This is a genomic window from Acinetobacter sp. 1000160 (genome assembly GCF_000588715.1).
Classification (GTDB): Bacteria; Pseudomonadota; Gammaproteobacteria; order Pseudomonadales; family Moraxellaceae; genus Acinetobacter; species Acinetobacter courvalinii.
In genome coordinates this window covers 1-57,671 of sequence record NZ_JFWP02000004.1, presented here as the reverse complement: position 1 = coordinate 57,671, position 57,671 = coordinate 1, and the positions used below count along the sequence as shown (strand labels likewise).

Genomic DNA, 57,671 nt, shown 5'->3' with positions numbered 1-57,671 from the left:
CTTCCGGTCAGTTTATGAATGTCTTTCACTGCCGGTTCATTCAGAAGAAATTCCACAAAACGATCGTGGGTCGCATCATGATAATTCTGTAATTTCACTTCAATAATGCCCATGATCGGCGCAGGATCAGCGCTCAATGCAATTTGCGCATAATAGCCGGTAATGATTTTTTTCTGTTCCAGCTGCACACGACGGCGTGAACATTGTGAGGTCGACAAACCTACCAGTTCAGCCAGTTCCTGATTGGCCAAACGACCATTCATTTGTAAATGATGAATAATTTTCTGATCAAAATCATCGAGTTCGACTGTCATAAAGTGCTCAATTCTGCCTTAAGTTATGATTTAGCGGATGCTGATCCATCATTTTCCAGCAGTTTAACGCCTTTCGCTCAGGCAGCTCAAGCTGATGCCAAAATCGCACCCGACTGAATACGCTGCACACCCTGCGCCAACATGCTCTGCCATGCACTCTGCAATGAACCGTTTAAATCTATGGCTTTACAGGCATCCTCAATCACATAGGTTGTAAAACCCATCTGTACGGCATCCAGTGCTGTCCATGCCACACAAAAATCAGTGGCAATTCCCACAATATAAACCGTATCAATTTGATGTTCTTTTAAATAGCCGTTGAGACCGGTCGGTGTTTTACGATCTGCCTCCATAAAAGCAGAATAACTGTCAATCTCGGGGTGAAAACCTTTACGGATAATCAACTGCGCCGTTGGAATATCCAGCGCCGGATGAAATTCGGCATCCACTGTGCCCTGCACACAATGCTTGGGCCACAATACTTGGGTGCCATAAGGCAATTCAATCGTTTCAAAAGGTGCTTTATTTTCATGATGATCGGCAAAGGAAATATGCTGATCCGGATGCCAGTCTTGGGTCAGCACCACCATTTCAAACTGTCGCGCCAGCTGATTAATGAGTGGAATAATCTGATCGGCATCCGTGACTGCCAAGTTTCCACCCGGGGTAAAGCCGTTTTGTACATCAACGACAATGAGTGCGCTGTGTTTCACATGTGTATGCATATTGTGATTCATTCTGGATTGCTGGCTCCTTTCTAACATACGCTGCTCTTTATCGTCTGGCTACTTTCAACTGAACTTTTCTTAACATGAAAATTATTCAGGTAAAAGTTGAATTAAAGTTTTCGGCTGTTTGACTAAAGCATATTGTTCTTATGCCGCCGATCAGTCATAATTTGCATAATTGTCATTCAATCGAATTCATTATTGGACGACGAATCAAAATACTGCAACCATCCACTATTTCGTTTCAACTAATTCAATCTCGGATGGGAAAATAGGATAGTTTTTTAAAATGACTCAGCTAGCACAGAATATTCAAGGCTCAATTGTCGCACTCGTCACCCCTATGTTTGAAGATGGTCGCGTAGATTGGAAGAGCCTGGAGAAGCTCGTTGAGTGGCACATCCAACAAGGTACACATAGTATTGTTGCTGTTGGCACAACGGGCGAAGCCTCAACATTAAGCATGGAAGAACATACACAAGTCATCAAAGAAGTGATCCGTGTAGCCAATAAACGCATCCCGATTATTGCGGGTACCGGTGCAAACTCCACACGCGAAGCAATTGAGCTGACCAAAGCAGCAAAAGAACTCGGTGCAGATGCAGCCTTACTCGTTACGCCATATTATAATAAACCTACCCAAGAAGGCTTATATCAACACTATAAAGCAATTGCTGAAGCAGTTGATATCCCACAGATTCTTTATAATGTTCCAGGTCGTACTGGCGTAGATATGCAAAACGAGACTGTTATTCGTCTTGCTGATATTCAAAACATTGTTGGGATTAAAGATGCAACTGGCGATGTACCCCGCGGTCAAGCCCTCATCGAAGGTTTAAAAGGTAAAATCGCAGTCTACTCAGGTGATGATGAAACGGCCTGGGAACTGATCTTGCGTGGTGCGAAAGGTAATATTTCGGTGACGGCCAATGTCGCACCAAAACAAATGAGCGAAGTTTGTGAAGCTGCATTAGCGGGCGATCAAGCCAAAGCACAAAGTCTGAATCAGCAAATTGCAAATCTACACAATATTTTGTTTTGCGAATCAAACCCAATTCCTGTGAAATGGGCGTTGCATGAGATGGGATATATCAGTACAGGTTTACGCCTGCCATTAACCGCTCTAGCAGAACAATATCGTGAACCTCTCCGCACAGATTTGAAAACTGCGGGAATTATTTAATACGAGCAATTTATGATGCAATTACGTCTTGGTGTTGTCCTAGTCATTTCAGCTTTAAGTTTGGCTGGTTGTGGTCGTTTTGCCCTCAATAATCATTCTTTAGATTATAAAAAAGCGCAAGCGCTTGAACCACTCAAGTTCCCTGAGAATGCAACGGTAAGACCATTTACGCCATTGTATCCGGCACCAACGGTTGACCCGCTTGCGATTGAACATGCGCCGACATTTGAAAACAAGACTGGCAACCGTTATGCACTCCCTCGCCCAGAGTCAGTGCAAACTGCACCTAGCAACACAACTGAAGCGACAGCAACCAGCCTAGGTCGCCCACAACTGGTGATGGACGGAAATAAAAATCCATTGCTGAAAGTGGATGGTCCGACTGCAACGGCTTGGCAATATACCTTTGCAACTGTGAGCAGCCTCAACTACAAGGTCATCTCTCAGGCAGATCATGGCTATGAAGCCACCATTCAAGTCGGTGAGCAAAGCTATCTACTCAAGCTTACGGCTGTTGGCTCAAGCAATACCATTGCATTGTTCAAACTTGATACAACCTTTGCAGACCCTGCGGTTGCAACGGAAGTATTAGCCCAGATTTACCAAAACTGGCCAGCCTAGTCGTTTACTAGGCATTTTTTTCAAAAGGTTCCCTCATGTTAAAACAAACCTTGCTCTATACTGGTAAAGCTAAATCTGTATATGAAACAGATAACGCTGATCACCTGATTTTAGTCTTCCGTGATGATGCCTCGGCATTCAATGGCGAAAAAATCGAGCAACTCGATCGTAAGGGCAAGGTCAACAACCGTTTTAACGCCTTCATCATGGATAAACTGGCTGAAGCAGGTATTGAAACGCATTTTGAAAAATTGCTTTCTCCAACTGAAGTATTGGTTAAAAAACTTCAGATGATTCCGGTGGAATGCGTTATTCGTAACTATGCTGCTGGTTCACTTTGCCGTCGTTTAGGCGTTGAAGAAGGTAAGGAACTCACCCCGCCAACATTTGAGTTATTCTTCAAGGATGACGCGCTTGGCGATCCAATGGTGAACGAATCTCAAGCGATTGCTTTAGGTTGGGCGACTGCTGAACAGCTGGAAAAAATGAAAGAACTCACTTACCAGGTCAATGATGTGCTTAAGGCATTATTCGATGCGGGTAATATGATTCTGGTCGATTTCAAACTTGAATTCGGCGTGTTCCACGACCGTATCGTATTGGGTGATGAATTCTCTCCAGACGGTTGCCGTTTATGGGATAAAGATACCAAGAAAAAACTGGATAAAGACCGTTTCCGCCAAGGTTTAGGTGGTGTGGTAGAAGCATATGAAGAAGTTGCTGCACGTTTAGGCATTAAGCTAGATGATATCTAAGCCTGGCTAAGCAATTCCTTCTCAATAAAAAACCAGTCCATTCGGGCTGGTTTTTTATTGCCTATTCAAAAATGAGCAACTTCATTTTGAAAATCAATACCATATAAATCATTAACTTAAAATTCATAGCGATTGCTTTGCGAGTTTTTTTCTAACCTTATGTTTTTATATTGTTTTTGAATTTTTTTTGATCCTCCTACCATGTTCACAAATGTTTACATAACTTGGGGCAGAACACAAAAATGAATTCTCCTATTTTAAGAAATTTTCCTTTAAGTCTGAGTGCGAGCCTGATTTTGCTTGCACTATATAGCACGGTGCACGCAGCCGAGAACCCTCCGAATGATCCAGAACAGGTCAAAACCCTCGCCACCGTTGTCGTCACAGGAACCCGCGCCAATAATCGCTCGCAAACGCAGTCCTTACAGCCAATTGATGTAATTAGTGCTAAAGAGTTGACTGAACGTACTGGCTCCAATGAACTGGGCACGGCACTGTCTCGCATTATTCCCTCGATTAATTTTCCACGTCCAACCGTGGTAGATGGCACTGAACTGGTCCGTCCTGCCCAATTGAAAGGGCTGGCACCTGATCAGGTGCTGGTTCTGGTGAATGGGAAACGGCGCCATACAGGTGCTTTTATAAACCTTGGCGGTACCATTGGTCGTGGTTCTGCCCCAACCGATTTAAATGCGATTCCGATCTCCGCGATTAGCCGTGTCGAAGTCCTGCGTGAAGGTGCATCAGCTCGCTATGGTTCCGATGCGATTGCTGGGGTGATTAATATTATTTTGAAATCCAATCCCAAACATGGCGAAGCAGGGATTAAATACGGCATTTATAACAAAGGCGATGGTGAACAAAAGCAATCCTTTGTTTCAGGTGGCACCAAACTGAATAATTATGGTTATGCAATCTTTTCAGGGGAATGGCAAGACAGTCAAGCCACCAATCGTGCTGGCCCTGACCTGCGTGATCCCAAATCAACCACCTATGGACAGCGTACGTTCCGTTTTGGTGATCCTGATTCTGACGAGGTCAAGGCAGCCGTCAATCTGGGTTATGATCTTAGCGATCATACTGAACTGTATTCCTTTGCAACCTATAGCCACCGTAATGCAGAGACCGCTGGATTCTATCGCTTAAGCAATGCCTCCAATAATATTCCTGCCCTTTATCCAAACGGCTATCTACCCATTATTCAGGGCCAACTTGATGACTTTGCTGCGGTTGCAGGGATCAAAGGCGATTGGTCTGCATGGCATTATGATGCCTCGGTGAATTATGGTTCGAATCGTTATGATGTCGATACCAAAACCATCAATATCGATCTTTATAAAGACACGGCTGCCACGCCTTTTGGCTTCCAAAATGGCACGTTGAAAAATGCTCAGACGGTCGTAAATGTTGATCTTTCCCGTGAGTTTAATCTGGCCGCACTCGCCAGCCCGTTGAATGTTGCCTTTGGTACGCAATATCTAAATCAAAAATATCAGATCCAAGCCGGTGATCCAGCTTCCTATTATAAAAGTGGTTCTTCTGGACTAGCAGGCTTCCGTGCTGCCGATGCAGGTGAATGGTCTCGCGACAGTTATGCAGCTTATCTGGACTTGGAGGCCAACTTAACTGAGAAACTGTCTGCCTCTACAGCCTATCGCCATGAATATTACAATGATTTTGGTCATACCGATAATGCGTCATTGTCTTTGCGTTATGCCATTCATCCTGCGCTTGCGCTACGCGGTAGCGCCTCTACAGGTTTCCGCGCGCCAAGTCTGGCTCAACAATATTTTGCTCAGACCTCCTCACAACTGGTCAATGGTCAACTGGTCGAAGCAGGGACCTTCCCTACGACTGCAAATGTTGCTCAATTGCTTGGCGCGGAACAACTTAAACCTGAGAAGTCGAAAAACTATAGCGTAGGATTGGTATTCACACCTACCGATCATTTGTATGTGACCCTGGATGCCTATCAGATCGATATTGATAACCGGATCAGCCTGTCTTCCAATATCAATGCCAGCAGTGCGACCGTGCACCAATACCTGAACTCAAAAGGCATCACCGATACCAACTTCAGTACCATTCGTTATTTCAACAATGCCAGCGATACCCGCACGCGCGGTGTTGACTTAGTTACCACCTATAAATGGACAGATTTACCTTATGGCGAACTGAATAGCTCACTGGCCTACAACTACAATAAGAATAAAGTGACCCATGTGGATGGTAATCCCGCTATTTTAGATACCCTAGGTATTAACCTCACGCGTCTGGATCGTCGAGAGCAATATGGTCTATTGGCCGCTAGTACCCCTGAACATAAATTCAGTTTGGCCAATGACTATACGCTTGGCAACTTCACGGTGAATACCAATCTCACCCGCTATGGCAGCTTTAAAACCTTTAGTAATTCTGGCGAAGCCAAAGACCAAAAATTCTCAGCCAAATGGTTACTGGATTTAGCATTGTCTTATCGATATCAGAACTGGAACTTCACTGTCGGTGGCGACCATATTACCGATGTTTATCCTGATCGAGATGTCTACGATATCAATCAACCTACAGGCGGCAGCTTGCCTTATAGCCAGTTCTCGCCTTTTGGCTTTAATGGCGCGTTCTATTACGGCAAGATCAATTATCGTTGGTAGTAATTAAAACCGAGCCATCTGGCTCGGTTTTCACTTTAATTCTGTGCCTTCTGATAAATCAGTTTGCCTTCTTTATAGGTTGCCAGCACCTTAATGTTTTTAATCTCTCGATTCGGGACAGTCAACGGGTTCTGATTTAGAATCACCAGATCTGCCAGTTTACCCTGAGCTAATGTTCCTTTCTGCTGCTCTTCAAAATATTGGTAGGCCGCCCAGTCTGTCATGGACTTTAATGCCAGATAAGGGCTAATGCGCTCATCTGCACCCAAGACATAATTACTCCGTGTGACTCGGTTTACCGTGGCATCGAGCATCATCATACTGCTCGGGGGTACCACAGGTGCATCATGATGTTCGGTAAAGATCAGATGTTTTTTTAAAGCCGTTGCGGTTGGCGAAATATGGGCAGCTCGAGTTTCGCCTAAGGTTTGCTGACGATGCCAGTCTCCCCAGTAAAAAGTATGTAGCGAGAAGAAGGAAGGAATAATATCTAAGGCCTTAAGCTGATCCAGCTGATCATCACGAATAGTTTGCGAATGGATCAGTACACTGCGTCGATCTGCTGGTCCTTGTTTCGCAGTCGCATCCTTTACCGCTGCAATAAACTGGTCAATGGCCGCATCACCATTGGCATGCGCAAGGACTTGCCAGCCTTGTTTAAAGGCTAAATTGATATAGTCCTTCACCTGTTGATCATTGCTGATTGCCGCATAGCCTTTATAGCTTTTATCCTTGCCTTCGGGTGGCACGACATAGGGTTGTGTCAGCCAAGCGGTTTTGCCCTGAGGTGAACCATCCAGACTGATTTTCACGCCACCAATATGGAAATGCTGATCATAGTGATGGCTGCTGCCCTGTTTGAGCATATAGTCCTTACTGGTAGTAATATCCGGATAAGACACCACATCAATCGGCAGTCGATTCTGCTTGGCTAGAGCGTGCCACATTTCCGTGCTGCCCTGATCTGCCCGCCCTTCCTGCACGGTGGTAAAACCATTTTTCACATAGGCATCTATGCCTTTTTCTGCAATCTGGAACATTACCGCAGGAGGCACATCTTTAAAAATTGAGCCAATGGCGCTAAATAAAGCGGATTCTTCTAACACGCCATTTGGAACATTTGAATGGGCTTCACGGCGAATCACCCCACCCGCTGGATTCGGCGTATTCTGATCAATCTTCAGCAATTCAAGGGCTTTATGATTTACAGAGGCCAGATGTCCGGATTGATGCAGAATCATCACCGGCTGCTCGGTTGAGACGCGATCGAGATCGGCTGCGGTCGGATGACGCTGCTCGGCCAGTTGTGCGTCATCGTAGCCATTCCCCAAAATCCAGCCGCCCATGGTTTTAATCACAGCTGGATTCTGGGCTTTCCATTGATTCAACACATTGACCAGTGAATTGATATCCGAGACCTGTCCATCAGGTTGCGGATATAGATTGGCGACCATCTGGTGGAAACCGACCATATTCACATGGCTATGCGCATCAATAAAGCTGGGCAATAAAGTTTTATTTTTGAGATCAATGGTTTGAACAGTTTTATCTGCCAAGCGTTCAGCCTGCTGCTTTGCACCCACAAAACGGATCTTTCCATCTTTCACTAACAGCGCTTCTGCATATTCAGGCCTATTGCCCGACATGGTCAGAATCGGCCCCCCATAAAACAGTTTTTCGCTGGAACTGACGGGGATAGATGACGTTGCGCAACCTGATAGAACAATTGAAAAAGAAGTGACCCATGCACATTGACGTAGATGGTTACGGTTCATATTTTTAAACCCATATTTTTATTATGCCTTTTCTGATTAAAACTGATTCTGTGCCGAATAGAAAGCATTCACTGATTATTTTTGTAATGTTTGTTCAACTTTTTAAGCGCTACAGCACAGAATCTGATCTCATCCCAAAGACTAAAATAATTTCGCCAGTTTGTTCGATAGCTTAATCGCGGCATCATCAATATAACGGCTATATAACTGCGCCAAAACGATACTGACCAACATCGTAAATAGACTCGCTAGCAATCCTGCATTGAAATAAGAGAACGCCAGCTGCACATGTAAAATATTAAAGAATGGAATCCCCAGGGCATACAGGATCGCCAAGTGAAGCAGATAAATTGAAAAAGACACTTTTCCCAGAAACACCAAGGCACGTCGATCAAAACACTGGGCCAGCCATTTGCCTTTTAAGACGGCATACACAACCAGAAAGCCACCAAGAAAATTCAGATAATCGTAGGTCTGTTCGCCCAGAAATGATCTAAACAACTGATAGCTCAAGCTACTATTATGTGCCCCGCAAAAATACAGTCCTAACAAGAACAACAGTATAGATATAGCGGTGCTTAACTCTGCCGCGTACAGAAATAGCCCCATTCCCAAAATAAAGCTGAGTATGCCAAGCAATACGGTTTGCGAAATCATGGAAGCGGCTGCAACACTGAGGAGCAAAAAGAGGCCAGATAAAATCGGCTGTTTGCCATATAGGAAACTGGCCAGATAAATCACCAATGAGCCAAGCAATTCAATTTGCATGGTCCACAGCACCCAGTTGTAGCTTGAATCGCCAAACAGAAATGCACCGATACTGCCCTCATAAAGTGCCGTGGTCAGCTGAGGATGAGGATTGGCTAAAGCAGCCCCCCATTCTGAAACATGCGAGACATCAACCGGCACAAAACAGACCAGATAGGCCACAATACAAGAGACAAAGGCTGGAATCGCCAAACGCGGATAACGCTTGATCAGTGACTTTTTCAGCTGAATGGCGGTATTCTGTTTTTTAAAACTGGACAAGGCCAAGACAAAGCCGCTTAAGACAAAGAAGACAAAGACCGCGCCGGTGCCTGAATAGAAGAAGGCCAAAGGAGAATGATGTAATTGTGCAAAAACAGGATATCCGGGAACCTTGCTCCAGCCAAAATTATGCATTTGGGGAAAGAAGGTTAAAGACAAATGTGACAACACAACGGCGAGACATGCCAAGCCCCGGATACTTTCCGCTGCATTAATTTTGTTTGTGGTCATGCTGAAGCTTGATCATCCTTGATAAGCGGGGATGATGCGACCTTTTATCCAGAGTGTCTAGTGGCCACTTACAAAAATATCATGCTCGATACCAAGTCATGACATGCCCCAGACTTGCTGGTAAACCCTGCCATCTTTTTCTATTAGCGATTTAAATAATCTCTTAAATAATGCGCCGTATAGGATTCGGTATGTTCTAATAACTGGCTCACAGGACCGGCAAACATCAGTTCTCCACCCTGTTCACCTGCCAGTGGCCCAATATCAATAATCCAGTCTGCCTGAGTCATGATTTCCAGATTATGCTCAATCACGATAACTGTGTTGCCCTGATCAACGATGCGATTTAGCAGCTGGATCAGTTTAACCGTATCAGACGGATGCAAACCTGTACTCGGCTCGTCCAGTACAAAAATATTATCGGTCTGATTAAGCTCACGGCTGAGTTTCAGGCGTTGTCGCTCGCCACCGGAAAAGCTATTCAGGCGTTGCCCGATGGCAATATAGTCCAGTCCTAAATCCATCAAGGTCCTGAATTGTTGCTTTAATTTGGCTTCTTCAAAAAATTCATACGCCTCTGCCACCGTCATTTTTAAAGCATCGGCAATGTTCTTGTCTTTATAAAGATAGTTGAGGACCTGCGCTGCATAGCCTGAGCCATGACAGACCTCACAGACCATTTCGACATCATCCAGAAAGGCCAGCTCAATTTTCTCGATCCCTGAACCTTTACACTGTGGACAGGCCCCTTCACTGTTAAAACTAAACAGTTTCGCGCTAACCTTATTCTGTTGCGCATATAACTGGCGAATGCTGTCCAGCAGGTCCAGATAAGTCAGTAAATTTGACCGGATCGTTGCAGTTATAGCGGATTGATCAATGATTTTGGCTTCCGGATATTGTTGCGGTAATACTTTGCTCATCAGTGTACTTTTACCTGAGCCCGCAACGCCCGTTACCACGGTCAGACAATGCTTGGGAATATCAACACTAATATTCTTCAGGTTAAAGAGCCGCGCATTTTTTATGGTCATTTTTTCCGGACTGTTGCGTGGGACCTGTTTATAGTGATTGGATCGCTGGAAAAACTGTCCGGTTAAACCCGAGGAGCTTTTCAGATCGGCAAAACTGCCCTGATAAAGCACTTCACCCCCGTTTTTTCCGGAAAAAGGTCCCATATCAATCACATGATCCGCAATCCGGATCAGGTCTGGGTCATGTTCCACCAACAGCACACTATTGCCCTTGTCCCTGATTTTTTGAATGATCTGGATAATATTTTCCAGGTCTTTAGGATGCAGGCCAATGCTGGGTTCATCGAAAATATAGAGCAGATCGACCAGACTATTGCCTAGATGCTTGACCATTTTGATCCGTTGCGACTCGCCACCCGATAAAGTATTACTGACCCGATCTAGCGTTAGATAACTCAGCCCAACCAGATTTAGATAATGCAGTTTATTGCGAATTTCATGTAATACCGTCTCCAGCTTTTCATTCTCGATCGAATCGATAAAATTCAGTAACTTAACCACCGAAAAGGCAGTGCAGTCGGAAATATTTTTACCCTGTATTTTACAGCTCAGCGAAGTCTGATTCAGACGTTGTCCCTGACAGAGACTGCATTTTTTGACAATAATGACCTTGTCCAGAATATGGCGATAACGGTTACGCTCTTGTGCTTCACCTTTTAGAAAATTGCGCTCAAACCGTGGGATCAGGCCTTCATATAAAGCGGTTTTTCTCCAGTCTTGACGAGGATGGCGCGGTTTATGCTGCGCTGAATGTAAGAAAAGCTCCCACTCTTCGGCATCATAATCCTTAAGCTTTTTATCCAGATCAAAATAGCCCGAGTCGGCATAACGGGTCCAGCGCCAGGCATGTGGCTGATAGGTCGGAAAGTCGATTGGGCCTTCATTCAAAGATTTTTCCAGATCCAGAATTTTATAGATATCAATGGACTGCTCCAGACCAATCCCCTCACATTGTGGGCACATGCCATTGGGATGATTGAACGAAAAAACATGCGAATAGCCCACAAAAGGCTCGCCCATGCGTGAAAACAATAATCTTAAATTGGCATATATATCGGTAATGGTGGCGATGGTCGAGCGGATATTTCCGGTCAACGGCTTCTGGTTGATGATCACGGGAACATTCAGGTTTTCAATTTTATCGACATCCGCCACCCCAAAATGCTGCAAGCGATTGCGTACAAAACTATCCTGTGTTTCATTGATTTGACGTTGCGCTTCGGCGCCAATGGTTTCAAAAACCAGTGAAGATTTTCCTGAACCTGAAACACCCGTGAACACAACGATTTTGTTTTTGGGTATTTTCAATGAAATATTTTTAAGATTATTTTGCCGCGCGCCGTAAATATTGATTGTTCTACTACTCATCTGCCGTCTCGCTATGCTCTTTAAAACCACGATAAGCCAAAAAGAATGTGAGAGATGTAGCTGTTTTTATGAATAAATGAAATTGATGTAATGGGCCACTGGATCGCCAAAGCTGTGACCATCCAGCGCTATAAAACTAGAGATAATTTATTATTGCTGATCTTGCTGCTGCCAACGGCGCTGTTGTAAACGCTCGCCTTCAACTTCACGCTTATTTAGGGCACGCTCATACAGCTTGGTACCGCGTAGCTCAGGTGGCAAATATTCCTGTAATACAAAATGTTCAGGATAATTATGTGGGTAGAGATAATCGACGCCATAGCCCTGCTGTTTCATCAATTTGGTCGGTGCATTGCGCAGATGTAAAGGCACAGGCAGGTTCGCCGTTTTTTCGGCCAGCTCCAGGGCACGGTTAATCGCCAGATAGGTACTATTACTTTTCGGACTGGTCGCCAGATAAACAGCGCATTGGCCCAAAATAATCCGTGCTTCCGGCATGCCTACTGCCTGTACTGAACGGAAACATTCACCCGCCAGCAACAAGGCATTGGGATTAGAATTACCAATATCTTCCGATGCAGCAATCAACATCCGACGTGCGATAAACACCGGATCTTCACCGCCTTTCAGCATACGGGCCATCCAGTACAATGTTGCATCCGGATCACTCCCGCGAATAGATTTGATAAATGCCGACACCAGATCGTAATGCTGCTCACCGGATTTGTCATAGCGGGCAATAGTTTGCTGCGCCACTTTGACCACAATCGCATTGGTGACCATATTTTCCACGTCAGGCTCAAAAGTACTGGCGATCAGGTCAATCAGATTCAGTGCCTTGCGCGCATCACCCGCTGCGAATTGAATCAATGCATCATATTCTTCGATATGAATAAAACGTTCTTTTAAAAACTTATCCGTTTGAATCGCTTTATTCAGCAAGGTTTGAATGGCATCTGCATCCAGACTGTTCAGGGTATAGACCTGACAGCGCGACAGCAACGCACTGTTTACTTCGAAGGAAGGATTCTCTGTGGTCGCGCCAATCAAGGTGATTTTGCCCTTCTCAACCGCATTGAGTAAGGCATCTTGCTGCGACTTGTTGAAGCGATGTATTTCGTCAATAAACACCACAGGCGTCAACAGATCACCGCTTTCGGCAATCACTTCCCGAAGCTCTTTCACGCCCGTATTCAGCGCAGACAGACTCACAAAAGGACGGTCCACCGCTTGCGCCAGTAATAATGCGATCGTGGTTTTTCCTACCCCAGGCGGTCCCCAGAAGATAATCGAAGGCAAATGCCCCTGATCAATCATTTGACGTAAAGGGGCGTTGTCGCCCAGTAAATGATCCTGCCCGATAATTTCTGACAAATCACGAGGACGTAAACGTTCAGGTAAAGGAATATGCGTATCTGACATCATCAATGGCTTTATGCTGTTTTATCCTAGTCTATTGTGTCTGACACAAATCTACAATTTGAATCTGCACTCACTGCGTCATTCTATTGCGCACTGTTGTGCTGAAGCAGTTGCTGGATCACGTGGTAGCTGGCTTTAATCCGTTCTTCATTGGGGAAATTGGTATTGGCCAACATCACGATGCCGATCTTTTGTTGTGGAATAAAGGCGGCATAAGCACCAAAACCGTTGGTCGCACCGGTTTTATTGAAGAAGGTCGCTGCTGGGGCCATTTTTGGCTGCGCGATGGGAGTCACCGCATGGCTTTCTAAGGCCATTTTGCTGGAGTTACCCTGTAACAGGGTTTCCAATTTCGCCGGATAGGCATATTGCTCCCAGCCCAGACCCTGCGTCATCGCGTCGACTTTAAAATAACCAACATGGGTATTTTCAATGGCTTTCCGCAGTGGCTGCTGCAACTGTTGCGGACTGATTTGTGCATCCAGAAATTTCAGCATGTCCGCGCTGCTACTTTTCACACCATAGGCTTCAGCATCAAACATTCCAGGCGAGACACGCATGGCCTGATCCGCCTTATACCCCCATGCATAGTTCGACATTTGCTGCTCAGGCACCTGAACGAAACTTTGTTTCAGACCTAACTGAGGGAAAAGTGTTTTTTCCAGCAATTCGGTATAGGGCTTTTTCATTGCCAAGGCCGTGACATAGCCCATCAAGCCGATACTTGGGTTGGAATATTGACGCGCAGCGCCAACGGTGGTCTTCGGCTGCCATGCCTGAAAATACTTGATCATCTCCTGTTGCTGAACTACCTCATCCGGGAACTGCAACGGAAAACCGCCCGCAGTATAGGTGCCCAGATTCAATAAGGTGGCACGATTCACTGCACTATTTTTCAATTCAGGGAAATATTTGGCAGGATGATCAGACCATGACAGTTTGCCTTGTGCCTGTGCATAGCCTGCCAGGGTTGCATTAAAAGTCTTACTCACCGAGCCAAGTTCAAATAAGGTACTATTGCGGATGGGTTGCTGGCTGTGTTTGGAAGCCACCCCATAATTGACAAAATAATGTTGTCCATTCAGGGTGATCCCAACAGCCATTCCCGGGATTTTGTATTGCTGTAAAAGCGGTTTGAATTGCTGATCAACGATCGCCTGAACCTGCTGCTCGGATAACTGTTGTGCCCAAAGTGGCGTACTGCCAGATAGTAGTCCTGCAAGTACAAGCAATTGTTTTACAGGTCCAGAGAGACGTTTTGAATTTAGCATGGATCATTTCACTTTAAGTTAATCGTTAAGAAGCGCTGAGTTTAAGTAACTTGGCCTGTGGACCATCTTCAATGACCCAGATCGAACCATCTTGAGTCTGATGCAAACCACGAATCCGCTGTTTCATCTCCAGTCGCTGTATCTCTTGCACCGGTTGAGCTTTCAGGTCCACCACCACAATCGCTTTGGAAGATAAGCCACCGATAAGTGCCTTATGTTGCCATAGGGGGAACTGCTGACCTGAATAAATGATCAGGCTGGATGGTGAAATCACGGGTGTCCAGTCAATTGCCGGTGCTTTAAACTCGGGACGGGTACTGTGGTCAGGAATTGGCAAACCAGAATAATGATCGCCATTGGAGACTTTCGGATATCCATAGTTGGCCCCTTTCAGGATCAGATTCAGCTCATCACCACCTTTAGGTCCCATTTCGACCACCCAGAGTTGTCCGTTTTCATCAAAGGCCATGCCGAGTGGATTCCGGTGACCCAGTGACCAGATTTCTGCCGTGACGCCACCTTGCTGCTGAAATGGATTACCAGCCACAGGGGTGCCATCATCGTTCAGGCGCAATACTTTACCAAGATTAGTTTTTAGATCCTGAGCTGGATCAAACTTCTGGCGCTCCCCTGAACTGACCCACAACTTTCCATCTGAACCAAACAGCATGCGATGGCCATAGTGCCCTTGTCCCGAAACCTTCGGTACTTGCTGCCAGATGGTTTTTACCTCGGTCAGTTTAGGCTGCTGCGGGTTGGATAAATCCAGTTTGGCACGTGCAATCTCCGCGCCGTATCCACCTTGTCCCTTGCTGGCATAACTCAAATAGAGCCAGTGATTTTTCTGAAAATCGGGATGCAATATCACACCGCCAAGCCCCCCCTGCCCGCCATAACTCACCGCCGGAACACCTGAAACATTCAGGCTGGTCTTGGTTTTCGGATCAAATAATTTTAGTTGTCCTTTGCGCTCGGTAATCAGCAAACGCTGATCAGGCAAACTGGCGATTGCCCAAGGCTCATTAAATGAAGCCACCGTCTCGGTGCGGTATCTCTGCTGTGCGGTAGTGGACGAGGTCTGCTGCTCAGCATTTTGATCAGGGATTTTGGAATTGGTATTGTTGGGGCCACATGCCAACAAAAATAAAAAGCCGCTACATATCAAAGGTGTTATCAATACTTTATTCATTGCTTATCTCCCTCGTTATAAGACTCATCTTACGGAGATATGCCCATCAAAATACTGTAAAAATGTTGTTTTATGCAAAGCAGATTTTGAACATCGGGTTCAATATGCCGTTAGCGCACCCAACGCACGACATAGTCTTCGATCTGCTCTTCATCGATCTCGCTTTCGGAGATACAACGTCCCGCGGCAGATTTCTTGGCCCGTATCACGCTTTGACGCGAACCGGTATTTAAATAATGCCATGAGGGCAAATTCTTGCCTTCACTCAGGCGACGGTAGGCACAGCTCGGCGGTAACCATGAAATCGTGGTGAGCCGCTCTGGGGTAAGCTGGATACAATCCGGTACTTGCTGCTGACGGTTAGGATAATCCGAGCAACGCGCGGTTTTACAGTCCAGTAGCTTACATGACACTTTGGTATAGGCAACTTCGGCAGTCTCTTCATCTTCCAGTTTAACCAGACAGCATAAACCACAGCCATCACACAATGCTTCCCATTCCGCCTGATTAAGCTGATCAAGCGAATATTGTTTCCAGAAGTTAGGGCGCAGTTCGACGGACATACCAGTTGTTTCTATTTCAAGCGAGTTTATGATTATAGCATTGCTACCCCATCTCTTTCTTTCAATCTGTTTTTTTCACTTAACATTTCTTTAAGTATTAAACATTTGAACCACAGAAACACCACATTTTGTTCAAAAAAGCCACGCTATATTAGATTCATAACGAAAAATTAGGAGAACACGACATGTTCCGTTGGGCCATTATTTTTGCTGTAATCGCACTCATTGCCAGCTTATTAGGTTTTGGTGGTGTTGCTGGTTTATCGAAAGATTTCGCTGTAATCTTGCTGGTTGTAGCGGTGATTCTAGCCATTGTCGGCTTTATATCACGAGGTAAAGTCTAAGGATTTAACCCCTAAAATAAAAAAAGAAGAATCTCCGTATTCTTCTTTTTTTATGCCTGAGCAAAATCCAAACCGCGGCATCTGTTGTTTGACCATATCTCCAATTGAGCTTTTTTATGTTTTAATCAATGCATTCTCACAATACAGATCAGGATTATCGTATGAGCTTTTCGATCAATACCCGTGAAATTGAATATACCGCTCCAGACGGCCAACGCTTGGTTGGTTATTTCGCAACACCTGTCACTGATCAACCAGTTGCTGGGGTGATTGTTGCGCCTGAATGGTGGGGCCGTAATGAATATACCGAACAGCGCGCACGTGAGCTGGCAGCGCATGGTTTTGCCGCGCTCGCGATTGATATGTATGGCGATAAGAAAGTCACGACAGCTGTACCGGAAGCATCGGCGTGGATGAACCAGACCTTTGAACAGCCAGAGACCATTGTAGAGCGTGCACAGGCAGGTCTACAGACTTTAGCCACTCAACCGGAAGTCAATGCTGAAAAACTGGCGGCCATTGGTTTCTGTTATGGGGGCAAGGTGGTGCTGGATCTGGCTCGTTCAGGCGCAGAAATCGAAGCGGTTGCGACCTTTCACGCAGTATTAAGCCCGAAAGCACCGGCTGAAAAAGGCAAGGTCAAGGCCGAGATTTTAGTCCTGCATGGTGAACTGGACAGTATGGTTACTTTGGACGATGTGGCCAGCTTCCGTCAGGAAATGCATGATGCTGAAGTCGACCATGAAGTGATTATTTTTGAAGATGCCAAGCACGGCTTCAGTAACCCGCTTGCGGATGAACGCGCCAAAGCCAACAATGTTGACTTGGGTTATAACGCAGAAGCAGAGCGCCAAGGGCTTGAAGCAATGTATGAGCTGTTGGATAAACATTTGAAGTAATCGGTAAATGATTTTTCAAAACGCCAATCCCAGTCAATATCCTCCTGATATTTAAACTCGTGCCAAGACGGCATGGATGCCGACTGTTGGACTGCATTACAGAGTCATAGCGAGTTCTGATCGAATTTCAGGATATGTCTTCGACGACTTACTTTTCATAGGTGAGGAGTATACCCCGCAAGGTAGGCAAAAATTCTCTATTGAGCTGATGCTACCTCCCTGATACTACAGCTCAACGGGCGGCATCCATGCCGCCTACCCAAACACAAATAACGACTGAAATTTAATACAAGTTTGAAATACTTTACGATCTATACCCTGTTTATGTTTCAACAGAATTTTAACGCCGCAAAAAGCCGCATTTCCGCTATACTACAGCCCTGCTTTTTACTGACCTGATTCATGCCTGATTTCTCATTTTCTGATGCCCTGCTTCACTGGTTCGACCAACACGGTCGCCATGACTTACCTTGGCAAATCGCCGACGATCCTTACAAGGTCTGGGTCTCAGAAATCATGCTGCAACAGACCCAGGTCAAAACGGTACTGCAATATTTCGACCGTTTTATTGAACGCTTTCCAACTGTCAAAGATCTGGGACAGGCCAGTTGGGATGATGTCGCACCCTATTGGGCAGGACTCGGTTACTACGCCCGTGCACGCAATCTGCATAAAGCTGCAGGCATTGTCAGCCAGCAAGGCAAATTTCCAGAAACACTCGAACAATGGATAGAATTACCCGGCATTGGCCGCTCAACCGCTGGAGCACTGATGTCACTCGGTTTACGCCAGTACGGCGTGATTATGGATGGTAATGTTAAACGCGTTTTAGCGCGTTTTTTTGCCATTGAAGATGATCTATCCAAACCGCAACACGAACGGGCCCTGTGGCAGATTGCAGAAGAAATTTGTCCAAAAGAACGCAACCATGATTACACGCAGGCGATCATGGACCTGGGGGCAACGATCTGTACACCGAAAAAACCGTTGTGTTTATATTGCCCGATGCAGCAACACTGTCAGGCCTATCAACAAGGCTTAGAACAGGAACTACCATTTAAAAAAGCCAAGAAACCGGTTCCGGTCAGAACAGCGAATTTATTAGTGATTCAGTCAGGTGATGAATGGCTGTGGCAACAACGGGAAGCCCATGGACTCTGGGGCGGCTTATACTGCCTGCCGATCATTGAGCAAGCAACCGAATTACAACAGATTGAGCAGCACTTTAAATTGCAAGCTCAAGTATCATCGTTGCAGATTAGCCATAGCTTTACCCATTTTACCTGGTTACTGATTGAGCGGCTGTTCCACGTGGAACACGACCAAAAAGAACAGCTCAGTATTGAACTGAAGGGCGTTTGGCTGAGTCCTGAGGCCGCCATTGCCAGAGGGGTTCCTACGGCGATGAAGAAACTGATTACAGCAAAGCAAAAAGCTTAAATGTCCTCCCTGCTGGATCTCAAAAGATAAGGAGTTTTTGTGCGCCATCCGATTTCTTATACGTTGCTGGGTGTGTTGATTATTTTACTTTCAGCCTGTGCCACAGCGCCGAAGAAAGCGACACCGTTACCGAATGCACAGGTCAATAAACTAAAAAACATGCGACTGGATAGCCGCTTGCCTGTTCCGGTCAAAGGCGTCAGCCGCAATGAATTACGGGACACCTGGGGCGCTGCCCGCAGTCAGGGTCGTAACCATGAAGGCATTGATATCATGGCAGAGCGTGGCACCAAAGTGTATAGTGCAACTGAAGGCTTAGTTGCTGATTTACGTAATAATAATTTAGGTGGCAAGGTCATCTGGATCATGGGTCCAGCAGGTTCGTGGCATTATTATGCCCACCTCAACGGCCATAAACGTGGGCTCAATGTCGGGGATTACGTTCGCAAGGGCGATCTGATCGGTTATGTGGGCAATACCGGTAATGCACGTTATACCGCTCCACATTTACACTATGGTATTTACTTGAATGGCAAAGGGCGTGGAGCAGTCAATCCATACCCATATTTACGTTAGGAACATACAATGTCAGAAGCATTGATTGAACGTCTGGTTGAGTTTGCAGAGTCAGGCAATCAGCAAAAGATCATCATCAATGGCACCAGCTATCAAGGCTGGATCATGGAAATCAGTGAGGATGCCCTGCTGATCAGTACCGGTTTTGCGGATAAATCAGGTAAAGACTTTTGGCTTAAATTTGCTGATTTAAGCAGCGCAGAACTGTATTATTGGGATACACGCCCAAATGAATGGGTGGCATTCAAACTTTAATTATTCCTACCCATAACAATAAGGAGCATCCAATATGTCAATTCAACGCTGTGGCTGGTGCTCCGATGATCCGCTATATATCGCTTACCATGATCAGGAATGGGGTAAGCCCCAATACGATGAAGCACACCTGTTTGAAATGCTCTGCCTGGAAGGTCAGCAAGCTGGCCTGTCCTGGATCACGGTGCTAAAAAAACGTGAACACTACCGTACCCATTTCTTCAGCCACCCCCTTACCGAAATTGCAGCACTGAGCGATGAGCAACTACAGCTCAAGCTCAGTGATACTGGTTTAATCCGTCATATCGGCAAGCTGAAAGCGATTCGCGACAATGCCATTGCCTGGCTCAAGCTTAAAGATCAAGTCAGCGATGTTCCGGCCTGGCTATGGAGCTTTGTGGATCAGCAAACTGAACATAATGATGTCATCAATTATCGCGAAGCACCTGCACAAACTGAAACCAGCCAGAAACTCTCCAAAACCCTCAAAAAGCATGGTTTTAAATTTGTCGGCCCGACCACTTGCTATGCCTTTATGCAAGCGGTTGGTATGGTCAATGACCATGAAAATCATTGCCATTTTAAATAATCATAAAGCATAAATTTTCCTTCAACAGGAGTTCCCCCCAATGAGCAATAACCAGATTCGTGCTTATGCCGCCATGCAGGCGGGCGAGCAGTTAGTTCCTTATCAATTTGATGCAGGCGACTTACAGGCGCATCAGGTGGAAGTCAAAGTTGAGTACTGTGGTCTGTGTCATTCCGATCTTTCCGTGATTGATAATGAATGGCGCTCATCAGTGTATCCGGTTGTCGCAGGCCATGAAATTATCGGCACTATCATCGCACTCGGTTCCGAAGCCAAGGGTTTACAGATCGGCCAACGTGTCGGAATTGGCTGGACCGCTGAAACCTGTCAGGCCTGTGATCCCTGTATTGGCGGCAATCAGGTGCTCTGTACCGGTGAAAAGATTTCAACCATCGTCGGGCATGCCGGCGGCTTTGCCGATAAAGTCCGCGCTGGCTGGCAATGGGTGATTCCACTACCAGAAGATTTGGATCCGGAAAGTGCCGGACCACTGCTCTGTGGCGGGATTACCGTATTTGATCCGTTATTGAAACATAAAATTCAAGCCACCCATCATGTCGGGGTGATTGGGATTGGTGGCTTAGGTCATATGGCAATTAAGTTACTCAAGGCCTGGGGCTGTGAAATTACGGCTTTTAGTTCGAGTCCGGACAAGACCGAGGAGCTCAAAGCCATGGGCGCAGATCATGTGGTGAATAGTCGTGATGCCCAGGCGATCAAGGCACAACGCGGCAAGTTCGATCTCTTGCTCAGTACCGTGAATGTAACGCTGAATTGGCAAGCCTACCTGAGTACGCTTGCAGCGAATGGCAGTTTACATTTCTTGGGGGTGACTTTAGAACCGATTCCGGTGTCGGTTGGAACCTTGATGAATGGCGCCAAATCAGTCACCTCCTCACCTACGGGTTCCCCTTTGGCACTGCGCCAGCTGTTACAGTTTGCTGCACGCAAAAATATTGCCCCACAGATTGAACTCTACCCGATGTCGCAACTCAATGAGGCAATTGAACGACTGCATTCAGGTCAGGCACGTTATCGCATCGTTCTAAAAGCAGACTTCAACTAGTTCAGACTTTTACGCGTCCAGTCCGCCAATTGCTGTATCGCTTGGCGGATTTCTTCAGTTAAGGCATGGCCTGCATTCAAACGCAGAAAATGCTGATAGCGTCGGTCTTCACCAAACACTTCCCCCGGCACGATATTAATGCCCTGCGCTTGCGCCAGATAATACAATTGCAGACCGGTAATGCTTGCCGGAAGTTGTAGCCATAAGGCATAACCACCCTGGGACTGGCTCAAGGCAATCGGAATTCCCTGAAATGCCTCTAAAATAAATGCCCGATACTGTTGCACCTGTTGCATGAGTTTAGGTCTCAGTTGATCAAGATGCTCCCGATAACCCCGGCTATAAATAAAATCAGCCAGCCCTAACTGTAAAGGGGTATTCACTCTTATATTATCTGCTAAAAAATGTGGTCGTAATTGCTGTAACTGCGGGCCTAAGCAAAACCAGCCAACACGATAAGCCGTTGATAAGGATTTAGACACCGAGCCACACCAGATCACATAGCCATCCTGATCCCAATAGCGTATCGGCAAAGGTCGCTCCTTCTGGAAACTGCATTCTCCATAAATATCATCTTCCAGAATAAAACACTCATACTGCTGAGCCAGCTTGGCGATGTGCTGCTTTTCTTCATTCGTCAGGCAATAGCCCAATGGATTTTGAAAATTGGCGGTCATCAAACACAGCTTGGCACTGCCCTGTTGCATAAAGAATTCCAAACGCTCCAGATCAATACCACGATGATCGGCTGGAATTTCGATAATCTGGCGTTTCAGGCTGGCCAGCATCTGCAACTGCCCATTAAAGGTAGGGGTTGGAATCAGAATACTATCGCCTTGCTTGGTCATCTGTTGAATCAATAATGTTAATGCTGGCATGCAGCCATTGGTGATAAAGATATCGTCCGTGGCAACATAGATACCATCTTCACGCCAATGATCCGATAATGCCTGTCGCAAATGTGCATGCCCTTGCCTGTCACAATATAAGAAATCTTCCGGTTGACAGTGTTTTAACGCACGTTGCAAAGAACGGCGTAAACCTTGCATAGGGATTAAATGGGGAGCAAGTTGGATGGCACCCAATGGCATTAAATGCCCCTGAATCGAAGCGGTTTGGATCTGATTATGCAGGTCTAAATTTGAAACCTGCCGACTCATCGACTCGAACCCGGGACTGTCTGGCACAGGACTTTGATATTGTCTCGAACTGACAAAATAACCCGATTTTGCTTTGACGTAGATCAACCCCTTGGCTTCCAGCAACTCATAGCATTGTTGCGCCGTACTCAGGCTAATACTGTGCTGACGAGCAAATTCCCTTAAAGAACTCAGCTTCTGTTGTGGCTGTAATTCATGTTGATAGATCTTATGCGCCAGCTGTTCTGCCAGACGTTGATATTGGAAGGTCATCTCTGTACTGCTTTTTTATAAATTTCTGTATCTGTATTGGTTTATACAACACCGTTAAGCTATAAAAATCAACTGCCACAGGATAAATCAATGAAAAATAATATCTTATTTATATTCGGTATAATTTTACTGAGCGGCTGTGAACTCAGTGACCAAGCCACCTACCCACAACAACAGGTGTGTAAGTCACTCTCGGAAGGTTATTTACGCCTGCAGAATCAACCGACTTATGAGTTATGGAAAATGGAAAAAGGCGCAGCCACTGCAGAGAGTCGTATCATCAAGATGACCTATAAAAAACCCAATGAAAATGGGGTCATGCTAGCCAGTAACTTATTGCCAACAGTAGAACTGGAATGCAAGCTACAACAGCAACATATTGTGGTGTCTGTCCTGCCAAAAACAGGTCCGTCCATTCCGGTCCTGAATGTGCAGCTTCAAAATGATGCTATTGGCAAACCGAGAAGCCCTGACTTAATTGCTCAGTCAAAAACTCAATAAATAAACGGATACGTTTTGGCAAGTGTTCTTGCTGATAATACACCGCATGGATGCGTTGATAAGAGTGTTCGATCTGGTCTTCAAACAGGGCTACCAGATTGCCTTCATTGAGGTCTTTCCAGACTTCAAACTCTGATAGTCGTGCAATCCCCTGCCCGCGCAGACACAGTTGCCTTACGGTTTCTCCACTTGAGGCTTTAATTTTAGGCTGGGCCTGAAAATATTCTCCCTCAATCTTTAATGGCCATTTATTGATATAGGCTGGTCGGGTAAAGCCAATCACATCATGTTGAAGCAGCTCTTTTGGCTGTTGTGGAATGCCATGACGACCTAAATAGTCCGGGCTGGCGACAATATAAATCCGGCTTTTACACACCAGTTTGGCATGCAGACTGGAATCATGCAGTTCACCAAAACGGAAGGCGACATCGGTTTTATGCTCCAGCAGATCAATCACCAGATCATTACTATTGAGCTCAATTTCAATGTTGGGATAACAACGGCGAAACTTATGCACCAATGGTGCAATCACATGCAAAATAAAAGGTGTGGCCGAATCAATCCGGATAAGCCCGGAAGTATCTTGATCGGATTTTTGCAACGCCTCTTCTGCTGCATTTAAGTCACTTAAGATTTTACGGGCGTGATTCAGGAATTGTTGCCCTTCTTGTGTTAGTTTTAATTTGCGCGTGGTCCGTTCTAACAAGGTCACTTCCAGCTTTGATTCCAAACGGCTGAGCGAACGGCTGAGACCCGATGCCGTCTGTCCGAGTTTTTCTGCGGCAGCAATAAAGGAACCGGTATCGACAATGGTCATAAAAGCGAGTAATTCTTCAATGGTTGATTTCATTGAATCCTTCAATTATTGATATTTAGTCAACTATATTTTGCAAATTCCTCTATTTTTTAGCAACAATAATTATTGCAAAATTCTACCCATCAACAGAAAACGCTCAATCGAGCATGACAAGATTAGGTGAATAATATGCGTATCCCTCAATTTGGTTTAGGTACTTTCCGACTTCAAGACCAAGCGGTGATTAATTCCGTTAAAACAGCCCTTGATGTGGGTTACCGTGCCATTGATACCGCACAGATTTATGAAAATGAAGCGGCTGTAGGCCAAGCCATTGCTGAAAGTGGCGTTGCCCGTCAGGATTTGTTTTTAACCACAAAAATCTGGGTTGATAACTTTGCCGAAGACAAATTTATTCCCAGCTTAAAAGACAGCTTACAAAAACTTCGTACCGATGCCGTCGATCTAACCCTGATCCACTGGCCAGCTCCAGCACTGGGTGTCTCGATTCCGAGCGTGATGCAATTACTTCTGGAAGCGAAACAACAAGGTTTGACCAAACAAATCGGGATCTCAAACTTTAATATTGCCTTGACCCAGCAAGCGATTGACAGCATTGGTGTAGAACACATTGCCACTAACCAGATCGAGCTCAGCCCGTATTTACAAAACCGTAATCTGGTGAACTACTTACGTGAACAAGACATTGACGTGACCTCATATATGACCCTGGCTTATGGCAAAGTGCTGAATGATCCAACTTTGGCTGAAATTGCTGCACAGCATCAGGCAACCACGGCACAAGTCGCATTGGCGTGGGCATTGCAAAATGGTTTTGCCGTGATTCCATCATCAACAAAACGTGAAAACCTGATCAGCAACTTAAAAGCGCAAGACTTAACCTTAAGTGCAGAGGAAATGCAGCTGATTGCTCAACTAGAACGTAATGGTCGAGAAGTGAGTCCTGAACCATTTGCGCCTGAATGGGACAAATAACATGAGCAGCCGCATCAACCTGCCGTTGCTGGCACTGGCCATTGGCGCATTTGCCATTGGGACAACCGAGTTTTCTCCCATGGGACTGTTGCCCAATATTGCCAATGATCTGGGCGTGTCAATTCCAAGTGCAGGTATGCTGATCACGGGTTATGCACTGGGCGTGATGCTCGGTGCGCCGATCATGACCTTATGGTTTGGTGGTTTTGCCCGTCGCAATGCATTGATTGTACTGATGGCAATTTTTACCCTTGGCAACCTGATCGCAGCCTTTGCACCGAACTACATGAGCTTAATGGGGGCTCGTCTGCTGACCAGCCTCAACCATGGTGCCTTCTTCGGGATTGGATCGGTGGTGGCAGCCAGTGTGGTGCCAGCCAATAAACAGGCCAGTGCGGTAGCGACTATGTTTATGGGACTGACCATTGCCAATATTGGCGGTGTACCCCTCGCCACCTGGGTTGGACAAAATATTGGCTGGCGTATGTCGTTCCTGGCGATTTCTATACTCGGTATCATTACCATGCTATCGCTCTGGAAAGCCCTGCCTGCAGGCTCTGTCGGTCAAAAACCGGATGTGAAAATGGAGCTGAAAGTGCTGACCCGCCTACCTGTGGTGCTGGCGCTGTTGACCACCGTGTTTGGTGCTTCGGCCATGTTTACCTTGTATACCTACATCGCGCCGAGTCTGGTTGAATTTAGCCATGCTTCACCGAGCTTTATCACCATGATGCTGGTCTTGATCGGGATTGGTTTCTCTATCGGTAACCATTTCGGCGGTAAGTTTGCAGATATGTCGATCGACAAAACCCTGATTGGTTTTCTGGTCTTGCTGATCAGCTTGATGGTGATTTTCCCATTCCTGGCGCAATCACAACTGGGTGCAGCCATTGGTCTGGTGATCTGGGGTGCGGCAGCATTTGCGATTGTACCGCCTTTGCAAATGCGTGTGATGTCGGTTGCACGTGAAGCATCCGGTCTGGCGTCTTCTGTCAATATCGGCGCCTTTAATCTGGGCAATGCCATTGGTGCAGCGGCAGGCGGCGCAGTCTTAAGTCTCGGCTTAAACTACACAGCAGTCTCCATGATCGGTGCGGTACTGGCAGGTATTGGTTTAATTCTGGTGTTTATCCAGATCAAGTTGGCCAAGAAACCGGCGGCTCAACTCAAACAATGCCCGCAAGCATAAGCCACATAAAAAAGCCTGATTCAATCAGGCTTTTTTATTACTTCAATAACTCGGGCAACTTCGGTTGCGCATAGATCGGATTGAGCACTTCTTTTTTCATTTTCATCAGCATTTGATAAGGTTGCTGCTGTACAAACATATTCACAAAGCTGAGTGGAATCGAACCTGCCGGATCAGCGTATCCACTGGTGGTCACTTTGACCTTATTGCTGGCCAATTTCTGGAAAGTCCAGTCACCTGCATATTTGCTTAAACGCACCACATCGGGCTGTTCCGGATAATCATCCTGAATGGCATTGTTTTTAATATTGATACTGCCATCCGCGTTCTTGGTCATTTTGCCCTTAATCACCACATCACGGTCTTTTAAGGGGAAAGGAAAATCCAGTACCATGTACAAGGTAAATTCGCCTTTTTTGTCATCCCGCGACAGCATTTTTGCCTTACCGACATAGGGCACCCATTGCGGTGTACGCTCTACATCCAACACTACGGCAGCGGCACGTTCCAGTGGTACGTCGAACGTGGTTTCTGCTTTATATTGGATAATCGGGTTATTTTCGGTCTGATAGGTCCAGACCTTGATATTATTACGATGTAAGCTCAGCTTGGCCTTATCAGCTGCTGCATTGACGGTAAAGCTGCTGATACTGAGCAGTGTAGCAAGGACGATATGTTTTTTATTCATGTCATGCTCGATTGTTTTAATGATAGCGAGAGCTTGTTTCACTCCTGACGGAAAGAAAGCTCAACAAGCTCTTTTATAGTACCAAAAAGGAACGTTTTATACTTCAATCTCGTTAAAGCCCAAAACATCTTTCATATCGTATTTACGCGCTTCACGGCCAACCACCCAGGCTGCTGCACGAACTGCACCTGAGGCGAAGTTCATACGGTTGGTGGCTTTATGCGTCACTTCAACACGTTCACCTTCACCAATAAACATCACGGTATGTTCACCGACGATATCACCGCCACGAATGGTTTCAAAGCCAATGGTCTGGCGGTCACGCGGACCGGTATAACCTTCACGGCCATATACCGCCACTTCCTTCAGGTTACGGCCTAAAGTATCGGCAATCGCCTCACCCATCATGAATGCAGTACCTGACGGTGCATCCACTTTATGGCGATGATGCGCTTCAATGATTTCGATATCCACCGTATCGCCAAATACTTTGGCTGCAAGTTCCAGTAATTTAATCGAAACATTGACCCCCACTGAATAATTGGCAGCGTACACGACTGGAGTATGAGTTGCAGTTTCTTCAAGGAATGCCTTTTGTTGATCTGACATCCCCGTGGTCCCGATCACCATGGCCACACCCGCTTCACGGCATAGCTTCAAATGCTGTTCAGTGGCATCCGGTGCAGTGAAGTCAATCACCACATCACAGTCTTTCAATACTTCACTCAAACTTCCCACGATCTTGACGCCGATGTTGCCAATCCCTGCAAGCTCACCTGCATCTGCACCCACCAGACTGCTTTCCGGACGTTCCACTGCGGCTGCAAGCTGGTAACCTGCCTGTTGTACCGCTTGAATCAGAATACGCCCCATGCGTCCGCCTGCACCCAAGATCCCAATGCGTGGAGAAGTTGACATAATTTTTCCCAGTCTTTTATTTAAACAATTCAGCTACTATAGCAAAACTCTGTGCTTGCGCTAAAAATTTCCCATAAAAAAAACCTGCCGTAGCAGGTTTTTTTTATGAATGCCAATTAGTCAAACAGGCGATCAAAGAATGATTTTTTCTTTGGCGATGAAGCATGGCCATCCCCATCAAAAGAGGCTTGTAGCTCTTTCAGCAATTCACGTTGGCGACTGTTCAGGTTCACCGGCGTTTCTACCACAATACGGCAGAGTAAATCACCGACCATGCTGCTACGTACTGGACGAACGCCTTTGCCACGTAAGCGGAACAGTTTACCCGTTTGTGTACCTTCAGGAATTTTCAAGCTAACACGGCCTTCTAAGGTCGGGATTTCGATTTCTTTACCTAAAGCCGCATCTGCAATGCTGACTGGCACGTCCATATAGAGATCCGCACCATCACGCTGGAAGACTTCGTGTTCACGTACCACGACTTCAACGTACAAATCACCGGCCTGACCATCACGGATCGCTTCACCTTTGCCGGTTAAGCGTACGCGGTCGCCATTGTCCACGCCTGCAGGAATGGTCACTTCAAGTGTTTGCTGACGATCGGCAACGCCTGAACCATGACAGCTCTTACATGGGTTCTTGATGATTTTACCTTGACCACGACAGGTACTACAGGTTTGCTGCACCGAGAAGAAACCTTGTTGCATACGCACTTGGCCTGCACCATGACAGGTACGACAGGTTTCGACATCATTCGGATTTTGAGAACCTTTACCATCACAGGTTTCACATGGCGCTGGCGCAGTAAAGGTAATGGTCTTTTTCACCCCTTTAACCGCTTCTTCGAGCGTCAGTTCCATCACATAGCGCAGGTCTGAACCACGGCGTTGGCGTTGTTGCTGACGACCACCGCCACCGAACGCACCACCGAAAATATCACCAAACTGGCTGAAAATGTCTTCTGCGCTAAAACCGCCGAAGCCGCCACCAGCACCACCGAAGCCACCTTCAAAGGCACTGTGCCCAGCACGGTCATACATGCTGCGCTTTTCGCCGTCAGACAGCACTTCATAGGCTTCAGACGCTTCTTTGAACTTTTCTTCAGCTTCTGCATTGTCAGGGTTACGGTCTGGATGATACTTCATCGCCAACTTACGATAGGCTTTCTTGATCTCATCATCACTTGCGGTTTTCGAAACGCCTAAAACCTCATAATAATCACGTTTAGCCATGGTTGGCGATGCTCCTCACGGAATTTATTCAAATCTAAAAAAACAAATAGGCTCTGCCGACTTTTTATTTCTAAAGTCAACAGAGCCTTAATAGGGGCTGTACGATAAATTTACAAGGTCTAATTCAATAAAAAAGCAGTAAAATTAAAAAACTGCTTTATTTTTAAAGTACTTGGCAATGCCTTTTAGCCATGCATTCAATAAAAATAACCAGGCAATCGAACTGAAGACCACACCTGCAACGGTCATTGCAGTCACCCAGAGGGCGCTGTCCCACGCAAAAAAGAATAATGGAATAAACCATAAGGCAGCAAAAAAGGCCATCAAGATAAATAACAGCACATTACGCATAATCCACAGTGCATGCGCATGTATCCATACTTCAGCATTATCCACAATCGCAACTTTTCGTGCTAACAGGTAGGCAAACACTGCAAACACGATTGTAAATAATGCAAGAAACATGAACACGTAAGAAATCACCACATAGCGGCGATGCTGCTCAATATTGTCTTGCCCCATGCTCTATATCACCTCATTCACAGCATTGTGCAAAATTTGTCATGCAATGAAATTCAATTATTTTTTGGTCTTAAAATATAGGTGCTACTATATTGAAATTTTCAATATTTCGCACCTTTATTCACAAAATAATTACGATAGTTATGTTGTTTTTTTAACCTTAAACCATGCTGCATAAAGTGCAGGCAGGAAAAACAGGGTTAATAAGGTCGCAACAATCAATCCTCCCATAATCGCAACGGCCATCGGACCAAAGAAAATACTGCGAGATAACGGGATCATCGCGAGTACCGCAGCCAGTGCGGTCAGGACAATGGGACGGAAACGGCGCATGGTGGCATCAATGACCGCATCCCATGGCACATGTCCCGCCTGTATATCCTGCTCGATCTGATCAATCAAAATAAGCGAGTTACGCATAATCATGCCTGACAGTGCGATCGTACCGAGCATTGCCACGAAACCGAAAGGTTTATTAAACAGCAGCAAGAATGCCACCACCCCGATCAACCCCAATGGTGCAGTCAGCAAGACAATGGCCGCGCGTGACATGCTGCGTAGCTGGATCATTAATAAAGTCATCACCACGGCCAGGAATAAAGGCATGCCAGCATTGACCGAGTTTTGTCCCTTGGCCGACTCCTCAACTGTGCCGCCCACTTCCAGTAAATAACCACTTGGCAGGTCTGCACGTAAGCTCTGCATCTTGTCTGCCAGCTGTTGCACCACAGTGGCAGGTTGCAAATGCGTGCGAATATCCGCGCGAACAGTAATGGTTGGCAGACGATTACGATGCCAGATTAAACCCTCTTCAAAGCGGGATTCGATTGTGGCAATTTGCGCCAGTGGCACAGTGCTGCCTTTACTGGTCGGTACCGCCAGGCTCGCTAAAGACGCCACTTCAACCCGTTCCGATTGATCACCACGCAAGCGGATTTCAATCAATTCACGTTTTTCACGATATTGATTCATCACCGAGCCCGTGACCGAGGCATTGAGGAAATTGGCCAGATCAACACTAGACACCCCCATTTGACGGGCACGATCCTGATCAATGTCGATCGCAATGATTTTGCTTGGCTCGCCCCAGTCCAGATGCACATTGGTGGTATTCGGGTCTTCACTCAGGACTTTCGCAACTTTCTGAGCCTCGGCCCGAACCGTTGCCAGATCTTCACCCGAAACACGATATTGCAGTGGATAACCCACAGGCGGACCATTTTCCAGTAACGACACCCGGGTACGCACTTGAGGTAAGAGCTGCTTGATTTGTGTATCTAGAGAACGACGGATTTCATCCCGATCATCTAAAGATGAGGCCAGCACCACAAACTGGGCAAAGCTGGCTTGCGGCAGTTGCTGATCCAGAGGCAAGTAGAACCGCGGTGAACCTGTCCCGACATAAGCCACATAGTTATCAATACCTTTTTGTTTCGACAGGAATTGTTCCACTTTATGTACGGCTTGTTCTGTCGCGGTCAGGGAGGCACCTTCTTCCAGTTTTAAGTCCACCAGAATTTCAGCACGGTTCGATGGCGGGAAGAACTGTTGCGGCACCAGTTTAAACATCGCCACCGACAACACAAAAATCCCGACGGTCACGGCAATCACGGTTTTTCGATAGGTGATACAGATTTCGACCACACGGCGAAAAGACTGATAAAACTTGGATTGGTAAGGATCATGCTGTTGTCCATGCGCTTCCACAATAGGCGCAGGTTGCTTGCGCAATCTTGCCCACAAGCGCACATACCATGCGGCTTGCTGTTGCTGCTTGGTGAAATCAGGCAGGAGTTTCTCCCCCAGATAAGGCACAAATAACACGGCGGCAATCCATGACACGATCAAGGCAATAGTTACCACCTGGAAAATCGAACGGGTATATTCCCCTGTTCCCGATTGAGCGGTGGCAATCGGCAAAAAACCTGCAGCTGTAATCAGGGTGCCTGTCAGCATCGGGAAAGCCGTGGTTTGCCAGGCAAAACCTGCGGCTTTGAGTCGACTGTAGCCCTGCTCCATCTTAATCGCCATCATTTCAACCGCGATGATGGCATCATCCACCAGCAGCCCCAGCGCCAGAATCAAGGCACCCAGTGAAATCTTATGCAGTCCCACATCGAACAGGTTCATGCCGGCAAAGGTCATGGCTAAAACCAGTGGAATGGACAGCGCCACCACCAAACCAGTACGGAAACCGAGTGAGAAGAAACTCACCAGTAAAACGATGATCACCGCTTCCGCCAGAACTTTTAAGAATTCCTGAATACTGCGTTGTACCGCCACAGGTTGATCAGACACTTTTTGCAGTTTCATGCCCAGAGGCAGGCTTTTTTGCAGGCGGTTAAATTCGGTTTCGAGATTTTTACCCAACGCAATGATGTCGCCACCTTTACGCATCGACACCGCAATCCCGATCCCGTTCTCGCCCATAAAACGCATACGTGGCTGTGCAGGTTCGCTAAAGCCACGATAAACCTCGGCAACATCACCCAGTTGAATGGTTCTGTCACCGACCAGTAACGGCATTTTTTTCAGGTCATCGACACTATGTAAATGTCCACTGACCCGGATCTGAATACGATCCGTGCCCGTTTCAAAGAAACCGGCACCCGCCATATCGTTTTGCTTCTGGATGGCCTCCTGTATCGCGGTGACCGGTACACCTAATTGCACTGCCTTGGTATTGGACAGTTCAATCCAGATTTTCTGGTCTTGTAGACCGACCAGATTAACCTTGCTGACATCTTTGACCCGTTGCAATTGCAGTTGCAAACGGTCGGCATATTCTTTCATTACCGCATAGTCAAAGTCTTTGCCGGTCAGTACATAGATATTGCCGAAGGTATCGCCAAATTCATCATTAAAGAACGGCCCCTGTACACCGCTTGGCAACTGGGTCCGAATATCATTGACCTTTTTGCGCACGTTATACCAGACATCCGGAATGGCACTGGACGGTAGGCTGTCTTTGGCGACAAAGGTCACCAGGGACTCACCTGGGCGTGAATAGGCCATGATGCGGTCATACTGCCCCGTGGTCATCAACTCCTTTTCAATTCGATCCGTGACCAGGGTCGAGACCTCTTTGGCTGTCGCGCCAGGCCAGTAGGTCTGTACCACCATCACCTTAAAGGTAAATGGCGGGTCTTCACTCTGGGACAGTTTGGAATAGGACATGATGCCCACGATGCCAAGCAACAGCATAAAATAAAGGATAATGCCCTTATTTTTGAGTGCCCATTCTGAAAGGTTAAATTTCATGTTTAACCTCCCGTTTTAACTTGAATATCGCGGTTATCACGATCGACGGGATGAATTTTTTGCTGATCCCTTAACAAATGTACGCCACCGACCACGACCCAGTCCGTGGCTTTTAAACCGGCAAGAACAGGTACACTATCACGCCCGTAAGTGCCTAAGGTCACTGGGACTTTACGAATGGTTTGATTAGTATTCACCACCCAGACATAGGCTTGCTGATCATTGGCGGTGACACTGGATAAAGGCACACTCAGTACATTATTGTCCTGTGCGACAAAGAACACCCGTGCACTTTGCCCCAGCTGAATACTGGACTGTCCTTCCAGTAAAGACACTTTGACGGTAAAGGTCCGGGACTGGTCGGCTGCTGGCGAAACCTCACGCACTCTGGCAGCAAAACGTGCATCTGGCTGTGACCACAAGGTGACCCATGCAGGCTGCCCCACTTTAATGCTGCTGACCGCCTGTTCAGGCACACCAAACACCACTTCGCGTTCACCATCAATGGCTAACTGGTAAGCGGCCTGTCCTGCGGCAATCACCTGTCCAATCTCGATTTGACGCTGGGTAATCACCCCGTTTTTATTCGAGATCAGCTGGTTATAACCGGTCTGGTTGGAGGATACTTCATAGTTAGAACGGGCCTGCTGCAAGCTTGCCTGAGCAGATTCATACTGATTTTTGACCGCATCAAATTGCGAACGGCTCACTGCATTGACCGGTAATAACTGCTGATAACGCTGATATTCTTCTGCGGCAATTTTTGCAGCGGCCTGTGCACTTTGTAACTGTGCCTTGGCCGCATTCATTTGCAATTGCGCATCTTTGACATCGAGTTTCGCCAGCACCTGTCCAACTCTGACCCGATCCCCGACATCAACATAACGTTCGGTCACCTGTCCCCCGACACGGAAGGCCAAAGCGGTTTGCTGTCTGGCCTGAACATCCCCAGCATAACTCTTTTGATCAACATGGTTACCACTCGGCTGGGCCACCATGACATAAGGAATTTCCTCGGTCTTGGGAAGCTCTTTCTGGCAGGCGCTGAGGACGACACTACTGACAATGAGTAAGCCCAATATGATAGGATTGATCTGCTTCATCTGTTTGCGCTCTTATTCAAATTGATTTTTAAGGCGTGATATGAGCATTATCATAGATTGTTTATTTTTTAATTAATATACTCACAGGTACATTAATTAAAAAATAAATCTATCTGCTTGATTTTTAAATTCATGAAAAGAGAAAGATAACGTGCAAATTCATAGTGGCCGCCCCAAAGATTTAGAAAAAAGAGCCAAGATTTTACAGGCCGCAAAATCTATTTTTTTAAAAATGGGATACCACGCCACCAACATGAACCAGATTGCCAAGGAAGCAGGTGTTACCAAGCTGACGGTGTATAACCACTTTCAGGATAAAAACAATCTGTTTATGTGCGCGATTGAGGAAAGCTGCGAAGAATCGATTCGGGCCAAACAGTTTCAGCTGACGGCGGATTCTGATTTTAAACAGGCTTTGGTTCTGATGTGTCAGCGTGCCTTAAGTATTATCTATCTACCAGAAGCACTAAAACTGGATTGTTTGCTGTTTGAACTGGCAGCAGAACAAAGCCCCTTAACCCGACAGTTTTTTGATGCCTCACATACCCGCATGTGCCATGTCTGGTGTGATTTTTTTGAACAGGCCATCAGTTTTAAATTTATTCAGGCTGATGAACCGATCAAGCAAACCGAGCTGATCATCTCGCTGATGCTCGGGATCCGTCATCAACAGGTATTGCTCGGTTTAGCCCCTGTGCCCACAGCAGATGAAATCGATCAGATGATTGAACATGCCATCGAGATTTTTTTGCTTAAATATCAGACTAAAGTTTAGAGAAATTTCACATTTTTTTACGTTCTGCTCTTGGATTGTCCTTCAATCGCGCTATAGTCGGATGAGAACAACAGGAGAATTAGAATGATTCAGCAAATCACTGCTCCACTACGTGAAGATGTCCGCTTACTCGGCAATTTACTCGGAGAGACCTTAAAGCAACATGCTGGGCAAGATTTGTTTAATCAGATTGAGCAAATTCGGGCATTGGCTAAAGGCGCACGTGACGGCCAGATCGAAGCAGAAAAACAGCTAGAACAATTGTTTCTCGGTTTAAAGGATGAAGAGATTCTGCCGCTGACCCGTGCTTTCTCTCACTTTCTGAACTTTGCCAATATTGCGGAACAGTACCATGTGGTGCGCAGCCGTCGTCAGGCCGAGTTTGATGAGCACGCGCCCAGCCCAAATCCACTGCCGCATTTGTTTGAAAAATTCAAAAATCAGCAGATCAATGCACAACAACTGTTTCAGCAAATCTGTGATTTAAAAATTGAACTGGTGCTGACGGCCCATCCGACCGAAGTCAGCCGTCGTACCTTAATTCAAAAATATGACGATATTACCGATTGCCTTTCCCAATTAGATCAGCAAAAGCTGACCCCGAAAGAACGCCAGCAAACCATTGCCACCCTCAAGCAATTGATCAGTTCAGCCTGGCAGACCGATGAAATCCGTCAACATCGCCCAACCCCAGTCGATGAAGCCAAATGGGGCTTTGCCACGATTGAGCAATCCCTCTGGAATGCCGTTCCTAAATTCGTCCGTGAACTGAATGAACTGACCCAGCAGCATTGTGAACAAAGTCTGCCACTGCATGTTGCACCGATCCGCTTTGCTTCATGGATGGGGGGAGACCGTGACGGCAACCCGAATGTGACCCATCAAGTCACGCAAGAAGTCCTGTGGTTATCGCGTTGGCAAGCAGCTGATCTCTATCTGCGTGATATCGAAAATCTACGTTGGGAATTATCGATTCAAAGCTGTTCCGCTGAAATGACTCAGGCATTGGGCTATGCGCATCCGGAACCCTATCGTGAATATTTACGCGAAACCCGCGAACGTTTAAAAGCCACCCGCTCATGGCTGGCACATCGCCTGCAAGGCACAGATGCCGATGACAGCAACATCATCAGAACCAAAGATGAATTGTTGGCGCCGCTACTGCTGTGCTACCGCTCACTGATGGATTGTAATCTGGCTGAGATCGCCAACGGACAATTACTCGACTTTATTTATCGGGTCAACTGTTTTGGTATTGAGCTGCTCAAACTGGATATCCGTCAGGAATCAGGTCGCCATCGCCAAGCCATTTCCGCGATTACCGAATATCTGGGTCTGGGTAATTTTGAATCCTGGACCGAGCAGGCCCGTCAGAACTTCCTGATTCAGGAACTGCAAAGTAAGCGCCCCTTACTGCCAAAGTTTTTTAATGAACCTGAAGGCAGTCTGATTCAACATTCCGATGTACTGGAAGTGTTTGCCACCATGCGCACCTTGGCTGAACAGCCACCTGAGAGTCTGGGTGCCTATATTATTTCCATGGCGGAATATCCAAGTGATGTACTGGCAGTGTTGTTGCTGCAAAAAGAAGCAGGCATCCAGCAGCCGCTACGTGTAGTGCCTTTATTCGAGACCTTGAAGGATCTCGACGGCGCAGCCAAAACCATGAATACCCTGTTTAATATGCACTGGTATAAACAGCATATTCAAGGCAAACATGAAGTCATGATTGGCTACTCGGACTCCGCCAAAGATGCAGGCTTTATGTCGGCCAACTGGGCGCAATACCGTGCTCAGGAAGAACTGACCGCGATTGCCCAGCAGCATGGCGTGCAATTGACCTTATTCCATGGTCGTGGCGGTTCAATTAGCCGTGGCGGTGCACCGACACAGCAAGCACTGTTCTCGCAACCACCCGGTTCAATTTCAGGCGCGATCCGTGTTACCGAGCAAGGTGAAATGATTCGCTTTAAATTCGGTCTGGAAGGGATCGCCCTGCAAAATCTGGAAATCTATACTGCAGCGACTCTGGAAGCAACCTTGTTACCGCCACCTGAACCGAAACAAGAATGGCGTGACCTGATGAACCAGATGACGGATTTATCGGTACAGGTTTATCGCCAAACCGTGCGTGAAAATCCAAATTTTGTCAGCTATCTGCGTACCGTAACTCCTGAACTGGAATTACAAATGCTGCCGCTGGGTTCTCGCCCTGCCAAACGTAAAGTCAGTGGCGGGATTGAGTCGCTGCGTGCCATTCCTTGGGTCTTTGCATGGACCCAGATTCGCCTGATGCTGCCAGCCTGGCTGGGCACAGGCACTGCCATCAATCAGGTGCATGGACAACACAAGAACACGCTGGATGAGATGCTGGAACAATGGCCTTATTTTCAGACACTGATTGATATGCTGGAAATGGTACTGTCCAAATCCGATGCCAATATCGCGCTGTATTATGAATCGCATCTGACTCAGGATCAGGACTTAAAAGTGCTTGGTGTCGAGTTGCGCCAACGTCTGCAAAATGCAGTCGATACCCTCCTGAGCCTGAAAGGTGAATCTAAACTTCTGAGCAATAATGAGGTACTGGATCAATCGATGCAGGTACGTAAACCGTATTTATTACCTTTGCATTTATTACAGGCCGAGTTGATGAAACGACGTCGCCTGTATCTGGCAGAGCATCAAACCGAACATAGTCCAGTGGATCATGCCTTGATGGTCAGCATTGCAGGGATTGCAGCGGGCTTGCGTAACACCGGCTAAGTGCCATTTTCAGATGGCCATCCGCAGAAATCGTTTCTGTTGATGGCCAGATTGGCAAAATATGCCATTGCGATAAAAAAAATTGAAAAAGTTTTTAAAATTATTTTAAAAATAAAAGAGTTAATTTTTTAAATTGTCCAGACAAAATAAATAATAATTCCACTAGCTTAATTTGAAGTAAATTTTACCAAAAGGTAAAAATTCAAGCTCTGAGAGCCTATTGTGGCAATCCTCTCAAGGACTTATAGGTGAAAGCTCGTTTTAAGACAGGGTATCATACGCGCTGATATCAAATCATGAGTCTAATTTATGTCCAGTTGGTTTCCAAAATGGCAGCCGTATCAGGGGACGGTCGATCATCGCCCTGTTGCGACCAATGAATATTTACCGCCCTTACAAAGCGCGGTGCTGGGGGTTCAACACGCATTTGCCATGTTCGGCTCAACCGTACTTGCACCTTTACTGATGGGTTTTAGCCCGAACCTTGCCATTTTAATGTCAGGGATCTGTACCATCCTGTTTTTCTTTATGACCGGTGGACGTGTTCCAAGCTACTTAGGCTCAAGTTTTGCGTTTATTGGCGTGGTGGCAGCAGCAACGGGTCATATTACCGGTTCAGGTGCGAATCCAAACCTGTCCGTCGCACTGGGCGGGATTGTGGTCTGCGGTATCGTATATGCCCTGATCGGTTTTGCAGTGATGCTGACAGGAACCCGCTGGATCGAAAAACTGATGCCACCTGTGGTCACGGGTGCAATCGTGATGATCATCGGTCTTAATCTTGCGCCTGTAACCATTAAAGGCGTTGCAGGTCAGCCTTTTGAAATGTGGATGGCCTTAACTACCGTCCTCAGCATGGGCATCATTGCGGTCTTTACCAAAGGCCTGTTACAACGTTTATTACTGTTGATTGGCCTTTTAATTGCCTATGCTATTTATGCCATTGCCAGCAATGGTCTGGGTTATGGCAAGCCGATTGATTTCTCCCAGATCTCAGCGGCGCCATGGTTTGGTGTCCCAAGCTTCTCGCATCCGACTTTTGATTTGAATGCCATTCTGATCATTGCTCCTGTGGCCCTGATTCTGGTGGCAGAAAACCTGGGCCATATCAAGGCTGTTGGCGCAATGACCGGTGAAAACCTCACGCCACAACTGGGTAAAGCCTTTGTTGCAGATGGTGTCGCAACCACCTTATCTGGCGGTGTGGGTGCACCCGGTATGACCACTTATGGCGAAAATATCGGAGTGATGGCAGTTACCCGCGTTTACTCAACACTGGTGTTTGTGATTGCAGGTCTCTTTGCCATTATCCTCGGTCTTTCACCTAAGTTTGGTGCCGTCATTAGTACCATTCCCAATGCAGTACTCACGGGTGCATCTATTGTGGTGTTTGGTCTGATCACCATTGCCGGTGCAAAAATCTGGATCGAAAATAAAGTCGACTTCTCCAACAATAAAAACCTGATCGTGGCTTCAGTGACCATTATTTTAGGGGCGGGTAACTTTGAATTGTTATTTGGTAGCTTCAATCTCGGCGGTATCGGGACGGCAACTTTTGCAGCAATTTTCCTGAACCTGCTGTTCAGTTTAAAAGATAAAAACTAAAAATCTTCAAGGCAGCGCAAGCTGCCTTTTTTTCGTCTTGAACGGCTCCCCTATCTTTATCTTGCTTACTTTTAGTATGATGGCTGTTTATATTTCAATACGTTCCGCTCATGCGTTTCGATTTCTTTGATTTACAACTGCTTCTGCATATTGTTTCGACAGGTAGCCTGACCAAGGGTGCCGAACTTTCTGCCATTTCCCTGCAAGCCGCCAGCGAACGAATTAAAAAACTCGAACACTATTTTGCAACACCGTTATTTATTCGGCAGACCTCAGGTGTCGAGCTGACCACTGCGGGCCATGCCCTGACTGAGCATGCCCGACGGCTGATGCAGCAAAAAGATCTGCTTGAACAGGACATGCAACGCTTTCGACCCACGGCACCTGAATCATTGACCTTATGGTGTAATTCGTCGGCACAGAGTGAATATTTACCACCGCTGTTACCGCACTATCTGATGCTACATCCCGAGATCAATCTCGACTTACATGAAGCAGAAAGTTCTGAAATCGTTGAAGCCTTGACTCAAGGTGTGGCACGCCTAGGACTAGTCTCCAGCTTCTTTGATACGCGTCATTTGCAAACACAGGAGTTTGCCAGTGATCCATTGGTGCTGATCTGTCCCGCTCATCATGCCTTGACCCGGCAAACACAGCTGAATCTGGTCGATGCCTTAGCTTATGGTTTTATTGGCCTGATGCCGCATCATTCTTTACAGCAATCGATTGAAACGCAAGCCAAGCTATTGGGCTTCAATATCCAGTACCGGCTACGCTTACCCAACTTTTCTGCCATTGCCGAGGTTGTCGCCAAAGGGGTCGGTATTGCGATTATGTCCGCGCGTGCAGCACAGCGTTTACAGCCAGATTATGATTTTTATGCAGTACAATTACGTGGCGCCTGGGCCAACCGTAAACTGCTGTTAGCGGCACAGGATTTCGCTCAGCTCCCGCATGCTTATCAACAATTTGCTGAGTTTTTAATGCAACATCGCCCATCTTGCTGAATGCCCTTAATGCGCAATCATATATAGACCTAAGGCCATCAATCCGATAAAGAATAAACGGCGAAAACGTTGCTCGTTAAGTTGATAACGGATTTTTTTACCCAGCCACATTCCAAATAAAGCAGCAACCAAAGCCACCGCAGACAGACGATAATCCAGCGTGATTCCCTCCATCGGATTGTGATGTAGGAAAAAAGCCAGACAGAAGGTGGAAACGGTAAAGGTCAAGCCTAAGGCCTGTACCAGTTCATCCCGTTTCAAATGTAAGGACTGCAAATACGGCACCACCGGAATAATGACCACCCCTGTGGCAACGGTCACTGCGCCGCCGATATATCCGACAATAGGCGATAACCAGCGCTCATGTTGCGCCAGATGAGGTAGTCTTTTCACACAGAGGCCATACAGTCCATATAACGCCAGCATACAGCCCAATAAAATCTCACTGCTATGTCCATGACTCTGGCTAAGGGTCGGTAAAAAGCTCCATATCGAACCGACGATAATTCCAGCCAGTAACGTCCAGAAACGGCGGATAAAGGCCCAGACCCGACCTTCGGCAAACAGTTGCCAGATATTGGTGACCATCGACGGCACAATCAATAAGGAAGCAGCCTGAAACGGACTCATGGCAATGGTCAGTAGCCCCATAGAGACCGCAGGAAGGCCCAGTCCGATCATGCCTTTAATCATGCCGGCAAAGGCAAAGACCACGATAATAATGGCTAGAAAAGTCACGCTTTAACTCCGATTTTGCATCGAAGCTATGCTACGGAAAAACCGTGGCTTGCCCTATTCTTATTTTTAGGAGTAGGCCTCAATCAAAAGTTGAGGCCATTTTATATTTTTCTTCCAGTACGTTACTGAGAATGCTTTCAATCATCCAGACCCGATACAGGCTATTAAAGACATAGCTATGTCCATCAATCCGTAACTCCAATACCGGAAAATCAGGCTGATGCTTCTGCTGGCACCATTCATCATTTTGCTTTAACTGTGCTTCGATATCCTGTTCAGTGAGCTGCGCAATGTCCAGACGTCTCTGCATCCGTTGAAAATGGGCTTTAAATGACAGGTCTTTGCCCTGTGTCCATACCGCTTCCAGAATTTCATGGATACAATCCACTTGCTGCTCTTCAGGCACACTGTAAAACAGTCGTGCCATTTCATAGGTGGCTTCTTTGGTCGGTCGGCAGAACGGGGTAAATGCGACCTGGGTTCGCTTGGAAACACGAGTTGCCAGCCCCCAGTCAAACCAGTCCCGACCGTGATAACTCAGCGGATACACCTTCAGCTGGATATTATAATAATTGGCCAGTTCTTCCTGGATATACGCCAATAATAACCAGCTCATCGGGTCTTCAAGCGCGATATACAGATCCAGTTCCGGATGCAAGGCCTGGACTTCGGCCAATGCCTCGGCATCATTAATGAGATGCTCACGCCACTCGATATGATTGATCAGGAAAATTGGATTCCCAGTCAGGAGTTTTTGCTGTTTTAAACGGCGTGTCAGACGTAACAAGTCATCAACCGCCTGATATTTTCGTTCACCAAATTCAAAATAACTGGCGATCACAGGCACGTCTTTGAAAATACGTTCAGGATAATCTTGTGGTTTCTGATGCTGGGAGGCCATTGCATATAAGGTACGTAATTTACCGTATTGCTGCTGCCACAGCATGTGGAAGACATCTTCGAGCAAATGTAAAAAGTTTTGTTCTCTGAGCGGGGTATTTCTTAGAATTGTTTCTGCTTGTTGTAATGCTTCTGCACTCGGTATTTCTGGGGTTTCATCAAAACCAAAACGATGCTGCTTGGCCAGGATTTTGGCATCATTTAAGCAATAGCTTTGCCAGTCTTGCTTGGACATGCCATTCGGAGGCTCGGCATCTTGCCTCGAAATAATGACTTTTAGCGGTTTGAGCTCATCACTGAGGATCTCATTGAGCTGATCCAGCTCTTGCACTGCCAGATAGCTATAAACATCGTCTAGACGCAGGTAAATACTTAAACCCTGTTCCGTAGGTAATTCCGCCTGACGAGAAGGTTTCTGATAGAACCAACTCGATCGTATGGGATCAAACCAACGACGTAACAAAGACATGTCGATAGCCTCTAATGGTCATAAAATGCAAAATGGATAAAGTTTACTCAAACCTGAGCCAGAACAGGTGAGCCAATAAGTATGTTCAGTATCTTATAAAATGAGACAAAAGTCCCCCTTAATTGAAAGAGGGACTCAAAGGGATTACAAAACTCGTACTGCGCCTTTAGCTGCACTGGTCGAATGCATTGCGTAAATCTTCAATGACTTAGACACTTTACGTTTACGCTCTTCCGCAGGATGCCAGCCTTTGGCGTCCTGAACCGTACGGCGATGCGCCATGGTGGCATCATCGATATCCAGGTGAATGGTACGGTTTGGAATATCAATCTGAATGGTATCACCATCTTCAACCAGACCAATTGCTCCGCCTTCTGCAGCTTCTGGAGACACGTGACCAATCGACAGGCCTGAAGAACCACCTGAGAAACGTCCATCGGTAATCAAGGCACAGTCTTTACCCAAACCTTTGGATTTCAGGTAACTGGTTGGGTACAACATTTCCTGCATACCCGGTCCGCCACGTGGGCCTTCATAACGAATCACCACGATATCGCCTGCCACGATTTTATGATCCAGAATGGCTTCTACTGCCGCATCCTGACTTTCAAACACGCGTGCTGTACCGGTAAATTTCAGGATGGATTCATCCACACCTGCAGTTTTGACGATACAGCCATCTAGAGCGATGTTGCCGTACAGCACAGCCAAACCACCATCTTTAGAGAAAGCATGTTCAGCATTACGAATCACGCCTTTTTCACGGTCGCCATCTAAGGTTGAGTAGTAACGGTTTTGCGAGAACGCCACCTGCGTTGGAATACCACCCGGTGATGAACGATAGAATTCATAAACCTCAGCATCTTCGGTACGGATAATATCCCACTTGTCCAAAGCATGTTTTAGTGTTGGTTCATGTACAGTTGGACATGACGTATTCAGCAAGTTGGCACGATCCAGCTCACCCAAGATCGCCATGATGCCACCCGCACGGTGTACATCTTCCATATGTACATCTTGTTTTGCCGGTGCAACTTTGGACAATACCGGAACCTGACGAGACAAACGGTCGATATCATCCATGGTGAAATCAACTTCGGCTTCGTGCGCGGCCGCAAGCAAATGCAATACGGTATTGGTTGAACCGCCCATTGCAATATCCAGTGTCATGGCATTTTCAAACGCCGCCTTGGTTGCAATTGAACGTGGCAAAATGCTGTCATCATTCTGTTCGTAATAACGCTTCGCCAGTTCAACCACCAAACGACCCGCTTTTAAGAATAGTTTCTCACGATTGGCATGGGTTGCCACGATTGAACCGTTGCCCGGTAAAGAGAGACCCAATGCTTCGGTTAAGCAGTTCATCGAGTTCGCGGTGAACATGCCTGAACATGAACCACAGGTTGGACATGCCGAACGTTCAAAAGCCTGTACTTCTTCATCGGTATAGCTTTCATCGGCTGCAACCACCATGGCATCAACCAGATCAATGGCCTTTTCATCACCACGGAACTTCACTTTACCCGCTTCCATCGGCCCGCCAGACACGAACACTACCGGGATGTTCAGGCGCATTGCTGCCATCAACATTCCCGGGGTGATCTTGTCACAGTTCGAAATACAGACCATGGCATCAGCACAATGGGCATTGACCATGTATTCCACCGAGTCGGCGATCAAATCACGTGATGGCAGTGAATACAGCATGCCGTCATGGCCCATGGCAATCCCGTCATCAACGGCAATGGTATTAAATTCTTTTGCCACACCACCAGACGCTTCAATTTCTCTCGCAACAAGTTGACCTAAATCTTTGAGATGCACGTGACCGGGAACAAACTGGGTAAATGAGTTGACCACCGCAATAATAGGCTTGCCAAAATCTTCATCTTTCATACCGGTCGCACGCCATAAACCACGCGCGCCCGCCATATTTCTTCCATGTGTTGATGTTTTTGAACGATAATCAGGCATTTTGTATTCCCAACAAGTTTGTGCTCGAGACGAATAGGACATTCGCTCTGGCGAAATGATACTGAGCTTTCTGCATCATACTACAAGTTATCGTTTAACAGATGACCAATAGGCCTATCTTTTTTTGTACAAAAGCAATTCAAGCCGTCTGATTAGGGACTCATCACTTTTTCGCTTATAATTTGCAGCAAGTTTTAGTTGGATTGTCTTTGTGAAAATCATTTTTGCTGGTACGCCTGAATTTGCGGCAACCGCATTGGCGGCATTATTAAAAACATCCCACCAGATCATTGCGGTTTATACCCAACCTGACCGTAAAGCCGGCCGTGGGCAAAAATTAACGCCATCCCCTGTGAAACAATTGGCACTTGAGCACGGTTTACCGGTGTATCAGCCTTTGAATTTTAAAGCATCGACAGAAGAAGGCTTGGCAGCTCGCCAACAACTGGCTGACTTGGGTGCCGATGTGATGGTGGTTGCGGCCTATGGTCTGATCTTGCCGCAAGCGGTATTAGATACCCCTAAATATGGCTGTTTAAATATCCATGGTTCCTTACTGCCACGCTGGCGGGGGGCTGCACCGATCCAACGTGCCATTGCCACAGGTGATGCAGAAACAGGCATCACCATCATGCAAATGGCGGCGGGTCTGGATACCGGCGACATGATGTATAAAACTTACTGCCCAATCACCGCAGAAGATACCTCTGCCAGCTTGCACGATAAACTGGCCGATCAAGGTGCCGAAGCGATTTGTACCGTGCTTGAAACAGAACAAAGTTTGCAGGATTTCATTGAAAAGCGTGAAGTACAAGATGAAGCCCTGACCGTCTATGCCCATAAACTGGTGAAAGCAGAAGCACGTATTGACTGGAACCAGAATGCGGTACAAATCGACCGTAATATCCGTGCCTTCAATCCGTGGCCTGTGGCGTTTATTCAACTGGATGAAAGCAATGCCTTACGTGTGTGGGGTTCAATGCTTTCTCAGCATCAAAAAACTGATGCACGAAGCGGCGAAATCCTGGCGATCGATAAACAAGGCGTACATGTGGCGTGTGGTGACAATACCGCGGTGTGCCTCACCAGTCTGCAATGGCCAGGTGCTAAAGCCCTAAATCCTGTACAAATTGCCCAAACCCAAAAATTACATATTGGACGAATTCTCCCATGAGCCAATCATCTACAAAAAATTTGAATCTACGTGCACAAGTGGTCAAAACACTTTTGGCCGTTCAAAATGGGCAATCTTTGTCTTCTGTTCTGAATCAACATATCAATATCGTTGCTGAACGTGATCGTGGTTTATATCACGAACTGACTTTAGGCTGTTTACGCCAATGGTTTTCTTTAAAAGCCATTACTCTACCCTTGCTGACAAAACCATTAGACAATGAAGCGCTAGAAAGTTGTTTATATCTTGGTTTATATCAAATTTTATGTACGCGTATTCCGGTACATGCGGCGATTTCAGAAACGGTAAATGCGGCTAAGCAACTCGGTTTTGAGCCAATGAGTGGTTTGGTCAATGCGATTCTGCGCCGTGTTTCACGTGAAACAGCTGAATTTGAAACCGCGTTGAATCATACACATGGCTTACCAAGCTGGTTATTTAAGCGACTTAAAAAAGATTGGCCTGAGCAAGCAGAGTCTCTATGCCAAGCCTTAAAACAAGTCGCACCACTGACCCTACGCGTCAATGAACGCCAAGTCAGTCGTAACGAATATCTAGAGATTTTGGACGAAGAGCAGATTGATGCTCGTCCTTGCACGCTTTCAGATGTGGGTATTGTTCTGGAGCAAACGGGCAATATTACCCATTTACCGGGTTTTGAAGAGGGTGGTTTTTCTGTTCAGGATGAACATGCCCAATTATGCGCAACGCTGTTACCCAACTTAGATAACAAAGTTGTTGTCGATGCCTGTGCTGCACCCGGTGGCAAAACTGCACACATTCTTGAGCGCTTTAATCCTCAAAAACTGATTGCGCTGGATCATGATGCCAAACGTTTATTACGTGTGTCTGAAAATCTGGAACGTCTTGACCTCGGCCAGAACAATGTTGAGATTGTAACCGCTGATGCGACGACTTGGCAGGCACCAGAACCCGTCGATTGTATCGTGCTGGATGCACCTTGTTCTGCCACAGGTGTGATTCGTCGTCACCCCGATATCCGTCTACTCAGACAGTCAACCGATATCGCGCAAACCGTTGCCCTACAACAGCAGATTTTGCAGCAGATGTGGCAACAACTCAAAGTGGGCGGTACCTTGCTGTATATCACCTGCTCGATTCTGAAAGCTGAAAATGAGCAACAAATGGCGGCTTTCTTTGCTGAACATGCCGATGCTGAAGAAATCAAAATTGATGCGGATTGGGGCATTGAACAGACCCATGGTCGTCAGTTGCTCCCTTCGGCGCAATCCGGCGATGGTTTCTATTATTGCCGAATTAAAAAACGAGCTTAATCAAAATAAAAAAGCAGGCTTGAGGCCTGCTTTTTTTTAAATCTGTTTTAAAGCGTGTGCTGATCTTTGACTTCTTCCAGAACATCATCAAGTTCTTCTGGATGTTTCATCAGGTGGAGGATGGATAATGCTAATCCTCCCCAAACAAACAGCATCGCAATAACCATCATAATAATTGCCGAAGTATTCATCTGTATTCTCCTAGCGATCTTTTACTTTGCTGAGTATAAAAGCGACCACAGCACAGAAAATCACACTGCCCCAGCCAAATAAGCCTTGTAAGCTCATGCTATAACTATCGTAACCATTTTTCACCAGATTAAACACCGTCATGCTTAAGGTGGTTAACAAGATGAGAGAGGTAATTACGGTTAAAGTAAATGCCCAGCCTTTGCCCAGTTGAATGGTTGAAATGCGGTTGATATGATCACGCAGCTCCAGCAAGGCAGAACGCTTAAACCAGGTAATACAAAGTATCGAAACCAGTGCACCGCCGACAATACCAATGTTATTGATAAAGTGATCGACGATATCCACCAGTTTGATCGCATTCACGCTTGAGAACAAGATCACTGAAACCAGCGCACTACCACCACCAATAATGGTCACAGCTTTGCTACGGCTCCATTTCAACTTGTCCTGCATTGCTGCGATCGGCACTTCCAGAATACTCACCATTGAAGAAATACCCGCAACGAAGAGTGATGAGAAGAACAGTAAGCCGAATAAGTCAGCACCTGCGCCCAAGCTTGAAATGATTTTCGGGAAAGCAATAAATGCCAGACCGATACCACCGCTTACGACATCTTGTACTTCTTTCCCTGCCACATGGGCCATAAAGCCTAGTGCAGCAAAGATACCAATACCTGCCAGAATTTCAGTTGATGCATTGGCAAAGCCAACAATCAGGCCAGAACCGGTTAAGTTGGTTTTTGGTTTGAGATAAGATGCATAGGTCACCATGATCCCGAAACCAACAGACAGCGAGAAGAAGGTATGACCATAAGCTGCTAACCAGACTTTATAATCCATCATCGCAGCCCAGTTCGGAGTAAAGAATGCATTTAAGCCTTCAGCCGCACCTGGTAAACGTAATGCCTGAATCACAAGCACTGTAAATAATACGAATAATAGCGGCATGAAAATCTTATTGGATAATTCAACGCCTTTTTTAACGCCACCATACAGAATGATTAAAGTCAGTGCCCAGATGCCAACAATTGGCCAGAACAGATGGCTCACAAAATTGAGATCAAATCCTGATGCTTTCGAAGTCTGCAAATAGGTATTGAAGAAGAAGCTTTCCGGGTCACTGCCCCATGCCTGACCAATCGAGAAGTACACATAACTCCCCGCCCAGGTCAGTACGCTGGCATAATATAAACCGATGATAATACAGACACAGACTTGCCACCAGCCCAATGTCTCACCACCTTTGAATAAGGCACGATAGGCCTTGGGTGGAGAGTTACGCGCACGGTGACCTGTAGCATAGTCTAAAAATAATAGAGGTAAGCCGGCGGTAATCAACGCCAGCAAATAAGGGATAAGGAACGCTCCGCCGCCATTTTCATAAGCAACATACGGGAACCGCCAGATATTACCTAAACCTACAGCTGAACCAACAGCTGCAATAATAAAACCAGATCGTGATGTCCAGTTTTCACGAGAATCTGCCATATAACACCTAAAATTGTCCTGCTGACCTTCCATGCTGCTTTCAGTTTTTTATTATCCAACAGACATGAAAATGCCATAAAAAATCTTGTTTTGTTTGGATGAACTTTCAACCTTGTGAGCTTCTTATTTTCAAGACCAAACAAACAAAAAACCAAACCATCTTCCTTAAAGATTGGGCATTGTTTTTCTGCTTTTAATAGCCGAACAATACCTGTTTTTATTTCTTTTTACTGTAAATTCTGCAAGAAAATATCAACTTTTCAGAACAACTGATTATTTTTCAACTGCCTGTAAATTTGACCTTGCAGTCAATCTATAAAAATCAAGTACATAAAACAGGCAAGCCAAATCCTCACCACACTTTTTCCTCCTCTATTGTTTAATTGCTAAAAGTCTTTGTTCCTGCATATCGCGGATGGCGGAATGGATGCCTTCGCGGCCCAAACCTGAATCTTTGACTCCACCATAGGGCATATTGTCAACGCGGAATGTCGGGACATCATTAATGATGACACCACCTACCTGTAAGTGATCCCACGCATACAGCATATTATTCAGATTTTGCGTATAGACGCCTGCCTGCAAACCGAAACGGCTTTGATTAATGGTGGCAATGCCCTGCTCAAATTGCTTAAATTTTTCTAAAATGGCTACGGGGCCAAACGCTTCATCCTTATAAATTTCCAGCTTAGCATCGACATTTTCCAATAACACCGGTTCAAACAAGACGCCTTGTAAACTGCCACCAAGCAGCACTTTTGCGCCTTTTTTCTCCGCCTTATCAATCCATTTTTTTAAGCGTAATGCTTCTGCTTCCTTAATCATTGGGCCAACCAATGTGGTACTTAAAGCAGGATCAGCGGCCTTAATCTTTTTCAGTTTGGCCACCATTTTCTTTTTCAGCTCGGCATAAAGATCGACATGCACTAAAATCCGTTGCACACTGATACAGACCTGCCCTGCCTGCCCATAAGCAGCACTGATCAGACGATCAATCAAGGCATCATCAAGGGTTGTATCTGCATCAATCAGGACTGCAGCATTGCCACCGAGTTCCAGCGTCACTTTCTTGCGGCCTGCCCGTGCCTTCATCTCCCAACCGACCTGATCAGAACCGGTAAAGCTGAGGAGTTTAAAGCGGTCATCGGTCACTAAAATATCCGCTGCCTCACGATTACAAGGCAAGATCGACCACGAACCTTTCGGTAAATCGGTTTCAGCCAATACGGCTGCAATCTTTAAGGCGCTGATTGGTGTAAAACTGGCCGGCTTCAATACAAAGGGACAACCCGCTGCAATTGCTGGTGCAATCTTATGCGCCACCAGATTGAGAGGGAAATTGAACGGACTAATTAATGAAACTGCACCAATCGGCACATGTTTGACCATGCCACGAAAATGCGCGGCAGCGGGTGTCACCGCCAAAGGAATTAATTGCCCATCATCAATCTGTGTCACCGCATCTGCGGCCAGTTGAAAAGTATTAATTAAACGTTCTACTTCAGCACTTGCTGCACCCCGTGGCTTACCCCCTTCTGCGATCAGGATCTCAGTCAGCTCATCCCGCAGTTCATTAAAACGCTTTACACAATGCAGTAATATTTTTTGTTTTTGAAACGGTTTTAAGGCTGCCATCTCAGCTTCTACCTTCACCGAAGCCGCTATGGCTTTTTCAAGTACTTTGGCATCTGCCAATGCCACTCGTGCATAGACGGTATTGTTATACTTATCATGGACTTCTAACCATTGTCCTGTTGTGACCGCTTTCCCAGCCACATAAAGCGGATAATCCACCACACTTTGTTTATCCGTCATTATTATTTATTCCTTTATAAAAATTTAAAATTAGACTACTGCATATTTATCCAGATCACTATATGATTCGCCCATTCATAGGTGAATTCACAACAATTCATTACTGTTTTCGATATTAATTAGGATAATGCAATGAAATTATTAAAAATATCAATGCTGGCTTTAGGAACGAGCATTTGTGGCCTGGCGCAAGCCGACGTTATTGGTGTAAAAGGCGATCTTAGTTACTGGAATTACAATGGCGAAGCCAATATGGCAGACCAAAGCAATGCACCAGATCAGGATCTTAAACGTAAAGGTTCCGCTCAAGTATCCCTTGCTGTTGAGCATCCAATTCCCCTGATTCCCAATGCAAAAATACGTTATGTCAACTTAAATACCGAAACGGATCATAAAGTCGCAGGCCAACCAGTTTACGACCTCAACATCGATCATACCGATTTTATTTTATACTATGAAATTTTAGACACGATTGTAAATGCAGATGTCGGTTTAGGTGCAACTAACTTAAATGGCGATGTCAAAACCCTGAATATCAGCAAAACCGATATCGATAAAACGGTACCGGTGATCTATGGATCGGCGGGGGGAAAACTGCCTTTTACTGGTCTAAGTGCCAAAGCAGAACTCTTATATAGCAACTTTAATGATACTAAAATCACCGATGCGCAAGCAGAATTGCAATACAACTTTATCGACAATCTACTGGTCGATGTAGGCTTGAAAGCAGGCTACCGTATTCTGGATATCAAGTTAGATGACTATGAAAAGAATGATCTTAAATTTAACTTTAAAGGTCCTTATATTGGTCTAGATGTTCATTTCTAAGACCTAAAATACATAAAAAAACGGAATTTCATGATTCCGTTTTTTTATGGGAAATGACTTTTTCCTCATTTTCCTCATTCATGTACGCCAAAACGTACATAGATCGCAGCCATTGGCGAATAGCCCGAACTCAACTTTTCGCCTATTATACAAATCATAGAGAGACAGGAAGTCTCATTGAGAATAATAAAACACACAGGACGTGGTCGTTAATAGGATATCAACGACATAAGCTGAATATGAAGAAGCCCCGTCAGGATGATGGGGCTTCTTTTTATCTATCATTTTTAGCTGCGATTTAAAGACTTTTGAGATACGCGACTACATCGTGATGCTCTGCCATTTCTGCAAGCTGTAACGCGGTATATTCGCCTTTATAAGCCACATTTACACCCTTACTCACTAACAGCTTCACGACCGCTAAATGATCATTCTCAGCAGCAGCTTGTAAAGCACTATAGCCTTCATCATCCGTCTGGTTTGGGTCAGTACCCTCTGCCAATAGCTGCTCGACCTGTTCCACATCACCTAAAGATGCCCAATACACCAGCTCAGGAAGATGCAGTTCATCATCATCTTCAGGGAGTGGAGAGAAAGAGTTAAACATTATTTTTACTTAATCCCAATATGCTAATAAATTACGATTTTTCTAGTAGGTTTTTTCACTAATAGCTTAATACCCACTAAAATAGATTCATTTTTTCTACTACCGAACGTTATCACTTATCTCTAGAATTGTAATATTGCTTTCTCCAATTAACGTAGTTTAAATCTCGATTATCTATATTTTTCAGTTTGATATTATAGAATGCACGTAATGCTATTTCAAAAGGTCCTTCGTGATGTATAAGTTCTGCAATTTCACTCATAGTACGACTAGACAATAATTCATGATAAAATTCATTTACTATTCTTTCCGCATTTGTTAAATCTTCAGAAAATATTGAACTTACTTTTTGTGCTATTATTTCTAACAAATAAGGTATATCAGATTCAATTACAAAATCACGCTTATGATCTTTCAATATTTGCTCAACAATTGAATGGAATATAAATTTTGATATATATTCAGGATTTGTTGAGATAAGCATTACCTCACCTCTTTCCTCCAAATCTTTAAGTACTTGGTCTATTTTTTCTATATAATTTTGGCCAGTAAGCTCAGCTGACTCATTTTCTAGCCGCCTTTTTTCAGGTATATCTCGAATAGAACCCTGCTCAAATATAACCTTCTTTTTATCTAATGTTGGCATTTGTATTCTTTACATCAAAATTCTGAATTTACGATATTTTATACTAACAATTTATTCTCTATCCAATAAAAAACACCCCCAACCGTCAGGTTAGGGGTGTTTAGATTTAAAAGCTGGCGATGACTTACTCTCACATGGCAAGTGCCACACTACCATCAGCGCTAAGAGGTTTCACTTCTGAGTTCGGGAAGGGATCAGGTGGTTCACTCTTGCTATTGTCGCCAGCAAACTGTTTTGGTTTTGGGTGGTCTTACGTTTTTTGCCACTTAGTACCGAAAGAGTTATTAACGGATTAGTTAATTGAGTCGTATTGTAACTAGTTTTGACACTAAATCAAGTTATGTATTGAATTTATCTTGAATACAACAACTGTTTGGGTGTTGTATAGTCAAGCCTCACGAGCAATTAGTATTGGTCAGCTTCACACGTCACCGTGCTTCCACACCCAACCTATCAACGTCCTAGTCTCGAACGGCTCTTTAGAGGAATAAATTCCTAGGGAAATCTTATCTTGAGGTAGGCTTCCCGCTTAGATGCTTTCAGCGGTTATCCCTTCCGAACATAGCTACCCGGCGATGCGACTGGCGTCACAACCGGTACACCAGAGGTTCGTCCACTCTGGTCCTCTCGTACTAGGAGCAGATCCTCTCAAATTTCCAGCGCCCACGGTAGATAGGGACCGAACTGTCTCACGACGTTCTAAACCCAGCTCGCGTACCTCTTTAAATGGCGAACAGCCATACCCTTGGGACCTGCTTCAGCCCCAGGATGAGATGAGCCGACATCGAGGTGCCAAACACCGCCGTCGATATGAACTCTTGGGCGGTATCAGCCTGTTATCCCCAGAGTACCTTTTATCCGTTGAGCGATGGCCCTTCCATACAGAACCACCGGATCACTAAGACCTACTTTCGTACCTGCTCGACTTGTGGGTCTCGCAGTTAAGCGCGCTTTTGCCTTTATACTCTACGCGTGATTTCCGACCACGCTGAGCGCACCTTCGTACTCCTCCGTTACTCTTTAGGAGGAGACCGCCCCAGTCAAACTACCCACCAGACATGGTCCTCGCCCCGGATTACGGGGCAGAGTTAGAACCTCAACATTACCAGGGTGGTATTTCAAGGACGGCTCCATTAGAACTAGCGTTCTAACTTCAAAGCCTCCCACCTATCCTACACAAGTAAGGTCAAAGTTCAATGTCAAGCTGCAGTAAAGGTTCACGGGGTCTTTCCGTCTAGCCGCGGGTACACTGCATCTTCACAGCGATTTCGATTTCACTGAGCCTCTGCTGGAGACAGCGCCGCCATCATTATGCCATTCGTGCAGGTCGGAACTTACCCGACAAGGAATTTCGCTACCTTAGGACCGTTATAGTTACGGCCGCCGTTTACTGGGGCTTCGATCAAGAGCTTCGCTTACGCTAACCCCATCAATTAACCTTCCAGCACCGGGCAGGCATCACACCCTATACGTCCACTTTCGTGTTTGCAGAGTGCTATGTTTTTAATAAACAGTTGCAGCGGCCTGGTTTCTGTGGCTGCCAACAGCTCAGGGAGCAAGTCCCATCACCGTCAGCAGCGTACCTTCTCCCGAAGTTACGGTACCATTTTGCCTAGTTCCTTCAGCAGAGTTCTCTCAAGCGCTTTGGTCTACTCGACCTGACCACCTGTGTCGGTTTCGGGTACGATTCCTGTGTAACTGAAGCTTAGAGACTTTTCCTGGAAGCATGGTATCAGCCACTTCACTGTACAAGTACAGCTTGCTATCAGCTCTCAGCATAGAGCACCCCGGATTTGCCTAAGATGCATGCCTACAGCCTTCCACCTGGACAACCAACGCCAGGCTGACTTAACCTTCTCCGTCCTCTCATCGCATTACACAGAAGTATTGGAATATTAACCAATTTCCCATCGACTACGCCTCTCGGCCTCGCCTTAGGGGTCGACTCACCCAGCCCCGATTAACGTTGGACTGGAACCCTTGGTCTTTCAGCGAACGGGTTTTTCACCCGTTTTGTCGTTACTCACGTCAGCATTCGCACTTCTGATACCTCCAGCATACTTCTCAATACACCTTCATCGGCTTACAGAACGCTCCCCTACCACGTATACTAAAGTATACATCCGCAGCTTCGGCACATAGTTTTAGCCCCGTTACATCTTCCGCGCAGGCCGACTCGACTAGTGAGCTATTACGCTTTCTTTAAAGGGTGGCTGCTTCTAAGCCAACCTCCTAGCTGTCTATGCCTTCCCACATCGTTTCCCACTTAACTATGATTTTGGGGCCTTAGCTGGCGGTCTGGATTGTTTTCCTCTTGACTACGGACGTTAGCACCCGCAGTCTGTCTCCCGGATAGTACTCATTGGTATTCGGAGTTTGCATCGGTTTGGTAAGTCGGGATGACCCCCTAGCCGAAACAGTGCTCTACCCCCAATGGTATTCGTCCGAGGCGCTACCTAAATAGCTTTCGGGGAGAACCAGCTATCACCAGGCTTGATTAGCCTTTCACCCCTATCCACAAGTCATCCCCTGGCTTTTCAACGACAGTGGGTTCGGTCCTCCAGTTAGTGTTACCCAACCTTCAACCTGCTCATGGATAGATCGCCTGGTTTCGGGTCTATACCCAGCAACTAAACGCCCTATTAAGACTCGATTTCTCTACGGCTCCCCTATGCGGTTAACCTTGCTACTGAATATAAGTCGCTGACCCATTATACAAAAGGTACGCAGTCACACCACGAAGGTGCTCCCACTGCTTGTATGCATGCGGTTTCAGGATCTATTTCACTCCCCTCACAGGGGTTCTTTTCGCCTTTCCCTCACGGTACTGGTTCACTATCGGTCAGTCAGGAGTATTTAGCCTTGGAGGATGGTCCCCCCATATTCAGACAAGGTTTCACGTGCCTCGCCCTACTCGTCATCATTATGTGTGCCCTTTCGTGTACGGGAATATCACCCTCTACGTTCGCACTTCCCAGAGCGTTCCACTAGAACACACATAACTTAATGGGCTGCTCCCCGTTCGCTCGCCGCTACTAAGGGAATCTCAATTGATTTCTTTTCCTAAGGGTACTGAGATGTTTCACTTCCCCTCGTTCGCTTCATAAGCCTATGTATTCAGCTTATGATACCCGCCTTTTAGCGGGTGGGTTCCCCCATTCAGAAATCTCCGGATCAAAGGATATTTGCCGCCTCCCCGGAGCTTTTCGCAGGCTATCACGTCTTTCATCGCCTCTGACTGCCAAGGCATCCACCACATGCACTTAATTACTTGACTATACAACCCCAAACAGTCGTTACACCTACAAGTGGGTGTAGCAACAGAATCAATGTAAACATTAATTCATACAGCTTGTTGTTTCGTGAACTTAATCACCGTACAGCTTCAATCTAAATTCATATACCAAAACGCTTGATTCAGTGTTTTTGCTAGTTCTCATTTCATTCAACTTAAACATCGAAATGTTTAAATCAAAGAATGAGTGAACAATTTATTTCAGACTCAATTCTACTAATCTGTTAATGATTAACTACCACCTCGTCGGTGCGTAGTAAACTGTGATAAATCACAGAGATTAATAAACCAGTCAACTTGGACTGTATTCACTAAACTCTATAATCTATTTAGCTCAGAATTACTAAGTAATTCATGGTGGAGACTAGGAGAGTCGAACTCCTGACCTCCTGCGTGCAAAGCAGGCGCTCTACCAACTAAGCTAAGTCCCCAGCTTAAAATCATAATGAACGATATATCTCAATCTCAGCTTCAGCTATCAGATTTGGTGGGTCTGACAAGACTTGAACTTGTGACCCCACGCTTATCAAGCGTGTGCTCTAACCAACTGAGCTACAGACCCTCAGATACATCTTCGAAGAACAACTTGTTGTGGATTCTTACCGGTCACCAATCTTTCGTTAAGGAGGTGATCCAGCCGCAGGTTCCCCTACGGCTACCTTGTTACGACTTCACCCCAGTCATCGGCCACACCGTGGTAACCGCCCTCTTTGCAGTTAGGCTAGCTACTTCTGGTGCAACAAACTCCCATGGTGTGACGGGCGGTGTGTACAAGGCCCGGGAACGTATTCACCGCGGCATTCTGATCCGCGATTACTAGCGATTCCGACTTCATGGAGTCGAGTTGCAGACTCCAATCCGGACTACGATCGGCTTTTTGAGATTAGCATCCTATCGCTAGGTAGCAACCCTTTGTACCGACCATTGTAGCACGTGTGTAGCCCTGGCCGTAAGGGCCATGATGACTTGACGTCGTCCCCGCCTTCCTCCAGTTTGTCACTGGCAGTATCCTTAAAGTTCCCATCCGAAATGCTGGCAAGTAAGGAAAAGGGTTGCGCTCGTTGCGGGACTTAACCCAACATCTCACGACACGAGCTGACGACAGCCATGCAGCACCTGTATCTAGATTCCCGAAGGCACCAATCCATCTCTGGAAAGTTTCTAGTATGTCAAGGCCAGGTAAGGTTCTTCGCGTTGCATCGAATTAAACCACATGCTCCACCGCTTGTGCGGGCCCCCGTCAATTCATTTGAGTTTTAGTCTTGCGACCGTACTCCCCAGGCGGTCTACTTATCGCGTTAGCTGCGCCACTAAAGCCTCAAAGGCCCCAACGGCTAGTAGACATCGTTTACGGCATGGACTACCAGGGTATCTAATCCTGTTTGCTCCCCATGCTTTCGTACCTCAGCGTCAGTATTAGGCCAGATGGCTGCCTTCGCCATCGGTATTCCTCCAGATCTCTACGCATTTCACCGCTACACCTGGAATTCTACCATCCTCTCCCATACTCTAGCTTCCCAGTATCGAATGCAATTCCCAAGTTAAGCTCGGGGATTTCACATCCGACTTAAAAAGCCGCCTACGCACGCTTTACGCCCAGTAAATCCGATTAACGCTCGCACCCTCTGTATTACCGCGGCTGCTGGCACAGAGTTAGCCGGTGCTTATTCTGCGAGTAACGTCCACTCATCTTAGGTATTAACTAAGAGAGCCTCCTCCTCGCTTAAAGTGCTTTACAACCAAAAGGCCTTCTTCACACACGCGGCATGGCTGGATCAGGCTTGCGCCCATTGTCCAATATTCCCCACTGCTGCCTCCCGTAGGAGTCTGGGCCGTGTCTCAGTCCCAGTGTGGCGGATCATCCTCTCAGACCCGCTACAGATCGTCGCCTTGGTAGGCCTTTACCCCACCAACTAGCTAATCCGACTTAGGCTCATCATTTAGCGCAAGGTCCGAAGATCCCCTGCTTTCTCCCGTAGGACGTATGCGGTATTAGCATTCCTTTCGGAATGTTGTCCCCCACTAAATGGCAGATTCCTAAGCATTACTCACCCGTCCGCCGCTGGGTCAGTTACCGAAGCAACCTTCCCCGCTCGACTTGCATGTGTTAAGCCTGCCGCCAGCGTTCAATCTGAGCCATGATCAAACTCTTCAGTTTAAAATCATTAGTAGCTTA

The 57,671-nt window shown here is 46.2% G+C and carries 46 protein-coding genes, 2 tRNA genes and 3 rRNA genes (1 of these 51 running past the window's edge); 21 read left to right on the top strand and 30 right to left on the bottom strand.

Annotation, left to right across the window (positions count from 1 at the left end; genetic code table 11):
* Both J699_RS09520 and pncA read right to left on the bottom strand, forming a co-directional pair.
* Positions 1–314, bottom strand: partial view of an Lrp/AsnC family transcriptional regulator gene (locus J699_RS09520; RefSeq protein WP_005228065.1) — the 5' portion only. Its footprint begins 151 nt before the window's first position; 314 of the gene's 465 nt are visible here — the first part of the coding sequence; the start codon lies at positions 312–314; the stop codon falls past the left edge of the window.
* 86 nt (positions 315–400) lie between these two features.
* The gene (gene pncA / locus J699_RS09525) at positions 401–1,039 is read right to left on the bottom strand and encodes a bifunctional nicotinamidase/pyrazinamidase (protein ID WP_032868374.1); all 639 of its coding nucleotides are present in this window, start codon (positions 1,037–1,039) and stop codon (positions 401–403) included.
* Between the two features lie 292 nt (positions 1,040–1,331).
* Here pncA and dapA point away from each other — a divergent pair, with 292 nt between their 5' ends.
* The 4 genes from dapA to J699_RS09545 all read left to right on the top strand — a co-directional run bounded on the left by dapA (position 1,332) and on the right by J699_RS09545 (position 6,252).
* A complete protein-coding gene (gene dapA, locus J699_RS09530; protein ID WP_005282259.1) occupies positions 1,332–2,225 on the top strand; it encodes a 4-hydroxy-tetrahydrodipicolinate synthase in 894 nt (297 codons plus the stop codon).
* A 15-nt stretch (positions 2,226–2,240) separates the two neighbouring features.
* Positions 2,241–2,846 (top strand): hypothetical protein, encoded by a 606-nt coding sequence (locus J699_RS09535; protein ID WP_032868372.1) that lies wholly within the window; start codon positions 2,241–2,243, stop codon positions 2,844–2,846.
* Between the two features lie 35 nt (positions 2,847–2,881).
* Complete coding sequence (purC, locus tag J699_RS09540; RefSeq protein WP_005228073.1) at positions 2,882–3,601, top strand: phosphoribosylaminoimidazolesuccinocarboxamide synthase; 720 nt, start codon at positions 2,882–2,884, stop codon at positions 3,599–3,601.
* A 242-nt stretch (positions 3,602–3,843) separates the two neighbouring features.
* Entirely contained in the window at positions 3,844–6,252 is a 2,409-nt protein-coding gene (locus J699_RS09545; RefSeq protein ID WP_032882820.1) for a TonB-dependent receptor plug domain-containing protein, read from the top strand.
* Between the two features lie 35 nt (positions 6,253–6,287).
* Here J699_RS09545 and J699_RS09550 read toward each other — a convergent pair whose 3' ends face one another.
* The 7 genes from J699_RS09550 to J699_RS09580 form a co-directional block, all read right to left on the bottom strand.
* Positions 6,288–8,027 carry an amidohydrolase gene (locus J699_RS09550; RefSeq protein ID WP_032868368.1) on the bottom strand — a complete coding sequence of 580 codons (1,740 nt, stop codon included), beginning with the start codon at positions 8,025–8,027 and terminating at the stop codon, positions 6,288–6,290.
* A gap of 141 nt (positions 8,028–8,168) precedes the next feature.
* Positions 8,169–9,287, bottom strand: coding sequence for an acyltransferase family protein (locus J699_RS09555; protein WP_032868366.1), 1,119 nt, complete (start codon positions 9,285–9,287; stop codon positions 8,169–8,171).
* A 143-nt stretch (positions 9,288–9,430) separates the two neighbouring features.
* A complete protein-coding gene (locus tag J699_RS09560; RefSeq protein ID WP_032868364.1) occupies positions 9,431–11,689 on the bottom strand; it encodes an ATP-binding cassette domain-containing protein in 2,259 nt (752 codons plus the stop codon).
* 150 nt (positions 11,690–11,839) lie between these two features.
* On the bottom strand, positions 11,840–13,111 hold the full coding sequence (locus J699_RS09565; protein WP_104021894.1) for a replication-associated recombination protein A: 1,272 nt from the start codon (positions 13,109–13,111) through the stop codon (positions 11,840–11,842).
* Positions 13,112–13,194: 83 nt separating this feature from the next.
* Positions 13,195–14,382, bottom strand: coding sequence for a class C beta-lactamase (gene ampC / locus J699_RS09570; RefSeq protein WP_032868362.1), 1,188 nt, complete (start codon positions 14,380–14,382; stop codon positions 13,195–13,197).
* A gap of 25 nt (positions 14,383–14,407) precedes the next feature.
* Positions 14,408–15,571, bottom strand: a complete 1,164-nt coding sequence (locus J699_RS09575; RefSeq protein WP_032882819.1) for a PQQ-dependent sugar dehydrogenase — start codon at positions 15,569–15,571, stop codon at positions 14,408–14,410.
* 110 nt (positions 15,572–15,681) lie between these two features.
* Positions 15,682–16,134, bottom strand: a complete 453-nt coding sequence (locus J699_RS09580) for a YcgN family cysteine cluster protein (RefSeq protein WP_005228087.1) — start codon at positions 16,132–16,134, stop codon at positions 15,682–15,684.
* A gap of 185 nt (positions 16,135–16,319) precedes the next feature.
* On the opposite strand from J699_RS09580, the gene J699_RS19145 reads away from it, so the two are divergent.
* The 7 genes from J699_RS19145 (at position 16,320) to ahr (ending at position 21,303) form a co-directional block, all read left to right on the top strand.
* On the top strand, positions 16,320–16,478 hold the full coding sequence (locus J699_RS19145; protein WP_004776391.1) for a DUF1328 domain-containing protein: 159 nt from the start codon (positions 16,320–16,322) through the stop codon (positions 16,476–16,478).
* Between the two features lie 161 nt (positions 16,479–16,639).
* Positions 16,640–17,377, top strand: coding sequence for a dienelactone hydrolase family protein (locus J699_RS09590; protein WP_032868360.1), 738 nt, complete (start codon positions 16,640–16,642; stop codon positions 17,375–17,377).
* Positions 17,378–17,779: 402 nt separating this feature from the next.
* Positions 17,780–18,817: an A/G-specific adenine glycosylase gene (gene mutY / locus J699_RS09595; RefSeq protein WP_032882818.1), complete on the top strand. Its 1,038-nt coding sequence runs from the start codon at positions 17,780–17,782 to the stop codon at positions 18,815–18,817.
* Between the two features lie 39 nt (positions 18,818–18,856).
* Positions 18,857–19,393, top strand: coding sequence for a M23 family metallopeptidase (locus J699_RS09600; RefSeq protein ID WP_005228094.1), 537 nt, complete (start codon positions 18,857–18,859; stop codon positions 19,391–19,393).
* Positions 19,394–19,402: 9 nt separating this feature from the next.
* The gene (locus J699_RS09605) at positions 19,403–19,648 is read left to right on the top strand and encodes a hypothetical protein (protein WP_005228096.1); all 246 of its coding nucleotides are present in this window, start codon (positions 19,403–19,405) and stop codon (positions 19,646–19,648) included.
* Positions 19,649–19,682: 34 nt separating this feature from the next.
* Positions 19,683–20,237 carry a DNA-3-methyladenine glycosylase I gene (locus tag J699_RS09610; protein ID WP_032868355.1) on the top strand — a complete coding sequence of 185 codons (555 nt, stop codon included), beginning with the start codon at positions 19,683–19,685 and terminating at the stop codon, positions 20,235–20,237.
* Between the two features lie 40 nt (positions 20,238–20,277).
* The gene (gene ahr / locus J699_RS09615; protein ID WP_032868353.1) at positions 20,278–21,303 is read left to right on the top strand and encodes an NADPH-dependent aldehyde reductase Ahr; all 1,026 of its coding nucleotides are present in this window, start codon (positions 20,278–20,280) and stop codon (positions 21,301–21,303) included.
* Here the strand turns inward: ahr and J699_RS09620 are convergent.
* A complete protein-coding gene (locus J699_RS09620; RefSeq protein ID WP_032868351.1) occupies positions 21,300–22,715 on the bottom strand; it encodes a PLP-dependent aminotransferase family protein in 1,416 nt (471 codons plus the stop codon). The genes ahr and J699_RS09620 overlap by 4 nt on opposite strands.
* A 90-nt stretch (positions 22,716–22,805) precedes the next feature.
* On the opposite strand from J699_RS09620, the gene J699_RS0218660 reads away from it, so the two are divergent.
* Positions 22,806–23,216, top strand: a complete 411-nt coding sequence (locus tag J699_RS0218660; RefSeq protein ID WP_005282215.1) for a hypothetical protein — start codon at positions 22,806–22,808, stop codon at positions 23,214–23,216.
* On the opposite strand, the gene J699_RS09625 is transcribed toward J699_RS0218660, so the two are convergent.
* The gene (locus J699_RS09625; protein ID WP_009508889.1) at positions 23,164–24,066 is read right to left on the bottom strand and encodes a LysR substrate-binding domain-containing protein; all 903 of its coding nucleotides are present in this window, start codon (positions 24,064–24,066) and stop codon (positions 23,164–23,166) included. The genes J699_RS0218660 and J699_RS09625 overlap by 53 nt on opposite strands.
* Positions 24,067–24,201: 135 nt before the next feature.
* On the opposite strand from J699_RS09625, the gene dkgB reads away from it, so the two are divergent.
* Positions 24,202–25,008, top strand: coding sequence for a 2,5-didehydrogluconate reductase DkgB (gene dkgB, locus J699_RS09630; RefSeq protein WP_032868349.1), 807 nt, complete (start codon positions 24,202–24,204; stop codon positions 25,006–25,008).
* A gap of 1 nt (position 25,009) precedes the next feature.
* The gene (locus tag J699_RS09635) at positions 25,010–26,197 is read left to right on the top strand and encodes an MFS transporter (RefSeq protein ID WP_032868347.1); all 1,188 of its coding nucleotides are present in this window, start codon (positions 25,010–25,012) and stop codon (positions 26,195–26,197) included.
* Positions 26,198–26,234: 37 nt separating this feature from the next.
* Here J699_RS09635 and J699_RS09640 read toward each other — a convergent pair whose 3' ends face one another.
* The 6 genes from J699_RS09640 to J699_RS09665 form a co-directional block, all read right to left on the bottom strand.
* On the bottom strand, positions 26,235–26,885 hold the full coding sequence (locus J699_RS09640; protein ID WP_032868345.1) for an START domain-containing protein: 651 nt from the start codon (positions 26,883–26,885) through the stop codon (positions 26,235–26,237).
* 96 nt (positions 26,886–26,981) lie between these two features.
* Complete coding sequence (gene dapB, locus J699_RS09645) at positions 26,982–27,803, bottom strand: 4-hydroxy-tetrahydrodipicolinate reductase (protein WP_005228113.1); 822 nt, start codon at positions 27,801–27,803, stop codon at positions 26,982–26,984.
* A gap of 116 nt (positions 27,804–27,919) precedes the next feature.
* Positions 27,920–29,035, bottom strand: coding sequence for a molecular chaperone DnaJ (dnaJ, locus tag J699_RS09650; RefSeq protein ID WP_005228114.1), 1,116 nt, complete (start codon positions 29,033–29,035; stop codon positions 27,920–27,922).
* Positions 29,036–29,179: 144 nt separating this feature from the next.
* Positions 29,180–29,557 (bottom strand): hypothetical protein, encoded by a 378-nt coding sequence (locus J699_RS09655; RefSeq protein WP_005282195.1) that lies wholly within the window; start codon positions 29,555–29,557, stop codon positions 29,180–29,182.
* 141 nt (positions 29,558–29,698) lie between these two features.
* Positions 29,699–32,818 (bottom strand): efflux RND transporter permease subunit, encoded by a 3,120-nt coding sequence (locus tag J699_RS09660; protein WP_009508861.1) that lies wholly within the window; start codon positions 32,816–32,818, stop codon positions 29,699–29,701.
* A 2-nt stretch (positions 32,819–32,820) separates the two neighbouring features.
* Positions 32,821–33,921, bottom strand: coding sequence for an efflux RND transporter periplasmic adaptor subunit (locus tag J699_RS09665; RefSeq protein ID WP_032868342.1), 1,101 nt, complete (start codon positions 33,919–33,921; stop codon positions 32,821–32,823).
* 151 nt (positions 33,922–34,072) lie between these two features.
* Between J699_RS09665 and J699_RS09670 the strand changes: the two genes are divergently transcribed.
* The 4 genes from J699_RS09670 (at position 34,073) to J699_RS09685 (ending at position 40,074) form a co-directional block, all read left to right on the top strand.
* The gene (locus J699_RS09670; protein ID WP_009508874.1) at positions 34,073–34,696 is read left to right on the top strand and encodes a TetR/AcrR family transcriptional regulator; all 624 of its coding nucleotides are present in this window, start codon (positions 34,073–34,075) and stop codon (positions 34,694–34,696) included.
* Positions 34,697–34,780: 84 nt separating this feature from the next.
* A complete protein-coding gene (gene ppc / locus J699_RS09675) occupies positions 34,781–37,462 on the top strand; it encodes a phosphoenolpyruvate carboxylase (protein WP_005228123.1) in 2,682 nt (893 codons plus the stop codon).
* A gap of 309 nt (positions 37,463–37,771) precedes the next feature.
* Positions 37,772–39,067, top strand: coding sequence for a solute carrier family 23 protein (locus tag J699_RS09680; RefSeq protein WP_032868338.1), 1,296 nt, complete (start codon positions 37,772–37,774; stop codon positions 39,065–39,067).
* A 110-nt stretch (positions 39,068–39,177) separates the two neighbouring features.
* Positions 39,178–40,074 carry a LysR family transcriptional regulator gene (locus tag J699_RS09685; protein WP_032868336.1) on the top strand — a complete coding sequence of 299 codons (897 nt, stop codon included), beginning with the start codon at positions 39,178–39,180 and terminating at the stop codon, positions 40,072–40,074.
* Positions 40,075–40,080: 6 nt separating this feature from the next.
* On the opposite strand, the gene J699_RS09690 is transcribed toward J699_RS09685, so the two are convergent.
* From J699_RS09690 to ilvD, 3 genes are all read right to left on the bottom strand, one after another.
* The gene (locus J699_RS09690; RefSeq protein ID WP_032868334.1) at positions 40,081–40,812 is read right to left on the bottom strand and encodes a sulfite exporter TauE/SafE family protein; all 732 of its coding nucleotides are present in this window, start codon (positions 40,810–40,812) and stop codon (positions 40,081–40,083) included.
* 79 nt (positions 40,813–40,891) lie between these two features.
* Complete coding sequence (locus J699_RS09695) at positions 40,892–42,181, bottom strand: hypothetical protein (RefSeq protein ID WP_032868332.1); 1,290 nt, start codon at positions 42,179–42,181, stop codon at positions 40,892–40,894.
* 144 nt (positions 42,182–42,325) lie between these two features.
* Positions 42,326–44,155 carry a dihydroxy-acid dehydratase gene (gene ilvD, locus J699_RS09700; protein ID WP_032868329.1) on the bottom strand — a complete coding sequence of 610 codons (1,830 nt, stop codon included), beginning with the start codon at positions 44,153–44,155 and terminating at the stop codon, positions 42,326–42,328.
* A 211-nt stretch (positions 44,156–44,366) separates the two neighbouring features.
* Here ilvD and fmt point away from each other — a divergent pair, with 211 nt between their 5' ends.
* Together fmt and rsmB are read left to right on the top strand one after the other, a co-directional pair.
* On the top strand, positions 44,367–45,329 hold the full coding sequence (gene fmt / locus J699_RS09705) for a methionyl-tRNA formyltransferase (RefSeq protein WP_032868327.1): 963 nt from the start codon (positions 44,367–44,369) through the stop codon (positions 45,327–45,329).
* A complete protein-coding gene (rsmB, locus tag J699_RS09710) occupies positions 45,326–46,624 on the top strand; it encodes a 16S rRNA (cytosine(967)-C(5))-methyltransferase RsmB (RefSeq protein ID WP_032868325.1) in 1,299 nt (432 codons plus the stop codon). The genes fmt and rsmB overlap by 4 nt, the downstream gene beginning before the upstream one ends.
* A gap of 47 nt (positions 46,625–46,671) precedes the next feature.
* Here the strand turns inward: rsmB and J699_RS19140 are convergent, their stop codons facing one another.
* From J699_RS19140 to J699_RS09720, 3 genes are all read right to left on the bottom strand, one after another.
* Positions 46,672–46,815 carry a methionine/alanine import family NSS transporter small subunit gene (locus tag J699_RS19140; protein ID WP_005282163.1) on the bottom strand — a complete coding sequence of 48 codons (144 nt, stop codon included), beginning with the start codon at positions 46,813–46,815 and terminating at the stop codon, positions 46,672–46,674.
* Positions 46,816–46,825: 10 nt separating this feature from the next.
* Positions 46,826–48,304 (bottom strand): sodium-dependent transporter, encoded by a 1,479-nt coding sequence (locus J699_RS09715; protein WP_005282160.1) that lies wholly within the window; start codon positions 48,302–48,304, stop codon positions 46,826–46,828.
* 372 nt (positions 48,305–48,676) lie between these two features.
* Complete coding sequence (locus J699_RS09720) at positions 48,677–50,119, bottom strand: aldehyde dehydrogenase family protein (RefSeq protein ID WP_032868320.1); 1,443 nt, start codon at positions 50,117–50,119, stop codon at positions 48,677–48,679.
* Positions 50,120–50,251: 132 nt separating this feature from the next.
* Here J699_RS09720 and J699_RS09725 point away from each other — a divergent pair, with 132 nt between their 5' ends.
* On the top strand, positions 50,252–50,947 hold the full coding sequence (locus J699_RS09725; protein ID WP_032882816.1) for a TIGR04219 family outer membrane beta-barrel protein: 696 nt from the start codon (positions 50,252–50,254) through the stop codon (positions 50,945–50,947).
* Between the two features lie 298 nt (positions 50,948–51,245).
* Here J699_RS09725 and J699_RS09730 read toward each other — a convergent pair whose 3' ends face one another.
* From J699_RS09730 to J699_RS09760, 7 genes are all read right to left on the bottom strand, one after another.
* Complete coding sequence (locus J699_RS09730) at positions 51,246–51,557, bottom strand: ankyrin repeat domain-containing protein (protein ID WP_104021893.1); 312 nt, start codon at positions 51,555–51,557, stop codon at positions 51,246–51,248.
* 109 nt (positions 51,558–51,666) lie between these two features.
* Positions 51,667–52,200: a hypothetical protein gene (locus tag J699_RS09735; RefSeq protein ID WP_227555709.1), complete on the bottom strand. Its 534-nt coding sequence runs from the start codon at positions 52,198–52,200 to the stop codon at positions 51,667–51,669.
* A 111-nt stretch (positions 52,201–52,311) separates the two neighbouring features.
* Positions 52,312–52,426, bottom strand: a 5S ribosomal RNA gene (gene rrf / locus J699_RS09740).
* A gap of 158 nt (positions 52,427–52,584) precedes the next feature.
* Positions 52,585–55,477 (bottom strand): 23S ribosomal RNA (locus J699_RS09745).
* 373 nt (positions 55,478–55,850) lie between these two features.
* Positions 55,851–55,926: transfer RNA gene (locus tag J699_RS09750), tRNA-Ala, on the bottom strand.
* A 54-nt stretch (positions 55,927–55,980) separates the two neighbouring features.
* A tRNA-Ile gene (locus J699_RS09755) sits at positions 55,981–56,057 on the bottom strand.
* A 59-nt stretch (positions 56,058–56,116) separates the two neighbouring features.
* Positions 56,117–57,653: ribosomal RNA gene (locus J699_RS09760) — 16S ribosomal RNA — on the bottom strand.
* The 16S, 23S and 5S rRNA genes sit together here with 2 tRNA genes alongside, the layout of an rRNA operon.
* Positions 57,654–57,671: the final 18 nt, after the last annotated feature.

Bases quoted from the DNA above. Each gene is read 5' to 3' on its own strand.
- pncA (WP_032868374.1), bottom strand. From the start codon at position 1,039: ATGCATACACATGTGAAACACAGCGCACTCATTGTCGTTGATGTACAA.
- dapA (WP_005282259.1), top strand. From the start codon at position 1,332: ATGACTCAGCTAGCACAGAATATTCAAGGCTCAATTGTCGCACTCGTC.
- J699_RS09535 (WP_032868372.1), top strand. From the start codon at position 2,241: ATGCAATTACGTCTTGGTGTTGTCCTAGTCATTTCAGCTTTAAGTTTG.
- purC (WP_005228073.1), top strand. From the start codon at position 2,882: ATGTTAAAACAAACCTTGCTCTATACTGGTAAAGCTAAATCTGTATAT.
- J699_RS09545 (WP_032882820.1), top strand. From the start codon at position 3,844: ATGAATTCTCCTATTTTAAGAAATTTTCCTTTAAGTCTGAGTGCGAGC.
- J699_RS09550 (WP_032868368.1), bottom strand. From the start codon at position 8,027: ATGAACCGTAACCATCTACGTCAATGTGCATGGGTCACTTCTTTTTCA.
- J699_RS09555 (WP_032868366.1), bottom strand. From the start codon at position 9,287: ATGACCACAAACAAAATTAATGCAGCGGAAAGTATCCGGGGCTTGGCA.
- J699_RS09560 (WP_032868364.1), bottom strand. From the start codon at position 11,689: ATGAGTAGTAGAACAATCAATATTTACGGCGCGCGGCAAAATAATCTT.
- J699_RS09565 (WP_104021894.1), bottom strand. From the start codon at position 13,111: ATGTCAGATACGCATATTCCTTTACCTGAACGTTTACGTCCTCGTGAT.
- ampC (WP_032868362.1), bottom strand. From the start codon at position 14,382: ATGCTAAATTCAAAACGTCTCTCTGGACCTGTAAAACAATTGCTTGTA.
- J699_RS09575 (WP_032882819.1), bottom strand. From the start codon at position 15,571: ATGAATAAAGTATTGATAACACCTTTGATATGTAGCGGCTTTTTATTT.
- J699_RS09580 (WP_005228087.1), bottom strand. From the start codon at position 16,134: ATGTCCGTCGAACTGCGCCCTAACTTCTGGAAACAATATTCGCTTGAT.
- J699_RS19145 (WP_004776391.1), top strand. From the start codon at position 16,320: ATGTTCCGTTGGGCCATTATTTTTGCTGTAATCGCACTCATTGCCAGC.
- J699_RS09590 (WP_032868360.1), top strand. From the start codon at position 16,640: ATGAGCTTTTCGATCAATACCCGTGAAATTGAATATACCGCTCCAGAC.
- mutY (WP_032882818.1), top strand. From the start codon at position 17,780: ATGCCTGATTTCTCATTTTCTGATGCCCTGCTTCACTGGTTCGACCAA.
- J699_RS09605 (WP_005228096.1), top strand. From the start codon at position 19,403: ATGTCAGAAGCATTGATTGAACGTCTGGTTGAGTTTGCAGAGTCAGGC.
- J699_RS09610 (WP_032868355.1), top strand. From the start codon at position 19,683: ATGTCAATTCAACGCTGTGGCTGGTGCTCCGATGATCCGCTATATATC.
- ahr (WP_032868353.1), top strand. From the start codon at position 20,278: ATGAGCAATAACCAGATTCGTGCTTATGCCGCCATGCAGGCGGGCGAG.
- J699_RS09620 (WP_032868351.1), bottom strand. From the start codon at position 22,715: ATGACCTTCCAATATCAACGTCTGGCAGAACAGCTGGCGCATAAGATC.
- J699_RS0218660 (WP_005282215.1), top strand. From the start codon at position 22,806: ATGAAAAATAATATCTTATTTATATTCGGTATAATTTTACTGAGCGGC.
- J699_RS09625 (WP_009508889.1), bottom strand. From the start codon at position 24,066: ATGAAATCAACCATTGAAGAATTACTCGCTTTTATGACCATTGTCGAT.
- dkgB (WP_032868349.1), top strand. From the start codon at position 24,202: ATGCGTATCCCTCAATTTGGTTTAGGTACTTTCCGACTTCAAGACCAA.
- J699_RS09635 (WP_032868347.1), top strand. From the start codon at position 25,010: ATGAGCAGCCGCATCAACCTGCCGTTGCTGGCACTGGCCATTGGCGCA.
- J699_RS09640 (WP_032868345.1), bottom strand. From the start codon at position 26,885: ATGAATAAAAAACATATCGTCCTTGCTACACTGCTCAGTATCAGCAGC.
- dapB (WP_005228113.1), bottom strand. From the start codon at position 27,803: ATGTCAACTTCTCCACGCATTGGGATCTTGGGTGCAGGCGGACGCATG.
- dnaJ (WP_005228114.1), bottom strand. From the start codon at position 29,035: ATGGCTAAACGTGATTATTATGAGGTTTTAGGCGTTTCGAAAACCGCA.
- J699_RS09655 (WP_005282195.1), bottom strand. From the start codon at position 29,557: ATGGGGCAAGACAATATTGAGCAGCATCGCCGCTATGTGGTGATTTCT.
- J699_RS09660 (WP_009508861.1), bottom strand. From the start codon at position 32,818: ATGAAATTTAACCTTTCAGAATGGGCACTCAAAAATAAGGGCATTATC.
- J699_RS09665 (WP_032868342.1), bottom strand. From the start codon at position 33,921: ATGAAGCAGATCAATCCTATCATATTGGGCTTACTCATTGTCAGTAGT.
- ppc (WP_005228123.1), top strand. From the start codon at position 34,781: ATGATTCAGCAAATCACTGCTCCACTACGTGAAGATGTCCGCTTACTC.
- J699_RS09680 (WP_032868338.1), top strand. From the start codon at position 37,772: ATGTCCAGTTGGTTTCCAAAATGGCAGCCGTATCAGGGGACGGTCGAT.
- J699_RS09685 (WP_032868336.1), top strand. From the start codon at position 39,178: ATGCGTTTCGATTTCTTTGATTTACAACTGCTTCTGCATATTGTTTCG.
- J699_RS09695 (WP_032868332.1), bottom strand. From the start codon at position 42,181: ATGTCTTTGTTACGTCGTTGGTTTGATCCCATACGATCGAGTTGGTTC.
- ilvD (WP_032868329.1), bottom strand. From the start codon at position 44,155: ATGCCTGATTATCGTTCAAAAACATCAACACATGGAAGAAATATGGCG.
- rsmB (WP_032868325.1), top strand. From the start codon at position 45,326: ATGAGCCAATCATCTACAAAAAATTTGAATCTACGTGCACAAGTGGTC.
- J699_RS19140 (WP_005282163.1), bottom strand. From the start codon at position 46,815: ATGAATACTTCGGCAATTATTATGATGGTTATTGCGATGCTGTTTGTT.
- J699_RS09715 (WP_005282160.1), bottom strand. From the start codon at position 48,304: ATGGCAGATTCTCGTGAAAACTGGACATCACGATCTGGTTTTATTATT.
- J699_RS09720 (WP_032868320.1), bottom strand. From the start codon at position 50,119: ATGACGGATAAACAAAGTGTGGTGGATTATCCGCTTTATGTGGCTGGG.
- J699_RS09725 (WP_032882816.1), top strand. From the start codon at position 50,252: ATGAAATTATTAAAAATATCAATGCTGGCTTTAGGAACGAGCATTTGT.
- J699_RS09735 (WP_227555709.1), bottom strand. From the start codon at position 52,200: ATGCCAACATTAGATAAAAAGAAGGTTATATTTGAGCAGGGTTCTATT.